39 protein-coding genes, 1 tRNA gene and 2 pseudogenes are annotated in these 43,415 nt (G+C 71.3%); 20 read left to right on the top strand and 22 right to left on the bottom strand.

From position 1 onward, the window contains the following. The 3 genes from ACFWEP_RS04490 to ACFWEP_RS04480 form a co-directional block, all read left to right on the top strand. On the top strand, positions 1-1,185 hold a 1,185-nt coding region (locus tag ACFWEP_RS04490; RefSeq protein ID WP_387365411.1), incomplete at its 5' end, for a protein kinase. 535 nt (positions 1,186-1,720) lie between these two features. Continuing rightward, positions 1,721-2,260: a hypothetical protein gene (locus ACFWEP_RS04485; protein WP_387365408.1), complete on the top strand. Its 540-nt coding sequence runs from the start codon at positions 1,721-1,723 to the stop codon at positions 2,258-2,260. A gap of 150 nt (positions 2,261-2,410) precedes the next feature. Further along, positions 2,411-2,956 carry a bacterial proteasome activator family protein gene (locus tag ACFWEP_RS04480; RefSeq protein ID WP_387365405.1) on the top strand — a complete coding sequence of 182 codons (546 nt, stop codon included), beginning with the start codon at positions 2,411-2,413 and terminating at the stop codon, positions 2,954-2,956. Positions 2,957-3,169: 213 nt separating this feature from the next. Here the strand turns inward: ACFWEP_RS04480 and ACFWEP_RS04475 are convergent, their stop codons facing one another. Together ACFWEP_RS04475 and ACFWEP_RS04470 are read right to left on the bottom strand one after the other, a co-directional pair. Continuing rightward, positions 3,170-4,165, bottom strand: a complete 996-nt coding sequence (locus ACFWEP_RS04475) for an NAD(P)H-quinone oxidoreductase (protein WP_387365402.1) — start codon at positions 4,163-4,165, stop codon at positions 3,170-3,172. A gap of 154 nt (positions 4,166-4,319) precedes the next feature. After that, positions 4,320-5,027 (bottom strand): annotated as a pseudogene (locus ACFWEP_RS04470) (potassium channel family protein); the annotation flags it as partial. 284 nt (positions 5,028-5,311) lie between these two features. Between ACFWEP_RS04470 and ACFWEP_RS04465 the strand changes: the two are divergent. Continuing rightward, the gene (locus ACFWEP_RS04465) at positions 5,312-6,376 is read left to right on the top strand and encodes a potassium channel family protein (protein WP_387365417.1); all 1,065 of its coding nucleotides are present in this window, start codon (positions 5,312-5,314) and stop codon (positions 6,374-6,376) included. A 138-nt stretch (positions 6,377-6,514) separates the two neighbouring features. Here ACFWEP_RS04465 and ACFWEP_RS04460 read toward each other — a convergent pair whose 3' ends face one another. Together ACFWEP_RS04460 and ACFWEP_RS04455 are read right to left on the bottom strand one after the other, a co-directional pair. Then, on the bottom strand, positions 6,515-8,029 hold the full coding sequence (locus ACFWEP_RS04460) for a molybdopterin molybdotransferase MoeA (protein WP_387365399.1): 1,515 nt from the start codon (positions 8,027-8,029) through the stop codon (positions 6,515-6,517). Positions 8,030-8,106: 77 nt separating this feature from the next. Then, the gene (locus tag ACFWEP_RS04455) at positions 8,107-8,982 is read right to left on the bottom strand and encodes an NTP transferase domain-containing protein (protein WP_387365396.1); all 876 of its coding nucleotides are present in this window, start codon (positions 8,980-8,982) and stop codon (positions 8,107-8,109) included. 55 nt (positions 8,983-9,037) lie between these two features. On the opposite strand from ACFWEP_RS04455, the pseudogene ACFWEP_RS04450 reads away from it, so the two are divergent. Beyond that, positions 9,038-9,385 (top strand): annotated as a pseudogene (locus tag ACFWEP_RS04450) (transposase); the annotation flags it as partial. Here the strand turns inward: ACFWEP_RS04450 and ACFWEP_RS04445 are convergent. From ACFWEP_RS04445 to pdhA, 3 genes are read right to left on the bottom strand one after another with little or no spacing between them, the layout of a single operon-like run. Continuing rightward, positions 9,282-10,664, bottom strand: a complete 1,383-nt coding sequence (locus tag ACFWEP_RS04445) for a dihydrolipoamide acetyltransferase family protein (protein WP_387365393.1) — start codon at positions 10,662-10,664, stop codon at positions 9,282-9,284. The pseudogene ACFWEP_RS04450 and the gene ACFWEP_RS04445 sit on opposite strands and share 104 nt — an antisense overlap. Then, entirely contained in the window at positions 10,664-11,686 is a 1,023-nt protein-coding gene (locus tag ACFWEP_RS04440) for an alpha-ketoacid dehydrogenase subunit beta (protein ID WP_387365390.1), read from the bottom strand. The genes ACFWEP_RS04445 and ACFWEP_RS04440 overlap by 1 nt, the downstream gene beginning before the upstream one ends. Further along, the gene (gene pdhA / locus ACFWEP_RS04435; RefSeq protein WP_387365387.1) at positions 11,683-12,879 is read right to left on the bottom strand and encodes a pyruvate dehydrogenase (acetyl-transferring) E1 component subunit alpha; all 1,197 of its coding nucleotides are present in this window, start codon (positions 12,877-12,879) and stop codon (positions 11,683-11,685) included. Before pdhA ends, ACFWEP_RS04440 begins: the two co-directional genes overlap by 4 nt. Before the next feature lie 288 nt (positions 12,880-13,167). Here pdhA and ACFWEP_RS04430 point away from each other — a divergent pair, with 288 nt between their 5' ends. Next, positions 13,168-13,680 carry an Lrp/AsnC family transcriptional regulator gene (locus ACFWEP_RS04430; protein ID WP_387365384.1) on the top strand — a complete coding sequence of 171 codons (513 nt, stop codon included), beginning with the start codon at positions 13,168-13,170 and terminating at the stop codon, positions 13,678-13,680. 34 nt (positions 13,681-13,714) lie between these two features. On the opposite strand, the gene ACFWEP_RS04425 is transcribed toward ACFWEP_RS04430, so the two are convergent. Further along, positions 13,715-14,344: a TetR/AcrR family transcriptional regulator gene (locus ACFWEP_RS04425; RefSeq protein WP_387365382.1), complete on the bottom strand. Its 630-nt coding sequence runs from the start codon at positions 14,342-14,344 to the stop codon at positions 13,715-13,717. A gap of 123 nt (positions 14,345-14,467) precedes the next feature. On the opposite strand from ACFWEP_RS04425, the gene paaN reads away from it, so the two are divergent. After that, positions 14,468-16,177, top strand: a complete 1,710-nt coding sequence (paaN, locus tag ACFWEP_RS04420) for a phenylacetic acid degradation protein PaaN (RefSeq protein WP_387365379.1) — start codon at positions 14,468-14,470, stop codon at positions 16,175-16,177. Between the two features lie 82 nt (positions 16,178-16,259). Here paaN and ACFWEP_RS04415 read toward each other — a convergent pair whose 3' ends face one another. Genes ACFWEP_RS04415 through ACFWEP_RS04405 form a run of 3 tightly spaced genes read right to left on the bottom strand, consistent with a single transcriptional unit; the run spans position 16,260 to position 19,257 of the window. Then, entirely contained in the window at positions 16,260-16,973 is a 714-nt protein-coding gene (locus ACFWEP_RS04415; RefSeq protein ID WP_387365376.1) for a TrmH family RNA methyltransferase, read from the bottom strand. Then, positions 16,970-18,262, bottom strand: a complete 1,293-nt coding sequence (locus ACFWEP_RS04410) for an HTTM domain-containing protein (protein ID WP_387365373.1) — start codon at positions 18,260-18,262, stop codon at positions 16,970-16,972. The genes ACFWEP_RS04415 and ACFWEP_RS04410 overlap by 4 nt, the downstream gene beginning before the upstream one ends. Continuing rightward, positions 18,259-19,257, bottom strand: a complete 999-nt coding sequence (locus ACFWEP_RS04405; RefSeq protein WP_387365370.1) for a DUF5819 family protein — start codon at positions 19,255-19,257, stop codon at positions 18,259-18,261. The genes ACFWEP_RS04410 and ACFWEP_RS04405 overlap by 4 nt, the downstream gene beginning before the upstream one ends. 423 nt (positions 19,258-19,680) lie before the next feature. On the opposite strand from ACFWEP_RS04405, the gene paaA reads away from it, so the two are divergent. From paaA to ACFWEP_RS04380, 5 genes are read left to right on the top strand one after another with little or no spacing between them, the layout of a single operon-like run. Continuing rightward, complete coding sequence (gene paaA / locus ACFWEP_RS04400) at positions 19,681-20,775, top strand: 1,2-phenylacetyl-CoA epoxidase subunit PaaA (RefSeq protein WP_387365367.1); 1,095 nt, start codon at positions 19,681-19,683, stop codon at positions 20,773-20,775. Then, the gene (gene paaB / locus ACFWEP_RS04395) at positions 20,772-21,062 is read left to right on the top strand and encodes a 1,2-phenylacetyl-CoA epoxidase subunit PaaB (RefSeq protein WP_266706660.1); all 291 of its coding nucleotides are present in this window, start codon (positions 20,772-20,774) and stop codon (positions 21,060-21,062) included. The genes paaA and paaB overlap by 4 nt, the downstream gene beginning before the upstream one ends. Then, the gene (paaC, locus tag ACFWEP_RS04390; protein ID WP_387365363.1) at positions 21,059-21,820 is read left to right on the top strand and encodes a 1,2-phenylacetyl-CoA epoxidase subunit PaaC; all 762 of its coding nucleotides are present in this window, start codon (positions 21,059-21,061) and stop codon (positions 21,818-21,820) included. Before paaB ends, paaC begins: the two co-directional genes overlap by 4 nt. Continuing rightward, entirely contained in the window at positions 21,814-22,311 is a 498-nt protein-coding gene (gene paaD / locus ACFWEP_RS04385; protein ID WP_387365360.1) for a 1,2-phenylacetyl-CoA epoxidase subunit PaaD, read from the top strand. Before paaC ends, paaD begins: the two co-directional genes overlap by 7 nt. Beyond that, positions 22,312-23,409 (top strand): 2Fe-2S iron-sulfur cluster-binding protein, encoded by a 1,098-nt coding sequence (locus ACFWEP_RS04380; RefSeq protein ID WP_387365357.1) that lies wholly within the window; start codon positions 22,312-22,314, stop codon positions 23,407-23,409. Positions 23,410-23,578: 169 nt separating this feature from the next. On the opposite strand, the gene ACFWEP_RS04375 is transcribed toward ACFWEP_RS04380, so the two are convergent. The 4 genes from ACFWEP_RS04375 to ACFWEP_RS04360 all read right to left on the bottom strand — a co-directional run bounded on the left by ACFWEP_RS04375 (position 23,579) and on the right by ACFWEP_RS04360 (position 27,206). Further along, positions 23,579-23,923 (bottom strand): rhodanese-like domain-containing protein, encoded by a 345-nt coding sequence (locus ACFWEP_RS04375; protein WP_328720537.1) that lies wholly within the window; start codon positions 23,921-23,923, stop codon positions 23,579-23,581. A 46-nt stretch (positions 23,924-23,969) separates the two neighbouring features. Next, on the bottom strand, positions 23,970-24,998 hold the full coding sequence (locus ACFWEP_RS04370; RefSeq protein WP_387365354.1) for a hypothetical protein: 1,029 nt from the start codon (positions 24,996-24,998) through the stop codon (positions 23,970-23,972). Between the two features lie 60 nt (positions 24,999-25,058). Then, complete coding sequence (locus ACFWEP_RS04365; protein ID WP_387365351.1) at positions 25,059-26,609, bottom strand: DUF2252 domain-containing protein; 1,551 nt, start codon at positions 26,607-26,609, stop codon at positions 25,059-25,061. A 514-nt stretch (positions 26,610-27,123) separates the two neighbouring features. Continuing rightward, a tRNA-Leu gene (locus ACFWEP_RS04360) sits at positions 27,124-27,206 on the bottom strand. 311 nt (positions 27,207-27,517) lie between these two features. Here ACFWEP_RS04360 and ACFWEP_RS04355 point away from each other — a divergent pair. The 6 genes from ACFWEP_RS04355 (at position 27,518) to pknB (ending at position 35,583) form a co-directional block, all read left to right on the top strand. After that, complete coding sequence (locus tag ACFWEP_RS04355) at positions 27,518-28,393, top strand: FhaA domain-containing protein (protein ID WP_387365348.1); 876 nt, start codon at positions 27,518-27,520, stop codon at positions 28,391-28,393. Positions 28,394-28,403: 10 nt separating this feature from the next. Next, positions 28,404-28,919, top strand: a complete 516-nt coding sequence (locus ACFWEP_RS04350) for an FHA domain-containing protein (RefSeq protein ID WP_266706652.1) — start codon at positions 28,404-28,406, stop codon at positions 28,917-28,919. A gap of 132 nt (positions 28,920-29,051) precedes the next feature. Beyond that, positions 29,052-30,536, top strand: a complete 1,485-nt coding sequence (locus ACFWEP_RS04345; protein WP_387365344.1) for a Stp1/IreP family PP2C-type Ser/Thr phosphatase — start codon at positions 29,052-29,054, stop codon at positions 30,534-30,536. Between the two features lie 23 nt (positions 30,537-30,559). After that, positions 30,560-31,978, top strand: coding sequence for an FtsW/RodA/SpoVE family cell cycle protein (locus ACFWEP_RS04340; RefSeq protein WP_387365341.1), 1,419 nt, complete (start codon positions 30,560-30,562; stop codon positions 31,976-31,978). After that, positions 31,975-33,429 carry a peptidoglycan D,D-transpeptidase FtsI family protein gene (locus tag ACFWEP_RS04335; RefSeq protein ID WP_387365338.1) on the top strand — a complete coding sequence of 485 codons (1,455 nt, stop codon included), beginning with the start codon at positions 31,975-31,977 and terminating at the stop codon, positions 33,427-33,429. Before ACFWEP_RS04340 ends, ACFWEP_RS04335 begins: the two co-directional genes overlap by 4 nt. 168 nt (positions 33,430-33,597) lie before the next feature. Continuing rightward, complete coding sequence (pknB, locus tag ACFWEP_RS04330) at positions 33,598-35,583, top strand: Stk1 family PASTA domain-containing Ser/Thr kinase (RefSeq protein WP_387365335.1); 1,986 nt, start codon at positions 33,598-33,600, stop codon at positions 35,581-35,583. A 146-nt stretch (positions 35,584-35,729) separates the two neighbouring features. On the opposite strand, the gene ACFWEP_RS04325 is transcribed toward pknB, so the two are convergent. The 5 genes from ACFWEP_RS04325 to ACFWEP_RS04305 all read right to left on the bottom strand — a co-directional run bounded on the left by ACFWEP_RS04325 (position 35,730) and on the right by ACFWEP_RS04305 (position 39,785). After that, positions 35,730-36,470: a class E sortase gene (locus tag ACFWEP_RS04325; protein WP_387365332.1), complete on the bottom strand. Its 741-nt coding sequence runs from the start codon at positions 36,468-36,470 to the stop codon at positions 35,730-35,732. Between the two features lie 64 nt (positions 36,471-36,534). Further along, positions 36,535-38,082 carry a class E sortase gene (locus ACFWEP_RS04320; protein ID WP_387365329.1) on the bottom strand — a complete coding sequence of 516 codons (1,548 nt, stop codon included), beginning with the start codon at positions 38,080-38,082 and terminating at the stop codon, positions 36,535-36,537. Continuing rightward, entirely contained in the window at positions 38,079-38,717 is a 639-nt protein-coding gene (locus ACFWEP_RS04315; protein WP_387365326.1) for an aminodeoxychorismate/anthranilate synthase component II, read from the bottom strand. Before ACFWEP_RS04315 ends, ACFWEP_RS04320 begins: the two co-directional genes overlap by 4 nt. After that, a complete protein-coding gene (locus tag ACFWEP_RS04310; protein ID WP_328720549.1) occupies positions 38,714-38,899 on the bottom strand; it encodes a hypothetical protein in 186 nt (61 codons plus the stop codon). The genes ACFWEP_RS04315 and ACFWEP_RS04310 overlap by 4 nt, the downstream gene beginning before the upstream one ends. 118 nt (positions 38,900-39,017) lie before the next feature. Beyond that, complete coding sequence (locus ACFWEP_RS04305) at positions 39,018-39,785, bottom strand: DUF881 domain-containing protein (protein WP_387365319.1); 768 nt, start codon at positions 39,783-39,785, stop codon at positions 39,018-39,020. 137 nt (positions 39,786-39,922) lie between these two features. On the opposite strand from ACFWEP_RS04305, the gene crgA reads away from it, so the two are divergent. Beyond that, positions 39,923-40,177 carry a cell division protein CrgA gene (crgA, locus tag ACFWEP_RS04300; protein ID WP_328720551.1) on the top strand — a complete coding sequence of 85 codons (255 nt, stop codon included), beginning with the start codon at positions 39,923-39,925 and terminating at the stop codon, positions 40,175-40,177. A gap of 404 nt (positions 40,178-40,581) precedes the next feature. On the opposite strand, the gene ACFWEP_RS04295 is transcribed toward crgA, so the two are convergent. Both ACFWEP_RS04295 and ACFWEP_RS04290 read right to left on the bottom strand, forming a co-directional pair. Further along, entirely contained in the window at positions 40,582-41,487 is a 906-nt protein-coding gene (locus tag ACFWEP_RS04295) for a rhomboid family intramembrane serine protease (protein ID WP_387365316.1), read from the bottom strand. Positions 41,488-41,705: 218 nt separating this feature from the next. Further along, a complete protein-coding gene (locus ACFWEP_RS04290; RefSeq protein ID WP_387365313.1) occupies positions 41,706-42,233 on the bottom strand; it encodes a peptidylprolyl isomerase in 528 nt (175 codons plus the stop codon). A gap of 329 nt (positions 42,234-42,562) precedes the next feature. Here ACFWEP_RS04290 and ACFWEP_RS04285 point away from each other — a divergent pair, with 329 nt between their 5' ends. Next, positions 42,563-43,273, top strand: a complete 711-nt coding sequence (locus ACFWEP_RS04285; RefSeq protein WP_387365414.1) for a DUF5324 family protein — start codon at positions 42,563-42,565, stop codon at positions 43,271-43,273. Positions 43,274-43,415 lie beyond the last annotated feature (142 nt).

Raw genomic sequence — 43,415 nt, 5'->3', positions numbered from 1 at the left:
CACGAGATGGGGCTCGTCCACCGCGACATCAAGCCCGGCAACGTCATGGTCACCAAGCGCGGCGTCGTCAAGGTCATGGACTTCGGCATCGCCCGCGCCATGCAGTCCGGCGTCACCTCGATGACCCAGACCGGCATGGTCGTCGGCACGCCGCAGTACCTCTCCCCCGAGCAGGCCCTCGGCCGCGGCGTGGACGCCCGCTCCGACCTCTACTCGGTCGGCATCATGCTCTTCCAGCTGCTCACCGGACGCCTCCCCTTCGACGCGGAGTCGCCGCTCGCCATCGCGTACGCGCACGTGCAGGAGCAGCCCCCCGCCCCGTCCACGATCAACCGGGCGGTCACCCCCGCGCTGGACGCGCTCGTCGCCCGCGCGCTCCGGAAGAACCCGAACGAACGCTTCCCCAGCGCCGCCGCGATGCGCGACGAGGTCTTCCGGGTGCTGAACGCGTCGGGCCCGGCCACCGCCCCGGTGATCGTCGCCGGTGGCCCCACGAACAGCGGGTCGGGCGTCGGCGCGACGGTCTTCCCGCCGGTGGACCAGCAGAACCCGCCCACCCCGTACGGCGTCCAGACCCCGTACCCGGCACACCAGCAACCGCAGCAGCCCGGCCCGTACGGAGTCCCGACCCCGGCGGCAGGCTACGGCTACCCGCAAGCCGCCCCTCCGGCGTACCAGCAGACCCCACCGCCGTACGCCGTGTCCGCGACCGGCGGCGGGGCGGGCGCCGGGGGCGGTGGCAGGCCCCGGCGGAACGGGGTGGTCCTGGGTTCGGTCGCGGTCGCCGCCATCGCCGTCATCGGCCTGGGGGCGGTCTTCCTGATCGGCGGGGGCGAGGACGACGAACCGGAGTCCACCGGCGGCTCCGAGAGCAGCGCGCCTGCGGTCGCGGGCGAGCACAAGGGCCCCGAGCGCAACCGGACGATGGACACCGACGACTGCACCGACCCGAGTACGGACGTCCGCGATCCGGAGAAGGTCTCCGCACCGGACTTCGTCTACAAGGACCTGCTCTCCGCGAAGGCCTGCGCCGACGCCGCTGGGTGGACCCTCAAAGTGATCGAGGAACCCGGCAACACCTACGCCGAGGACCAGATCGTCAAGCAGTTCCCGACCGCCGGTACGGCCATCGACCCGCAGAGCGCCCACATCGAACTGAGCGTCTCCACGGGCGACCCGAACTGAGTCGAGCGGACGGGCGGGACCCGGGGCGGGCCCGAGGATCGGGACCCTGGGACGGGACCCTGGGACGGGGACGGACCCGGGGTCGGACAGCAGCCGGATCGGCCGTACGCGCGTGTCCCTGATCGGCCGTACGGGTGAGGGCAGGGCTCGCCGTCATCAGGGCGGATGACATCCCTCCATCCGGGATGCCGGGAATGTGCGGGCGTGTGACGCTGATCCCATGGCTCCAGGTCCTCCTCCCTCACGGTCCGTGCGGATGTCGAGGTCGGCGGCCTGTCTTCTGTTCGCCCTGGCCGCCGCGCCGATTCCGGTGGCGGGTGGGGCCGCCTTCGCCTCCCCCCGTACGAGCGCCCTCGCCCCCTCGGGAGCGGAGGTGAGCGCACCTTCGGGCCCCCGGCCCACAGCGCGCTCGTCCTCAGCCCTCCCGTCCCCGGCGCCTTCGCTTCCTTCGGTGCCCTCGCTTCCGGCGCGCTCGTCCGGCGGTCGTGCCGCAGTCGGCCGGCCCACGGCAGGTCTCCCCGCGTTCGGCCCTCCCGTGGCGCCCGCTTCTTCCGTCCGGCCCTCTCGGGCGGCCTCGCCGTCCTCCGGGCGGCCTTCGGCGGGCTTCCACGCACCGGCTTCCGGACTACCGGTTTCCGCCGCGTCGGCCCCGGCGGACAAAATCGAAGCGAGCATCTCCACGGGACCCACCACCATCACGCCCCCGGCCACCCCGCTGGTCCCGCCGTCCGTCGGTCCGTCCGACGACGCGTCGGCCGGTCCGCCGAAGGACGGGGCACCGTTCGCCGGGCGGCTCGCCGGGGAGGGCCGGGTACGCCCCGGAAGGTCACTGCCCCCCGAGGAGCTCGCCGCGGCCGTCGCCGCTCTGGAGGACGACGACGAGGAGGCTCCCCCGCCGGTCCCGCCCTCCGTCGCGCCGCCCTCCCTGCCCTCGGAGCCCGTGCCGTCGGCCCACCGGCGCGCACTGAGCACCCGGGCCACCGAGCGGCTCCGCGAGCTGTCCCTGGGCGGCGGGATCACCCTGGTCGGCCTCGGGCTGTTCCTCCTCGGCGTCCGTGTACGCCGCGCGGGCTGACGCGGAACACGCCCTGCCGGGGTCCGCATCCGGGACGCTCCGGGACATCTCGGGGTACCGATCACGCATTCAGGTACGTAGGGGACGGTGGATCACGCCTAAGAAGGGGCACCACCCTTGTGTACGGAGCATGTGCGAGACAATGGCGGCATGGAGATGCCGAGGAATGACCGGTCGCAGGAGCACCCCCAGGTCCTCGTAGTGGGACAGGACGGAATGGCTGTCGGCGGCGGTGCCAGTGGCGACGAGTCCCGCGAGGTCCCAGTGACGGAGATGGTCGAACAGCCCGCGAAGGTCATGCGCATCGGCAGCATGATCAAGCAGCTCCTGGAGGAGGTCAGAGCAGCCCCTCTCGACGAGGCGAGCCGGGTCCGGCTCAAGGAGATCCACGCCAGTTCCGTGAAGGAGCTGGAGGACGGACTCGCCCCGGAGCTGGTGGAGGAGCTGGAACGCCTTTCGCTGCCCTTCACGGAGGAGTCGGTCCCCTCGGAGGCCGAGCTGCGGATCGCGCAGGCCCAGCTGGTGGGCTGGCTGGAGGGCCTGTTCCACGGCATCCAGACCGCGCTGTTCGCCCAGCAGATGGCGGCCCGGGCCCAGCTGGAACAGATGCGGCGCGCGCTGCCGCCCGGTTCCGGCGACGAGGAAGGCGTCGGTGGGGACCCGCACGGCGCGATCCGCTCCGGCCCGTACCTCTAAAGCGTGTTGCGGAAGTAGCGCCGTCCGCCCGCCGGACAGGCAGGACTTTCACCACACGCCCTGGCTCGGAACACACCCCAGGCCGATCAGCACGCCGCCGCGCGGACCCTCCGCGCGCGGGATCCGGCAGAGCCCGGACCGCGGGAATCCGATGTGGATTCCGTGCGGGCCGGGCTCTCGTCATGGCAGTCCCCGGGGCGTGCCCGGAGCCGGTCAGGCCTGGTTCGTGGCGGGCGCCAGCAGCAGGACCTTGCCGATGTGGGTGCTGGACTCCAGCACCCGGTGGGCCTCGGCGGCCTCGGCCATCGGAAGCGTACGGTCCACGATCGGGCGGACCACGCCCCCCTCGATCAGCGGCCAGACATGCTCGCGCACGGCTGCCACGATCGCGGCCTTCTCGGCCGCCGGACGGCTCCGGAGCGAGGTGGCGGTGACGGCGGCCCGCTTGGCCAGCAGGGCGCCCAGATTCAGTTCGGCCTTCGCGCCGCCCTGGAGACCGATGATGGCGAGTCGCCCGTTGGTGGCGAGTGCCTCGACGTTCCTCCCCAGGTACTTCGCGCCGACGATGTCCAGGATGACGTCCGCGCCCGCGCCGTCCGTCGCCTTGCGGATCTCCTCCACGAAGTCCTGCTCGCGGTAGTCGATCAGGATGTCGGCGCCGAGTTCCGCGCAGCTCGCCAGTTTCTCCGCGCTGCCCGCGGTCACCGCGACCCGGGCGCCGACCGCCTTGGCCAGCTGGATCGCCATGGTGCCGATGCCGCTGGAACCGCCGTGCACCAGCAGGGTCTCGCCAGGGCGCAGGTGCGCCACCATGAAGACGTTGGACCAGACCGTCGACGTCACCTCGGGCAGCGCCGCCGCCGACACCACGTCGAGGCCCGCGGGCACCGGCAGCAGCTGCCCGGAAGGCACCGCGACCTTCTCCGCGTAACCGCCGCCGGCGAGGAGCGCGCAGACCTCGTCGCCCACCGCCCAGCCGCTCACGCCCGGGCCGAGCGCGGCGACCCTGCCCGCGCATTCGAGACCCGGGTACGCGGACGCGCCGGGCGGCGGATCGTAGAACCCCTGGCGCTGCATGACATCGGCGCGGTTCACCGCGCTGGAGAGCACCTCCACGAGGACTTCGCCCTCGCCGGGTACGGGATCGGGCACCTCGGTCCAGACGAGTGCCTCGGGGCCACCGGGTTCCGGGATCGTGATCGCATACATGGCCGCGAGGCTACTCCGTGCCACCGCCCCCACCCGGCAGCAGCGCCTCTCCCGGCGACCGGCCGGGGCGGGGGCTCCGGCGCGGGCACGAGGGCAGGCGCGGGCACGAGGGCTGGCGCTGGCACGAGGGCTGGTGCGGAGGCTGGTGCCCGCGCTACAGCCGCTGCGGGCCCTGCGGCGGCCGGTTCGGGATCAGCGGGGAGGGCAGCGGGGAGGCACGCACGACCACCACCACCCGGTCGGTCATCTGCAGAGGGCTGGCCGCGGGATCGTCGTAACTGAGCATCCGGTGACCCCGCACCACATTCACCACCAGGTCGTCGGTCTCCCGAACCCCCTTGCCGACCTCGCTCTTTATCACCGGCCGCTCGATGAGGTCCAGGCCACTGCCGTGCTGGATGAGGTCCTCCAGCACCGTGCCCGCGCTCGGGCTGAGCGCCGAGAGCCCCAGCAGCCGGCCCGCCGCACTCGCACTGGTGATGACCGCGTCCGCTCCGGACTGCCGGAGCAGCGGGGCGTTCTCCTCCTCGCGCACCGCGGCCACGATCTTCGCGCTCTGGTTCAGCTGCCGAGCCGTCAGCGTCACCAGCACCGCGGTGTCGTCGCGCTGGGTGGCGATGATGATCTGACGCGCCTTCTGGACCTCGGCCCGCAGGAGGACCTCGCTGCGCGTGGCATCACCCTGCACCCCGGTGAACCCCTGCGCGTTGACCGCGTCGACCACCTTGCCGGACGGATCGACGATGACGATCCGGTCCTTCCGCAGGCCGGTCGCGCAGAGCGTCTGCACGGCCGAGCGGCCCTTCGTACCGAAACCGACGACCACACTGTGATCACGCACGTTGCTTCTCCAGCGATTCAGGAACTCGACGGGTCGCCCTGTTCGGCGTATCGCGCGGTACGGCGCGGCTCTCAGGGTACGGAAGGACGAGGGACGGAACGGCCGCGCGGAACCCCTTACGCTTCTGTCCGCCGGTGACGGTGCGCGACCGGTGGAGAAACACCGCGCGCCGGGCACTTCGGCATACGTCCTCGTCGTCGATCCACGACCATGGGCCACGACGTGACCACCTGCCCGCCGCCGCCAGAGGACATGCCTTGAAGGACGAGAACCACCCAGCAGCCAGGACCGGCAGGTTCTCCATCCTGCGGACCCTCTGGCACCGCTCGCGCTCGGAAGCGCGGGACGACAACGAGGCCAGTCGCGCCATCACCATGCCGACACAGGGATCCCTCCCGCCGCTCCAGCAGGTGCTCCGGCGACTGGCGATGGCTCTGCTGGTCCTCGCGGTCACCGTGGTGATCGTCTGGTCCGACCGCTCCGGCTACAACGACACCTCCGACGGCAGCGTCGACCTGCTCGACGCGGTCTACTACGCGACCGTCACCCTCTCCACCACCGGTTACGGCGACATCACCCCGGTGAGCGACGGGGCCCGCCTCACCAACGTGCTGGTCATCACCCCCCTTCGGGTGCTCTTCCTGATCATCCTGGTCGGCACCACCCTCGAAGTCCTCACCGAGCGGACCCGCCAGCAGGTGCGCATCCACCGGTGGCGTTCCCGTACGCGCGGCCATGTCGTGGTGGTCGGTTACGGCACCAAGGGCCGGCACGCCATCGAGTCGCTGCTCTCCACGGGCATCGGCAAGGACAAGATCGTCGTGGTGGACCCGCAGCAGAAGGCCGCACACGCGGCCGGCGACGACGGACTGGTGGCCGTGGTCGGCGACGCCACGCGCTCCGAAACGCTGCTCAAGGCCGAGGTGCAGACGGCCAGTCGGGTGATCATCGCGCCTCAGCGCGACGAGACGGCCACCCTGATCACCCTGACCGCCCGCCAACTCAACAAACACGCCACCATCGTCGTCGCGGTCCGGGAGGACGAAAATGTTCCGCTGCTCAAGCAGAGCGGCGCGGACACCGTGGTCACCAGCTCCAGCTCGGCCGGGCGTCTGCTGGGGGTGTCGATGGCCAGTCCGCCGGTGGCCAGGACGCTGGAAGATCTGATGACCCATGGCAGCGGGCTGGATCTCGGTGAGCGCGCGGTGACCGAGGAGGAGATCGGCCGCTCGCCGCGCGAGTGCGCGGATCTGATCGTCGCGGTGCTCCGCAACAGGAAGTTGTTCGACTACACGGACCCCGCGATCGCCGGCCTCAAGCGCGAAGACCGTGTCATCACCATCAGCCGGTCGGGACCACCGGCCCACTGACGCGAGGCCCGATCCATCCGGTCCGCCGATGCCGGGCCCGGTCCGTCCGGCACCCGTCCGGCGGATGTTTCACGTGAAACGGCCGACATCTCCGGGGTGCACGGACACCGGTCGGACCGCCTGACCGCTGGACACGCCCTAAGCCCACGGCAGGTCGAGGATCTCCACCTCGGCGCCGGGACGGACACCGCCCGGCGGTACGACCGCCATACCGTCGGCGGTGGCGATCCCCCGCAGCATCGCAGGACCGTTGTAGCGCAGAGGCACGACATGGTCCCTGGTGTCGCCACGCCCGGCCCGATGCACCACGGGTACGAGCCGGGTGTCGTGCGGGTGGCCCTGGACCGCGTCTTGGGCGAGCGCCCGGTACGGCTCCTGCGCGATGCGGCCCGCGAGGCCGCCGAGCAGCGGAAGCGCGAGCGTGAGGAGTCCGGACACCGCGGCGAGCGGGTTGCCGGGCAGCCCCACCAGGAAGGGCCCGTCCGGTGCCAGTCTGGCCAGCAGCATCGGGTGTCCCGGGCGTACCGTCACCCCGTCCACCAGCAGTTCTGCGCCGATCTCGGAGAGGACCGGGTGCACATGGTCGACCGGGCCGGCCGCCGTACCGCCGGTCGTCAGCACCAGGTCCGCGGCGGTGGTGGTGAGCGCGTGCCGCAACGCCTCCGGGTCGTCCCCGAGGCAGCGGGGATCGGCCACATCGGCGCCGGCCGACCGCAGCCACGGGCCGAGCATGGGCCCGAGCGCGTCGCGGATGCGACCGCCGTGGGGGAGGCCCGAGGTGAGCAGCTCGTCACCGAGCACCAGCACCTCCACCCGGGGACGCGGTACGACGACGAGCGCGTCGTACCCGGCGGCGGCGGCCAGACCGAGCACCGCGGGGGTCACCGGCGTTCCCGGCGCGAGCAGTTGCTCGCCGGTCCGGCACTCCGTCGCGCGCGGCCGGACGTCCTGGCCGGGAACGACGGTCCGCCGGGCGTGCAGCATCCCCTTGGCCTCATCCACCTCGGCGTGCTCCGAGCGGATGACCGCCGTCGCCTCCGCGGGCATACGGGCGCCCGTGGCGATCCGTACCGCCTCACCGTCCGGCAGCCGGTCGAGGCCGCCGTCCCCGGCCAGAAGTCCGGAACCCTCACGGAAACGCCAGGGGCCCGGTCCGGTGACGGCCCAGCCGTCCATGGCCGAGGTGTCGAAGGACGGCAGGTCGGTCAACGCCGCGAGCCCTTCGGCGAGCACATGGCCCGGGGAACGGTCGAGCGGCAGCCGGATCGCGGGCAGCGAGGCCCTCCGGCCGGCTCGCACGGACAGCGCACGGGCCTGCTCCCAGCGGATGCCGGGGGAGTGGTGCACGGACGCGCAACCACGGGTCGGCACGGACGTGCCGGCTCCGGACTTCACGGGCCCGGACTTCACGGGCCCGGACTTCGCAGGCCCGGACGGCTCCGGAGGGGTCGGCCTCGCGGTCCCCTCCGGACGGTCTCCGCCCGAGGCGGCGTCGCCCTGGTGGGAGGAGTCCGGGGGAGAGAGGTCGTAGCGCGAAGACTCGTGCGCGGGGACCCGGTTGGCCAGGGCCAGCGCCTGCTCCACGGCACGCTCGTCCTCCGCCGAGGAGCCCTTGCGCGCGGGCACGGGGCAGTCGTCCAGCTCGGGAAGCACGAAGAGGTCTCCCGATGCTCCCGAACCGGAAATCCGCACGGTCGGGGCCTCCGAAGCGGGCAACGACTCCCGGCCGGTCACGAGGCTCCGGCTCCCTTGCCGTTGCCCGACTCCTCTTCCCAGCGCAGGGCGAGAGCAGCCGCCTTGCGGGCCGCCTCGGCCACGGCGCCGGGAGCGTCACCGGGTCCGGCGTTCGCGCTCGCCAGCCCCGCCGCGTATCCGACGAGGAAGGTGGTGAGCGGGGCGGCGGGTCGCGCGACACCGTGTGCGGCGTCGCGCGCCAGGTCGAGCAGGACATCGGTGTCGACGTCGAGTTCGAGGCCCAGTTCGGTCTTGACTGCGGTGATCCATTCGTCCAGCACGGCCTCATGCTCCCTGATGTGCGCCCTCGCCAGCCTGATGTCGTCCCAAGTGTCGCAGTCGAAAGAGGCGGACTTCGGTGTGGCCAGGGTGGCCAGATCGAGCTCGGCCGTCAGCAGGCGCAGCGGAAGTCCGGCGAGGCCGCCGTGCTCGGTGGCGAGCAGGGCGAGCTCACGCCGCAGTGGTTCGGCCCGGTAGACGGCGACCAGCGGCTGGCGGCGCCCGTCCGGGTCCACGCACAGGGCGCCTTCCCGGCCGCCCTCCTCGGCGGCGGCCAGCAACGCTTCGACGGTGACGGCACCGAGGAACGGCAGGTCGGCCGAGAGCACCACGACCCAGGGGGCGGCGGTCTCCCGGACGCCCGCGCCCAGCGCGGCCACCGGCCCGCCACCCGCAGGTGATTCCCGGGTCCATCTCACCGGCCGGGCCGTGGCCCTGCGGGGCCCGACCACGACCGTGCCCACGGCACCGGCGCACGCGGCGAGCACCCGGTCGAGCAGCGTCCGTCCACCGACGCCGATCCCGGGCTTGTCCGCTCCCCCGAGCCGTCTGGCGGCCCCTCCGGCAAGGACGATGGCGTCATAGGCGGTCATGCGACGAGTGTGACTCCTCCCCTCGTGAACGAGAGGGCTTCTCGTCTGCCAGAGCTTCGAGGCGGACCCACGGGAGTTCCACGGAGAGGGCGACCACCCGCACCCGCTGGTGCACCAATCGCCCGGAGGCGCCCTGCCCAAGCTCGTCAACGGGCTCAAAGGCATCAGTTCCCGCCGGCTGCGCCAGGAGTACACCGCCGGCACGAACCGGACGACGGGCGCCCGCCCCGGGGCACGGCCGGCCCTGGCGCCGTCCGGGCCGCGCCCGTCGGACCGGAGCAGGCCGGGCCGGGCCCCGACTACAGGGCCCGCAGCAGGACCGCCGGTTGTTCCACGCAGTCGGCGACGTACCGCAGGAAGCCGCCCGCCGTGCCGCCGTCGCAGACCCGGTGGTCGAAGGTGAGCGAGAGCTGCACCACGTGACGGACCGCCAGTTCTCCCTCGAGGACCCACGGGCGGGGCACGATGCGGCCGACGCCGAGCATGGCCGCCTCGGGGTGGTTGATGATCGGCGTGGAACCGTCCACCCCGAACACGCCGTAGTTGTTCAGGGTGAACGTGCCGCCCGTCAGCTCGGCCGGGGTCAGTTTCCCGTCGCGGGACAGCCCGGTGAGCCGGGCGAGCTCGGCCGCCAGTGAGTCCACGGAGCGGGTGTGGGCGTCGCGGACCACCGGCACGACGAGCCCCCGGCCGGTCTGCGCGGCGAAACCGAGGTGGACGGACGGCAGCCGTACGACCTCCCGGGCAGCGGTGTCCACGGTGGAGTTCAGCTCCGGGTACTTCGCCAGCGCGGCCACGCAGATCCTGGCCAGCAGGGCGAGAACCGACACCTTCGGGCCCTCGGCCGCGTTCATCGCCGCGCGGGCCGCCATCAGCTCGGTCGCGTCGGCGTCCACCCAGCAGGTCGCGTCGGGAATCTCGGTCCGGCTGCGGCTCATCTTGTCGGCGACCGCACCCCGTACACCGCGCAACGCGATCCTTTCCCCGTCGGCCGCACCGTCCCGCGGGGAAACCGCAGGATCCGCGGTGACGGCGGTGGTGTCCCGGTCGGGCACCTTCGACGCCCGTCCGATCACCGCCTCGACGTCGCACCGCAGGATCAACCCGTCCGGCCCCGATCCCACCAGCTCACGGAGGTCGAGCCCGTGCTGCCGGGCGAGTCTGCGGACGAGCGGCGAGATGACCGCGACCGGAGCACCCGTCACGGCCGGAGCATCCGTCACGGTCCGTCGAGCCGGAGCGGCACCGACGACCGGGACGACGGAAAGGACCGGGTCGGCGGACGGAACCGGAGCGGCGGAAGGGGCCGGGGACGCGGCCGTCACCGGCACGGGGCGGACCCGCCGACGGCGTGCCGCCGGGGCGGCCGTACCGTATCCGACCAGTACGTTCCCCGAGGCCCCGGCCGACGCGGGCTCGTCCTCCGGCACCGGGGCCGGTGCGACCGCGACCGTCATCAGTGGGGCTCCGACCGGGAGTTCCGCCCCTTCTTCGCCGAAGCGGGCCGTCACCACACCCGCGTACGGGCACGGCACCTCCACCAGAGCCTTGGCCGTCTCGACCTCGACCACCGGCTGGTCCACGACGACGACCTCGCCGGCCTCCACCAGCCACCGCACGATCACCGCCTCGGTCAGCCCCTCGCCGAGGTCCGGCAACCTGAATTCGAGCACCGTGGGCATCAGCGCGTCGCCTCCCACTGGAGCCGGGCGACCGCGTCGAGAACCCGGTCCACCCCCGGCAGATGGTGCCGCTCCAGCATCGGCGGCGGATACGGGATGTCGAAGCCGGTGACCCGCAGCACCGGCGCCTCCAGATGGTGGAAACACCGCTCCGTCACCCGCGCGGCGATCTCGCCCCCCGGCCCGCCGAACCCGGCCGACTCGTGGACGATCACCGCGCGCCCGGTCCGCCGCACGGACGCGGCGACCGTCCCGTCGTCGAAGGGCACCAGCGACCGCAGATCGACGACCTCCAGGTCCCAGCCCTCCGCCACCGCCGCCTCGGCCGCCTCCAGGCACACCGGCAGCGACGGGCCGTAGGTGATCAGCGACGCGCTCGTCCCCGGCCTGCGGACCACGGCCCGTCCGATGGGCTCGACCTCCGCCGGAGCCTGGGGCGACCAGTCGGACTTCGACCAGTACAGCCGCTTCGGCTCCAGGAACACCACGGGATCGTCCGAGGCGATCGAGGCCCGCAGCAGCCCGTAGGCGTCCTCCACGGTGGCCGGGGTGACGACGTGGAGCCCCGGGGTGGCCATGTAGTACGCCTCCGAGGAGTCGCTGTGGTGCTCGACCCCGCCGATGCCGCCGCCGTACGGAATCCGCACGGTCAGTGGCATCGGAAAGGCTCCCCGGGTCCGGTTCCGCATCCGCGCCACATGGCTGACGAGTTGCTCGAACGCCGGGTACGCGAACGCGTCGAACTGCATCTCCACCACGGGCCGCAGGCCGTACATCGCCATCCCGACCGCGGCGCCGAGAATCCCCGCCTCCGCGAGCGGGGTGTCCGTGCACCTCGCCTCGCCGAACTCCGCCGCCAGCCCGTCGGTGACCCGGAAGACGCCCCCGAGCGTGCCCACGTCCTCGCCGAGCACGTGCACCGAGGGGTCCTCCGCCATCGCGTCCCGCAGCGCCCGCCCCAGCGCCTGGGCCATCGTGGCCGGCCCCGAACGGCCCGCCCGCGCCCGCACCGCCGTGGTCATCGCCCGCCCTCCGCGTCCCGCTCGTCCTGCTTGCGACCGTCCCGCTGCCCCTGGGCGCCCCGCTGCTCGCTCTCGGCCTCCAGCTCCGCGCGCAACCGCTCCTCCTGCTCCCGCAGCGGCCCGGTCCGCCGAGCGAAGACGTGCGTGAAGAGGTCCGCCGGGTCGAGCACCGGATCGGCGTTCATCCGCTCCCGCAGCGCCGCCGCCATCCGCTCCGCCTCCTGGCGCACCGCGCCCGCGGCCGCTTCGTCGAGCAGGCCGCGCCCGGTCAGCTCGCGTTCCATGAGCAGCACCGGATCGTGGTCCCGCCATGAGACCACCTCGTCCTCGGAGCGGTAGCGGGTCGCGTCGTCGGCGTTGGTGTGGGCGTCCATGCGGTAGGTGACCGCCTCCACCAGCGTCGGCCCGCCACCGCTCCGGGCGCGCGCCACCGCCCCGGCGAGCACCTCGTGGACCGCGACGGCGTCGTTGCCGTCCACCAGCCTGCCGGGCATGCCGTACCCGACCGCCTTGTGGGCGAGCGACGGTGCCGCCGTCTGCTTGGCCAGCGGCACCGAGATGGCGAAGCCGTTGTTCTGCACGAGGAAGACGACCGGTGCCCGCCACACGGCGGCGAAGTTCAGCGCCTCGTGGAAGTCGCCCTCGCTGGTCCCGCCGTCCCCGACCATCGCCAGCGCCACCACGTCGTCGCCCTTGAGCCGCGCCGCGTGTGCCAGACCGACCGCGTGCGGCAGCTGTGTGGCCAGCGGGGTGCAGAGCGGCGCGATCCGGTGCTCGCGGGGGTCGTAGCCGGTGTGCCGGTCGCCCCGCAACAGCGTCAGCGCGTCGACGGGGTCGAGCCCCCGGGCCACGGCGGCGAGCGTGTCCCGGTAGCTCGGGAAGAGCCAGTCCCGCTCCTCCAGCACCAGTGCGGCGGCCACCTGGCAGGCCTCCTGGCCCGTACTGGACGGATACACGGCGAGGCGCCCCTGCTTGGTGAGCGCCGTCGCCTGCGCGTTGTACCGGCGGCCCCGCACCAGCTCGGCGTAGAGGCGCGACAACAGCCGCGGGTCGACCCCCGCCACGGCGTCCGTGCCGAGCACCCGGTACGGCTCCGGGTCCGGGAGCAGCGGCGCAGGATCGGTGAGCGGCTTCCAGGCCGGGGGCGGCACGGGCCGGTAGCCGGCCGCACCGGGCAGCTCTTGGACCGTCATGGGAGGCACCTCCTGGCAACAGGGGCCGGCACACGGGAACACCCGGATACGGAGCCCGAGAAGAACGGAATCCCGCCGGGCCCTGGGCGTGCCCTACGTCGGGGTCTACGTGGGAGTGGGAGCGGACGCACGCGGACGTCGCCCGGGACCGGCCCGGGTGATCTGTCTCACCTACCGATTGTTCGGTCGTGGGCGCATTTTGGCTACAGCCGCCCTCGCCCTGTGGACAATCGGTCGCGCACGGCCTGGGATGGAGGCAGCTCGTCCACAACAGGGAGGCCCCGGAGCATGTCAGCTGAACGAATGGCCGAGGGGGCCGGCCCGACACCACCGGCCCGCCCGCTGGACGCCGTCGACCGGGACATCCTGCGCATCCTCCGCACCAACGGCCGGGCCTCGATACGGGCGGTCGCCGAGGAGGTGCACGTGTCGCGCGCCAACGCCTACGCCCGCATCAACCGGCTGGTGGAGGACGGGGTCATCCGCGGGTTCAGCGCCCGGATCGACCACGAACGGGCCGGGCAGGGGGCGTCCGCCTACATCACGCTCAAGATCGTGCAGAACTCCTGGCGGACCGTGCGCGAGCAGCTCCGAGCTCTCCCGGGAGCCGGCCACATCGCGTTGGTCAGCGGCGATTTCGACGTGCTGCTGCTGGTCCACACGCCCGACAACCGCGCGCTGCGCGAGCTCGTCCTCACCCGTATTCAGGCCATCGACGAGGTGCTCTCCACCCGCACCCTGCTGGTGTTCGAGGAGACGGAGCTGGGCCACGGTCCGGACCGCCCCGCCGACCTCACCTGAACCGCCCGTACCGGCTCGTCAGGCCCGCGTCCCGTCACCGGCCGGCGGAACGCATCCCCTCGAAGGCCAGGCGCACGACGGTCCCCGGCAGATCGTCCGCCGCGAGGGCTCCTTCCGGGCCGCCGCCCGAACCTCCGGCGGCTCCTTCGGGCTGTGGGCGGTACCACTCGACCAGCGAGTTCACCATGCCGAACAGCAGCCGGGTGGCCAGCCGTATGTCCACGTCGGACCTCAGATCCCCGTCCGCGACGGCCGCCTTCAGCAGGGCCGAAACCCGCTGGTCGAACTCGCGGCGCCGCTCCAGCGCCCAGCGCTCGGTCTTGGTGTTGCCCCGGACACGCAGCAGCAGGGTGACGTAGGGCAACTCGGCCATCAGCACCTCGACCGTGCGGCGCGTGACGTACTCGACCCGCTCGACCGCGCGCCCTCGGACCGCGCCCGGTTCGTCGAGAATCCGGAAGAGTCCGTCGATCGCCCGGCTCACCGCACGGCGCAGAAGCTCTTCCTTGCCCGCCACATGGTGGTAGATCGACGACTTCGAGATGCCCGCCGCCCGGGAGAGATGCTCCATGGACGTGCCGTCGTATCCGCGCTCGTTGAAGACCCGCACGGCGACGGCCAGCAGAGTCTCCGGGGTGTACGTGTCCCGCTTGGCCGTGGTCATGAACGCGATCCTCCCCCATGAGTCGTCCACAGGTAGTCCGGGGCCCCTTGTACCGACCGACCGTTCGGTTACTCTGACTCCGTCAGCACGTCCCCGCCCGGCTCGATGAGGAGTTGGTCCGCCATGGCCGCCGCGCTCTCCCTCCAGAAGCTGTCCGAGACCCACCGGCCCACGCTCGACCAGGCCCTCGAAGCGATCTCGACCCGCGCCTACTGGTCGCCCCACCCGGAGCACCCCAAGGCCTACGGAGAGGGCGGGGCGCCCGGCAGCCTCTCAGCGGCCGAGGGCAAGGCGGCGTTCGACGCCCTCCTGCACACCCGGTTCGACCTCGGCCAGCCCGGCACGGACGGCTGGACGGGCGCCGAGGTCTCCCCGTACGGCCCCGAGCTGGGCATCGAATACCCGCACGCCGACCCCGACGTCCTGCTGCCTGCGATGCGCGCCGGCACGGCGGCCTGGCGGGACGCGGGGCCCGAGGCGCGGGCGCTGGTCTGCCTGGAGATCCTGGCGCGCGTCGGCGGCCGTACGCACGAGCTGGCGCAGGCCGTCATGCACACCAGCGGACAGGCCTTCCTGATGGCCTTCCAGGCGGGCGGCCCGCACGCCCAGGACCGTGGTCTGGAAGCGGTGGCGTACGCGTACCAGGAGCAGGTCCGCACCCCCGCCCGGGCCGACTGGTCCAAGCCGCAGGGCAAGCGCGACCCGCTCCGGCTGCGGAAGTCGTTCCGGGCGGTGGGCCGCGGTGTCTCGCTGCTGATCGGCTGCAACACCTTCCCCACCTGGAACAGCTACCCGGGCCTGTTCGCCTCGCTGGCCACCGGCAACCCCGTCCTCGTCAAGCCGCACCCGCGCGCCGTACTGCCGCTCGCGCTCACCGTCAAGATCGCGCGGGAGGTGCTCGCCGAGACCGGGTTCGACCCCAACCTCGTCGCGCTGACCGCCGAGCGGCCCGGGGAGGGGATCGCGAAGGAGCTGGCGGTGCGCCCGGAGGTCCGGATCATCGACTACACCGGCTCCACCGCCTTCGGCGACTGGCTGGAGACCCACGCCCGCCAGGCCCAGGTGTACACGGAGAAGGCCGGGGTCAACACGGTCGTGATCGACTCCACCGACGACTACTCCGGCATGCTCGCCAACCTGGCGTTCTCGCTCTCCCTCTACAGCGGCCAGATGTGCACGACCCCGCAGAACCTCCTCGTCCCCCGCGACGGCATCACCACCGAAGCCGGCCCCCGGACGTACGACGAGGTGGTCGCCGACCTCGCGGGGGCGATCGAAGCGCTCCTCGGTGACGACGCCCGCGCGACCGCCCTCCTCGGCGCGCTGGTCAACCCGGACGTGCGGGCCCGGCTCGAAACCGCGCCCGGCCTCGGCGAGGTGGCCCTGGCCTCACGCGAGGTGCCGCACCCCGAGTTCCCTGACGCGGTGGTCCGGACGCCGGTCGTCGTCAAGGTCCTCGCCAAAGAGCCCGGCCCGGACGGCGGCGACCCCGTCCACCTCTCCGAGTGCTTCGGCCCGGTCTCCTTCGCGGTCGCCGTGGACACCGTCGACGACGCGGTGGAGCTGCTGCGCCGGACGATCCGCGAGAAGGGCGCGATGACGGTCGGCGCGTACACCACCTCCCCCGAGGTGGAGAGCGCCATCGAGGAGGTCTGCCTGGAGGAGTCGGCCCAGCTCTCGCTGAACCTCACCGACGGGGTCTACGTCAACCAGACCGCGGCCTTCTCCGACTTCCACGGCTCGGGCGGCAACCCGGCGGCGAACGCGGCCCTGTGCGACGGCGCCTTCGTGTCGGGACGCTTCCGCACCATCGAGGTCCGCCGCCAGGCCTGAGGACCGGGCCGGGGGTCCGGGCCGGGGATCCGGATCGGGCCTGGTCGGAGCTGAGGACCGGGGCGTCCGGTGCCAGGCCCGGTCAGGCCGAGGGGTCCGGCACCTCCGCGTACCGCTGCACCCACGCGTGCATGGCGACGGCGGCGGCCGCACCCGCGTTGATCGACCGCGTCGAGCCGAACTGCGCGATCGAACAGACCATCGACGCGTGAGCGCGGGCCTCCTCCGTGAGGCCCGGACCCTCCTGGCCGAAGAGCAGCACACAGCGCCGGGGCAGCACGGTCCGCTCCAGCGGCACGGCCCCGGGGAGGTTGTCGATCCCGATGATCGGCAGCCCTTCCGCCGCCGCCCAGGCGGTCAGGCCCGCGGTGTCGGGGTGGTGACGCACGTGCTGGTAGCGGTCGGTGACCATCGCGCCGCGCCGGTTCCAGCGCCGCCGGCCGACGATGTGGACCTCCTTCGCGAGGAAGGCGTTCGCCGTGCGGACGACCGAGCCGATGTTGAAGTCGTGGCCCCAGTTCTCCACCGCCACGTGGAAATCGTGGCGCCGCAGATCGAGGTCGGCGACGATCGCCTCGCGCGTCCAGTAGCGGTACTCGTCCACCACGTTGCGCCGGTCGCCGCCCGCCAGCAGCTCGGGGTCGTACCGCTCCCCCTCCGGCCAGGGGGACGGGTGCGGTCCGACGCCGATCTCGTTCCCGAACCCGTCGTCGTACTGCGCCGGTTCCAGGGCCGGATCGGACCCCTCGGCCACGAAGGGCACGAATTCCTCTGTACTGCCGGTCTCACTGCTCACCCGACGAGCGTATGGCCCCCGTCGCCCGGACGCGGCGGGGCCTCCCCGCCCGGCCCGGCGGTCCCCGCACCCACGGGCTCCCGCGGACCCGGTACGCGCGCCCCGCCCCCGCGTCCGAACCGGGCGAGCAGCCGGTCCCGGCCGAGGCCGACCCGGCCCCCGCACCACACGAGGAAGACCGTGGGCAGGAAGACGGCGTCCGCCGAGATCATCGCCATGGAGAAGAAGGGCAGCCCCAGCAGGACCGCGATCCCCGCGTGCTCGCCCATCATCACGACCAGCAGGACGTTCTTGACCCGCCGGTCGAAGAGCGTGAACGGGAACGCCACCTGCACGATCACCGTCGCGTACGTCACCACCATCACCATGAGCGAGCTGGCCGCCATCAGGTTCGAGAGCTCGGGCCAAGGGGTGAAGTAGTCCAGCTTGAGCGGGTAGTACAGCGCGGTACCGTCCTGCCAGCGCGAACCCTGGATCTTGTACCAGCCGGCGGTGGCGTAGATCAGACAGACCTCGGCCATGATCACCACGAGCGCGGCGTTGTGGACGATGTTGGCCACCACGTCGAGCAGCACCCGGGTTTCACCGTCCGGCGCGTGCCGGTCCACGGCCCACCGGGCGGCGGACCCCAGCCACAGCACCCACAGCAGGGCCGGCAACCACCAGGTGCCGCCCAGACCGTCCTGCACCTGGGCGACCAGCAGCACCGGCCCGAGCACCGCCCAGAGCACCGGGCCGACGACGTCCCGGGCCGGGCGCAGTCCCTGGGCCCGGCGCGCCGCGTTCCGTGCGGCCCGCCGCGCGTCGAGCGACCACACCTGGGCGCAGCGGGTCAGCACGAGGTAGATCGCCATCAGATGGACGACGTTGTCACCGCCGTCGCCCATGAAGACGTTGCGGTTCTGGATCGACAGGACCCCGACCATGAACAGGACGGACATCGTCCGCGTGCGCCACCCGATCATCGTGCAGAACGCCGATACGAGGGTGAGCGCGTAGACCGCCTCGAACCACACGGAACTGTCCGACCAGATCAGGACGGTGAAGGCGCGGTTCTCGGCTATCAGCCGGTGCGCCAGGTCCCACGCCCACGGGCTGTCCGGCCCGTACAGCTCCTGCCGGTAGGGCACTTCACGCAGCAGGAACAGCAGATACGTGGTGGCGAACCCGATCCGGATCACCGCGCTCTGGTACGGACCGAGGGCGGCGGCGGTGAACCGCTGGGCGGAACGGCCGATCGGACCCGCGGGCCTGCGGGGGGCGGCACCTGCCGTGGGGACGGTGTTCACTGGTCGGCCTCCTCGCCGGGCGCGGCCTTGGCCGCCGCCACGCTGCCCTCGGGCAGATCGGCGGTGGACACGGTCCACCACGCGAGCTCGCGGTACATCGGCTGCGTGCCGATCTTCTCGGTGCTCCACGAGGGCGCCTGGACCCTGCGCGCCGACGAGCGCAGCTGAATGCGGTCGATGGTCCCGCCGTAGTCGTGCTCGCCCAGACGCAGCATCACGATGCGCCGCAGATAGGCCTCGGCGAGCGCTCCGCGCGTCCCGGTCGAACGGTTCTTGTCGTCATGGCTGTTGACGTAGAAGTCCCAGGCCCGGCGCAGCTCGTTCTGGTGCGCGTGGCTGGGCAGCGGGTTGTGCAGGATCGCCTTGCCGTCCTCCGCGCTGAGACTCATCCAGCGGGTGGTGCGGCGGTCGCCGTCCGCATCGACGATCTCGGCCCGGACGTGCACGGAGATGTTCTGCTGGAGCGGATTGGGAGCGAAAAGCTTCCAGTTCTGCTCGAACTCCGGATAGATCCAGTCGTCGATGGTCTCTCCGCCCTCTTTGGACAGGGTGTTCGACGGAGCGACGTGCAGAAAGACCATGGCCAGGTGGACGCAGGTGAACAGGCCGACGACGACCATCACGGCCCCCGCGACGACCCGGTACGGGGTCGACAGCCCGGCTATCCCGGCCCGCGCCGGGCCCGGCGCGGCACCGGACAGCGTCCCGGTTCCGGTGCCGGGCCCACCCGGGCCGCCGGCACCTCCCGCACCCCTTTCGCGGTCCTCGGCGCTCTCCTCGCCCGCCCGGCGCGGCACGGCGCCCGAAGCGGCGGAGTCGCCGTCGTGGTCGCGGCCCGGCTCGTGCTCGTCGGGCCCCGGCGCGGGCTCGTGACCGTCCGTGCCGGGCGGCCAGGACGCGGAGGGCGGCGCCCCGGACTCCGTTGCGCCCTCGCCTCCGGCATCGGCCTCTTCGCCAGGGCCCTTCCCGACAGGGGCCGCCTCGGAGCCGGCCACCCCCGCACTCGGTCCCTCCGCTCGGGGCCCGGCGGGCACGGCACTGCCGGGCCGCTCTACGGGGGGCTCTACGGGGGGCTCTACGGGCCGTCCCTCGGGTCGTTCCTCGACGGGTCGCCCGTCGGGCCGTTCACCGAGCCGTTCACGGACCGGTTCGGGGACGGAGGGCTCACCGGCTCCTACCCCTGCCGCGGAAAGCCCGGTGCGGCCCGGGGCCGCCTCTCCGGGTGGCCCGCCCCCGCGTTCCCCGGCGGATTCCTCACTCCCGTCGGCCAACCGATTCGAGCGCCCCCCGCGATCCGATTCCATCCCGCCCCGATCGTCGTCGATCATCCCTCGGTCATCCACAGGGTTGACACCCTACGGTCCACCGGCCGACCATTGAAGCCGATGAACCGAACGATCGGTCGGGACGGAGTCGTCATGGCGACAGTGGCCGCGGGACGCCAGGCACCGGACGGCGCGGACGCCGCCGCAGCGGGGGAGGACGGCCGTACGGCATCGTTCGAGGCCACGGTGGCCGCGGACGAGCGGATCGAGCCCCGCGACTGGATGCCGGACGCCTACCGGGACTCCCTGGTCCGCCAGATGGCCCAGCACGCGCACTCCGAGATCATCGGTATGCAGCCCGAGGCCAACTGGATCACCCGGGCCCCCTCCCTCCGCCGCAAGGCCATCCTGATGGCCAAGGTGCAGGACGAGGCGGGCCACGGCCTGTACCTCTACAGCGCCGCCGAGACCCTGGGCACCAGCCGGGCCGAGCTGCTCGACAAGCTCCACGCCGGCCGTCAGCGATACTCCTCGATCTTCAATTACCCCACCCTGACCTGGGCGGACGTGGGGGCGATCGGCTGGCTGGTGGACGGCGCCGCCATCACCAACCAGGTGCCGCTGTGCCGCTGCTCGTACGGCCCGTACGCCCGCGCCATGGTCCGTATCTGCAAGGAGGAGTCCTTCCACCAGCGCCAGGGGTACGAACTCCTGCTGACGCTGAGCCGTGGCACACCGGCCCAGCACGCGATGGCGCAGGACGCGGTGGACCGCTGGTGGTGGCCGTCGCTGATGATGTTCGGCCCTCCGGACGACGAGTCCGCGCACTCCGCGCAGTCGATGGCCTGGAAGATCAAGCGGCACTCCAACGACGAACTCCGTCAGCGCTTCGTGGACATCTGCGTCCCGCAGGCCGAGGCTCTCGGCCTCACCCTGCCCGACCCCGGCCTCCGGTGGAACGAAGACCGGGGCCGGCACGACTTCGGCGCCATCGACTGGGCCGAGTTCCAGGAGGTGCTCCGGGGCAACGGCCCGTGCAACGACGAGCGGCTCGCCCAGCGCCGCCATGCCCACGAAGAGGGCGCCTGGGTCCGTGACGCCGCGGCCGCGTACGCGGCGAAGGAGGAGCGCCGCACGCCCCGGCACCACACGGGCCCGCAGCCCCCGCCCTCCTTGGCCGGGGCGGCCCCGGCGGCCCACGCACCCACGACCCCGGCCCGGAACGCGAACGCGGAGGCGACGGCATGAGCGGCTCGACCGACTGGCCCCTGTGGGAGGTGTTCGTCCGCTCCCGCCGAGGGCTCTCCCACACCCACGCGGGCAGCCTGCACGCCCCCGACGCCACCATGGCCCTGCGCAACGCGCGCGACCTCTACACCCGCCGCGCGGAGGGCGTCTCGATCTGGGTGGTGCCCTCCACCTCGGTCACCGCCTCCTCCCCCGACGAGAAGGACTCCTTCTTCGAACCGGCGGCCGACAAGCCCTACCGCCACCCGACCTTCTACGAGATCCCGGAAGGAGTGCGGCACCTGTGACCGCCACCCCGCACGGCGCGACACCCGGCCGCAGTGCCGCTGCGCCGCCCCGGTTCCTCGCCGGTGCCCTCGCGCTGGGCGACGACGCGCTGGTGCTTTCGCACCGGCTGGGGGAGTGGGCCGGGCACGCCCCGGTGCTGGAGGAGGAGGTCGCCCTCGCCAACATCGCGCTGGACCTGCTCGGCCAGGCCCGCGTTCTCCTCTCCCTCGTCGGCGACGAGGACGAACTCGCCTACCTCCGCGAGGAACGCGCCTTCCGCAACATCCAGTTGGTCGAGCAAGAGAACGGCGACTTCGCCCGCACCATCGCCCGCCAGCTCTACTTCTCCGTCTACCAACGCCTGCTGTACGAGCGGCTGGCGGCCGGCCGGAGCGAGTTGCGGGCCCTCGCCGCGAAGGCGGTCAAAGAGGTCGCCTACCACCAGGACCACGCCGAGCAGTGGACCCTGCGCCTCGGCGACGGCACCGAGGAGAGCCACCGGCGGATGGGTGAAGGACTCGACGGACTCTGGAAGTTCACCGACGAGCTCCTCCAGCCCGTCGAGGGCGTGGACGTCGACTGGCAGGCCCTCGGCGACGACTGGCTCGCCACGGTCACGGACGTGGTGGAGCGGGCCGCCCTCGCGCTGCCCACCGGGCCGAGGAGCGGGGCGTGGAAGGCGGGGGCCGGCCGCCAGGGACTGCACACCGAACCCTTCGGACGGATGATCGCCGAGATGCAGCACCTCCACCGCAGCCACCCGGGGGCGTCATGGTGACCACGACCCCGCCGGCGGAGGAACTGCGCCGGATCGCCGGAGCCGTACCCGACCCGGAGCTTCCGATGGTGACCCTCGAAGAACTCGGCGTCCTCCGTGACGTGCGGGTGGACGGGCCCGACCGCGTCACCGTCACCCTCACCCCGACCTACACCGGCTGCCCCGCCGTGGAGACCATGGCCCACGACATCGAAGAGGCCCTCCGGGACCACGGCATGACTGGAGTCTCGGTGATCACCACGCTGGCACCGCCGTGGTCCACGGACGACATCACGGTGGAGGGCCGCCGCAAGCTCGCCGCGTCCGGCATCGCACCCCCGCGCCCCGCGCGGGCTCCGGAGGGCGCGGTGCCACTCACCCTCGCGGTGCGCTGCCCGCACTGCGGCTCGACCCGCACCGAGCTGCTCAGCCGGTTCTCCTCCACCGCCTGCAAGGCGCTCCGCAGATGTGACGACTGCCGCGAACCCTTCGACCACTTCAAGGAGTTGTAGATGTTCCATCAGCTCCGGGTCGGCGCCGTCGAACGCATCACGGACGACGCGGTGGCCGTGACGTTCGACGTCCCTCACGCACTGAGGGAGACCTTCCGCCACGTGCCGGGCCAGCACCTCAACGTCCGCTACCAGGCAGCGGGCGGCGAGGAGATCCGGAGGTCCTACTCGCTCTGCTCCCCCGCCGTGGCCGCACCGGACCCTCCGGTGCTCCGGGTCGGCATCCGCCTGGTGGACGGCGGTACCTTCTCGACGTACGCGCTCGAAGAGCTCGCGGTCGGCGACCGGGTGGAGGCGATGGCACCGTCCGGCCGCTTCACGCTGGAGCCCCGGCCGGGGCTCTTCGCGGCAGTGGTAGGCGGCAGCGGCATCACCCCGGTCCTGTCGATCGCCGCGACCCTGCTCGCACGCGAACCCCTGGCCCGTTTCTGCCTCGTGCGCGGAGACCGGACGGTGGCGTCGACGATGTTCCTCGACGAGGTGGCGGACCTCAAGGATCGCTACCCGGACCGCTTCCACCTCGTCACCGCGCTCTCCCGGGAGGAGCAGACGGCGGGGCTGCCCGCCGGACGGCTCGACCAGGAACGTCTGGCCTCGCTACTGCCCGCCCTGCTGCCGGTGCCGGACGTGGCCGGGTGGTTCCTCTGCGGGCCGTACGGACTGGTGCGGGGAGCCCGAGGAGCCCTGCGTGCGTTGCATGTCGACCGCGGCCGTATCCACCAGGAGATCTTCCACGTGGCGGACGCCACTCCCCCGGCCGCAGGAACGACGGCCCCGGACGCGGCGCCGACCGGGGGCGCGCCCGGCTTCGAGGTCCCCGCGGCGGCCACGCTGACCGCGACCCTGCACGGCCGCTCGGGCAGCTGGCCGGTCGAGAACGGCGATTCCCTCCTGGAGACGGTGCTCCGGAGGCGTACGGACGCGCCGTACGCCTGTAAGGGCGGTGTCTGCGGCACCTGCCGCGCCTTCCTCGTCCGGGGCGAGGTACGAATGGACCGGAACTACGCCCTGGAGCCGGAGGAGACGGAGGCGGGTTTCGTCCTGGCCTGCCAGTCGCACCCGCTCACCCCCGAGGTGGCCATCGACTTCGACCGCTGACCGGCGTGGGCCCGCCCACCGCACTCGAGAGCGACCGCTCCGGCCTCCGGGAACCCCGGAAAACCCCGGGCCCCCGGCCGTCTCAGATCCCCGGGACACCCCGCGGGCCCCCGGGACACCCAGGGCCCCCGCAGTCGGTCTCAGAGCCCGCGGAGCCCCGCGGCCACTCTCAGAGCACGAAGGGCGACGCGCCGCCGTCCGCGACCATCGGACGGCCCGCGCCGTCCCAGGCGAGCATGCCGCCGTCGATGTTCACCGCATCGATGCCCCGCTGGACGAGGTACTGCGTCACCTGCGCGGAACGCCCGCCGACGCGGCACATCACGTGCACGCGACGGCCGTCCTCGGCCGCCTCCGTCAGCTCACCGAAGCGGCCGACGAAATCGCTCATCGGGATGTGCAGGGCGCTCTCGACATGACCGGCCGCCCACTCGTCGTTCTCACGGACGTCGAGCACGAAGCCGTCCGACGGCACCGCAGCGACATCCACCGAGGGCAGCGGGGCGAAGTTCATGGGTCATGCCTTCTCTCGTACATACGGGACACCGTCTGTCGAAACGCTACTGCACCAGCTCCGCGAGCTCTGCTTCCCGCCGGGACACCTCGCCCAGCAACTGGTCGGCGATGTCCACCAGCAGCTGGTCCGGGTCGTCCGGCGCCATCCGCAGCATCGAGCCGATGGCGCTCTGCTCCAGCTCCTGCGCCAGCACCGTCAGCAGCTCCTTGCGACGGCTGAGCCACTCCAGCCGGGCGTAGAGCTCCTCGCTCTCGCTGAGCAGCACCGGCGGCAGCACCGGATCCGCCGCCCACTCGGCGGCGAGTTCCTTGAGCAACGACACGTCGCCGCGTCCGTACGCCGCGTTGACCCGGGCGATGAACTCGTCCCGCCGCTGCCGGTCGGCCTCGTCCCGCGCCAGATCGGGGTGGGCCTTGCGAGCCAGCTCACGGTAGAGCTTGCGGGCCTCGTCACTGGGCCGCACCCGCTTCGGCGGCCGGACCGACTGCTCGGTGAGCATGGCGACGGCCTCGGGGTAGAGCCCCTCCGAGTCCATCCAGCCGTGGAACAGCTCGTCCACCCCCGGCATCGGCATGACCGCGGCACGCGCCTCCCGTGCCTTGCGGGCGTCCTCCGGGTCGCCGCTCCTGGCTGCCGTGGCCTCCGCGATCAGGGCGTCCAGCTCGTCGAGACGGGCGTACATCGGGCCGAGCTTCTGGTGGTGCAACCGGGAGAAGTTCTCCACCTCGACCCGGAAGGTCTCCACCGCGATCTCGAACTCGATCAGCGCCTGTTCGGCCGCTTGCACGGCCCTGGCGAGCCGCGCCTCCGGCCGTGCGTCGGCCTGGTCCGCGCCGGACACCGCGTCCTCGTCCGCCGGCTTCTCGCCCGACGGCTCCTCGTCCACCGCGGAAGACCCCGCGTCCTCGGCCGAGGGGGCTCGGCCTTTCGTTCCCGGCGCCGTCGCGTCCGCGGTGGGCTCGGCGTCCCGGGGCCGGTCCCCGCTCGTACTCTCCAGGTCCTCTACCGGGTCGGGGTTCTGCCGGTCATCGTCGTTCCGGGAGGTGTCCACCCCGGCGGCTTCGTCGGTCACCCGTCCAGCGTATGGCCCCGCCGAGGCCGCCGAAGACCCGGCGGAGGTCGCCACCTGCGCTCAGACCCCCAGCTCCGCGGCTATCCGTCCGGACTTGATGGCCTTGAGCAGTTCGGAGTGGTCCGCCTCGGTCCGGTCCGCGTACGTCACGGCGAAATCGGCCACCGCCTCCTCCAACTCGTCGTTCTTCCCGCAGTACGCGGCGAGGAGACGCGGATCGGCGCTGTGCGCGTGGGCCCGTGCGAGCAGGGCACCGGTCATCCGCGCGTAGTCGTCCACCTCGGCCGGGGCCAGAGCCGCCGGATCGACGCTTCCCTTGCGGTTCCTGAACTGCCGCACCTGGTAGGGCCGGCCCTCGACCTCGGCCCAGCCGAGCAGATGGTCGCTGACGACCTGCATCCGCTTCTGCCCGAGCACCACCCGGCGGCCCTCGTGCTCCACCACGGGCACATCGAATCCGACGGCGGGCAGATGGGGCGTCAGCGCGGACGGCCGGGCCTCCTTCACCTGGAGCACCAGCGACTCCCTCCGGTGGTCGAGCAGAAGCACCACGTACGAACGGGTCCCCACGCTTCCCGTCCCCACCACCCGGAACGCCACGTCGTGGATCGCGTGGCGGGCGAGCAGCGGTATCCGGTCCTCCGGAAGCGTCTCCAGATAGCCGCCCAGCCCCGCCGCGACGGCCGCCGCCTCCGCGTCCGGCACCCGGCGCAGCACCGGCAGGGCATCCACGAACCGGCGCCCGCCGTCCTCCGACTCCTCCGTGGAACGGGCGGCGAACCGGGCGCTCGTGTTCTTCCGGGCCTTCTCCGAGACCCGCTCCAGCGTCCCGAGGAGATCACGCGCGTCCGCGTGCGAGACGAGCGCCTCGTCCGCGATGGCATTCCATGCGTCGAGCGCGGACAGCCGGGCGAGCAGCCTCATCGTCCGCCGGTACGCGCCCACCGCGTCGTACGCGCCCTTGCGGCAGGTGTCCTCGTCGGCGCCGGCCACCCGGCCGGCGAGCACGAAGGAGACCGCCAGCCGCTTGAGGTCCCACTCCCAGGGGCCGAAAACCGTCTCGTCGAAGTCATTGAGGTCGATGACGAGATTTCCCCGCGCGTCCCCGTACAGACCGAAGTTGGCCGCGTGCGCGTCGCCGCAGAGCTGCGCGCCCACACCGGTGACGGGCGTCCCCGTGAGGTCGTGGGCCATGAGCCCCGCCGCTCCGCGCAGGAACGCGAAAGGGGTGGCGGCCATCCGCCCCACCCGTATCGGAGTCAGACCCGGCACCCGGCCCTGGTTCGACTCCTCGACCGCCCGCACCGCGTCCGGCCGCCCCGCCGGAAGGACCAGCGACGCGTGGGAGGCTCGCGGCACCCGCTCGCGCAGGGCCCGGCCTGCCGCCTTGCGCGAGGACTCCTCCGTCCGCCGCGCGAACCCCGCGACCACCGGAATCCGCGTCCCCGGCACCGGAACCCCCGGAGCCGGAACCCCCGCCACCCAACCCTCCACAGTCACGGCCACCACATCCGAGCCGACGGACACCCGGGCACCGGTCACGCTCGCGTCCGACGAGCCGACCAGACCCGACAGGCCCAGTACATCGGTCCCCGCATCGGTCCCCCTCATGGAATACCGCCTCCCCCGCCCATCAACTGCCCTGTTCGTCCTCAACAGGCCATGACCGTACCGCCGTTCGTCCGGGGCCGTCGGCCCCTGTGGACAACTACCGCCCCAGCCTGTGGACAAGTCCCTGAACAGGCCAAAGAGCGAGTAAAACCGTGACGGCGCGAGAGGCCCCAGACCGCGGGCGGGCGGCGGGGCACGAGTCCGGCCGGGAGGCGCCTGGGCTCAAGGCGACACGGTGGACGCGCAGAACGACGGGCCCGGGACGGACGCCACCGCGCAGGACCACATCGTGCGGAACGACACCTCACGCGGCGACCAGCCATCGCCGCGTGCGCATGGGGCGACCATGTTTCACGTGAAACAGGGCACAGCACCCGAACCCGACCGGGATCGCTCCGGCCCACCGGCCACCCCGGCCGAAGACACGGGTACAACGAAGAACCCCCGTACCGGATCTCTCCGGTACGGGGGTTCTGTCGAATCCAACCCAGCAGCCGTTTCCAGCTACTCGTTGTGCGCGAGGGGGGATTTGAACCCCCACGTCCCTAAGGACACTGGCACCTGAAGCCAGCGCGTCTGCCGTTCCGCCACTCGCGCAAAGTGGTGTCCAGTTCCTCTCACCGTTTCGGTGCTTCTCCCTGGCGACAACGGAAGATTAGCACGCTGAGCGGGGAGGATTCACATCCGTTGTTTCGAGGACTCCGGAGCGGGAAGCGGGAACGCGGAACCATCTCCCCACTCCCGCCGGGAGCACCTCGTGTGCGGGACACTGTCATGTGGCCACCTCTACGATCCGTGTGAGAGGGGACACTCATCCACCGGGCAGACAAGGGGAACCAGCCGTTTTCCCCGGGCGTGGATACGATCAGTAAGCAGTACAGGGACGATGACACCGGAGGAGGTGCCCCATGGGAGTCATGAAGCGTTTCGAGCAGCGGCTCGAAGGTCTGGTCAACGGCACCTTCGCCAAGGTCTTCAAGTCCGAGGTCCAGCCGGTCGAGATCGCGGGTGCGCTCCAGCGCGAGTGCGACAACAACGCGACGATCTGGAACCGCGAGCGGACGGTCGTCCCCAACGACTTCATCGTGGAGCTGAGCGCTCCCGACTACGAGCGGCTCAGCCCCTACTCCGGACAGCTCGGCGACGAGCTGTCCGGGCTCGTACGGGACTACGCGAAGCAGCAGCGCTACACCTTCATGGGACCGATCAAGGTCCACCTGGAAAAGGCGGAGGACCTGGACACGGGCCTCTACCGCGTGCGCAGCCGCACCCTCGCTTCGAGCACCTCGCAGCAGGAGCCCGCCGCACCGCAGGGCAGGCCCGACCAGCCCTACGGCGCCCAGCGCCCGGCACCGGGCCACCAGCCCCCCGGCGGTTACGGCTACCCGCCCGCCGCCGCTCCTCCGATGCCCGCGGCCCCGCCGCCGGGCGGCGGACGACCTGCCGGCCCCTCGAACGACCGGCGCCGCCCCCCCGTGCCCTCCGGCCCTCTGCCGGAGACGCAGGTCAGGCGCTGGATCGAGATCAACGGCACCCGCCATCAGATCTCCCGCCCGACGCTGGTGCTGGGACGCAGCACCGAAGCCGACGTGCGGATCGACGACCCCGGCGTATCGCGCCGGCACTGTGAGATCCGGACCGGAACGCCCTCGACGATCCAGGATCTCGGGTCCACCAACGGCATCGTGGTGGACGGGCAGCACACCACCCGCGCTACGCTCCGCGACGGCTCGCGGATCGTCGTGGGCAACACCACCATCGTTTACCGGCAAGCCGAAGGGTGAAGCGGGGGCAATGTCAGAGCTGACCCTGACGGTCATGCGGCTAGGTTTCCTGGCCGTTCTGTGGCTGTTCGTGATCGTGGCCGTACAGGTCATCCGCAGCGATCTGTTCGGAACGCGCGTCACCCAGCGCGGCTCACGCCGTACGGGTACCGAGACGCGTCCGCAGCAGGCCCGCCAACAAGCGGCGGCACCACCGCAGCAACGCCAGCAGCCGGCGCGTCAGCGCCGCGGCGCACCGACCAAACTGGTCGTCTCCGAAGGCTCCCTCACGGGCACCACGGTCGCGCTCCAGGGCCAGACCATCACGCTGGGCCGGGCCCACGATTCAACGATCGTGCTGGACGACGACTACGCGTCCAGTCGGCATGCCAGGATCTACCCCGACCGGGACGGCCAGTGGATCGTCGAGGATCTCGGGTCCACCAACGGCACGTATCTCGACCGGACCCGTCTCACCACCCCGACGCCTGTTCCGCTGGGTGCGCCGATCCGTATCGGCAAGACCGTCATCGAGCTGCGGAAGTAGTACGACAATGAGCGAGCGGAGCGAGCGAGCCGCGGCGGTCCTGACGAAGGACTCGGCCCGGTTCCCGACCGGAGGGTGGGCAGTGTGGCTCGACAAGACCGGCTGTACCCCGAACCGACGGGCGAGGTGCGCATGAGTCTTTCCTTGCGTTTCGCCGCCGGATCGCACAAGGGCATGATCCGGGAGGGGAACGAGGACTCCGGCTACGCCGGTCCCCGGCTCCTCGCGATCGCCGACGGCATGGGCGGCCAGGCCGCAGGTGAGGTCGCCAGCTCCGAGGTGATCTCCACGCTCGTCCAGCTCGACGACGACGTGCCCGGCTCGGACATCCTCACCTCGCTCGGCACCGCCGTGCAGCGGGCCAACGACCAGCTTCGCGTCATGGTCGAGGAGGACCCCCAGCTGGAGGGCATGGGCACCACGCTCACCGCCCTGCTCTGGACGGGCCAGCGCCTCGGCCTGGTGCACGTCGGCGACTCCCGCGCGTACCTGCTGCGCGACGGCCTCCTCACGCAGATCACCCAGGACCACACCTGGGTGCAGCGTCTGGTGGACGAGGGCCGGATCACCGAGGAGGAGGCCACCACCCACCCGCAGCGCTCCCTGCTGATGCGGGCCCTGGGCAGTGGCGACCACGTCGAACCCGACCTCTCCATCCGGGAGGTCCGGGCCGGCGACCGCTACCTCATCTGCTCCGACGGCCTCTCCGGTGTCGTCTCGCACCAGACGATGGAAGAGACGCTCGCCAGCTACCAGGGCCCCCAGGAGACCATCCAGGAGCTCATCCAGCTCGCCCTGCGCGGCGGCGGACCGGACAACATCACCTGCATCGTCGCCGACGTCCTGGACGCCGACAGCAACGACACCCTGGCCGGTCACCTCAGCGACACCCCGGTGATCGTCGGTGCGGTCGCGGAGAACCAGGCACAGCTCAGCGACGGCGGGGCCATGCAGACCCCGGCCGGACGCGCGGCCGGCCTCGGACGTCCCGTGCCGCCCCCCGCCGGAGGCTTCGGCCCTCCCGGCAGCGGTTCGGACTCCGGTTACGGCGACGGCCCCCACGGTTCCTTCGACTCGTACACCGAGGACGACTTCGTCAAGCCCGGCGGACGCAGGTGGCTCAAGCGGTCGCTCTACGTCGTGCTCGCCCTGGCGATCGTCGGCGGCGGTGTGTACGGCGGCTACCGCTGGACGCAGACGCAGTACTACGTGGGCGCGAAGAACGACAACGTCGCCCTGTTCCAGGGCATCAGCCAGGACCTCGGCTGGATCTCGCTCTCGAAGGTCGAGAAGGACCACCCGGAGATCGAACTCAAGTACCTGCCGCCGTACCAGCGCAAGCAGGTCGAGGAGACGATCGCCGAGGGCAACCTGGCCGACGCCCGCGAGAAGGTCGACCAGTTGTCGCTCCAGGCGACCGCCTGCAAGAAGGACGCTCAGCGCCGAGCGGCCGAGAAGCAGGCCGCCGAGGCAGCCGCTTCTGCCGACAAGACCTCCACGACGGCCTCCGACAAGGAGACCGCCAAGGAGACGAAGCCGACCGCAGCGACCCCCACTCCCGGCCCCAGCCTCTCGGAGGAAGAGCAGAAGCTGGTCCCGCAGTGCGGTAAGCAGTAAGGCCGTAGGGGGCCCACAGCACCATGAGCGTTGTCACCAACACGACCACCATCGGCGCGATCGACGCACCGAGCCGCCGCAACACCGAACTGATCATGATGGTCTTCGCCATCGCCATCTCGGTGTTCGCGTACGCCAACGTCGGTCTCGCCATCGACGGCAAGCTGCCTTCCGGCATGCTCGGCTACGGCGCCGGGCTCATCCTGCTCGGCGGCGTGGCCCACCTCGTGGTGCGCAAGTTCGCGCCGTACGCCGACCCGCTGCTGCTGCCGCTGGCCACGCTGCTCAACGGACTGGGTCTGGTGCTGATCTGGCGTCTCGACCAGTCGCAGCGTCTGATCCAGGACGCGGCGCGACGGGGGTACACCTACAGCCCGGACGCGCCCAAGCAGCTGCTGTACTCGGCGATCGGCGTCGCCTTCTTCGTCGCCGTGCTGATGGTCCTCAAGGACCACCGCGTCCTCCAGCGCTACACGTACATCTCCATGGTCGTGGCCCTGGTCCTGCTGATCTCCCCGATCTTCTTCCCCGAGGTGAACGGCGCGAAGATCTGGATCAGCCTGGGTCCGTTCTCCATCCAGCCCGGAGAGTTCGCGAAGATCTTCATCGCGATCTTCTTCTCCGGCTATCTCATGGTGAAGCGCGACGCGCTGGCCCTGGCGAGCCGACGCTTCATGGGGATGTACCTGCCCCGCGGCCGTGACCTCGGCCCGATCCTGACGATCTGGGCGCTGTCGATCCTGATCCTCGTCTTCGAGACCGACCTCGGCACCTCGCTGCTCTTCTTCGGCCTCTTCATCGTCATGCTCTACGTGGCGACCGAGCGGACCAGCTGGATCGTCTTCGGTCTGCTGATGTCCGGGGCGGGCGCGGTCGGCGTCGCGACCTTCGAGCCGCACGTCCAGCAGCGCGTGGACGCGTGGCTGGACCCCTTCAAGGGATTCGGCCAGGGCGGCAGCGGCGCGAGCGAGCAGATCGCCCAGTCCCTGATGTCGTTCGGTTCCGGCGGCACCCTCGGCTCCGGCCTCGGCCAGGGCCACTCGGACCTGATCATGTTCGCCGCCAACGCCGACTTCATCCTCTCCACCGTCGGCGAGGAGCTGGGACTGGCCGGAATGATGGCGGTCCTGCTGGTCTACGGCCTGATCGTCGAGCGCGGTATCCGTACCGCCCTCGCCGCCCGCGACCCGTTCGGCAAGCTCCTGGCGGTCGGTCTCTCCGGCGCCTTCGCCATCCAGGTCTTCGTCGTCGCCGGCGGTGTGATGGGCCTCATCCCGCTCAGCGGTATGACGATGCCGTTCCTGGCGTACGGCGGTTCGTCCGTGCTCGCCAACTGGGCGCTAATCGCGATCCTCATCCGGATCAGCGACACCGCGCGCCGCCCGGCGCCCGCCCCCGCCCCCTCGCCCGACGCCGAGATGACTCAGGTGGTCCGTCCGTGAACAAGCCCCTGCGCAGGATCGCGATCTTCTGCGGGGTCCTGATCCTGGCCCTGCTGGTCCGCACGAACTACCTGCAGTACGTCCGCGCCGACGAGCTGAACTCGCGCGAGGAGAACCGTCGCGTCCGGATCGAGCGGTACGCCCACGAGCGCGGCGACATCATCGTCGACGGCAAGGCCGTCACGGGCTCGGTCGAGACGAACGGCAGCGACTTCAAGTACAAGCGGGTCTGGAAGGACGGGCCCATGTGGGCCCCCGTCACCGGCTTCTCCTCGCAGGCGTTCGACTCCACCCAGCTGGAGAACCTCGAGGACGGCATCCTCACGGGCAACGACGACCAGCTCTTCTTCAACCGCACCCTGTCGATGTTCACCGGCGACGAGAAGAAGGGCGGCAACGTCGTCACCACCCTCAACGGCGCCGCGCAGAAGGCCGCCTTCGAGGGACTCGGCAACCAGAAGGGCGCGGCCGTCGCGCTCGACCCGCAGACCGGCGCCATCCTGGCCCTGGCCAGCACGCCGTCCTACGACCCGTCGGTGTTCGCCGGCAACTCCGACAAGGACTCCGCAGCCCGCGCGAAGCTCCTCGCGGACAAGGACCAGCCGATGCTCAACCGGGCGCTGCGCGAGACCTACCCGCCGGGTTCGACGTTCAAGGTCGTCACGGCGGCCGCCGCCCTGGAGAACGGCCTCTACGACAGCATCGACGATACGACCAAGTCGCCGCTCCCGTACAACATCCCCCTCACCAAGCTCCCGCTCAACAACGAGGGCAACATCCCCTGCGAGAACGCCTCGCTCCGGGAAGCCCTGCGCTGGTCCTGCAACACCGTCTTCGGCAAGATCAGCGCCGACCTCGGCAACAAGAAGATGATCGAAGAAGCCAACAAATTCGGCTTCAACGACGAGATCTTCACCCCGGTCCGCGCCGACAAGAGCGTCTACCCCGAGGACAACCCGTCGCAGAACGCCATGGCGGGCATCGGCCAGGCGTCCAACCGCGCCACCCCGCTCCAGATGGCCATGGTGGCCTCGACCATCGCCAACGACGGCAAGCTCATGCAGCCGTACATGGTCGCCGCGCGGCAGGCGCCGAACACGGACACCATCTACACGGCCGAGCCGAAGGAGATGAGCCAGCCCCTCTCCGCCGCCAACGCCCAGAAGATCCAGCAGATGATGGAGACCGTCGTCGAGCAGGGCACGGGAACCAACGCCAGGATCGACGGCGTCACCGTCGGCGGCAAGACCGGCACGGCCGAGAACGGCGTGAACAACAGCAAGAAGCCGTACGCCTGGTTCATCTCGTACGCGAAGACCGACAAGGGATCCCCGGTCGCCGTCGCGGTCGTGGTCGCCGACAGCAAGGCCAACCGCGACAACATCTCCGGTGGTGGCCTGGCCGCCCCGATCGCGAGGGCCATCATGAAGGCGGTCATCGACAGCAAGTAGCAGGGCCTGACGCCTGACCGTCATACCGGACATCGGGATACCGGTCGGATATCGGCTGACGGGTGCGGGCCGAACGCGTCGCGTGTGCCCGGTAGCGTATGCGCGGACAGCGCACCGCCGGACCACACACGGGTGCGGTCGGGACTGACGGAGAGGGCTGGAACAGTGATGGAAGAGCCGCGTCGCCTCGGCGGCCGGTACGAACTGGGCTCGGTGCTCGGCCGTGGTGGCATGGCCGAGGTCTACCTCGCGCACGACACCCGGCTCGGCCGCACCGTAGCCGTGAAGACGCTCCGGGCCGACCTGGCCCGCGATCCGTCCTTCCAGGCCCGGTTCCGCCGTGAGGCCCAGTCTGCCGCCTCGCTCAACCACCCCGCGATCGTCGCCGTCTACGACACCGGTGAGGACTACGTGGACGGGGTCTCGATCCCGTACATCGTGATGGAGTACGTCGACGGCTCGACGCTCCGGGAGCTCCTGCACTCCGGCCGCAGACTGCTGCCCGAGCGCACCCTGGAGATGACGGTCGGCATCCTCCAGGCGCTGGAGTACTCGCACCGCGCCCAGATCGTGCACCGCGACATCAAGCCGGCCAACGTCATGCTGACGCGCACCGGCCAGGTCAAGGTCATGGACTTCGGCATCGCCCGTGCGATGGGTGACTCCGGCATGACGATGACGCAGACCGCCGCGGTCATCGGCACCGCCCAGTACCTCTCCCCGGAGCAGGCGAAGGGCGAGCAGGTCGACGCCCGCTCCGACCTGTACTCCACCGGCTGCCTGCTGTACGAGCTGCTCGCGGTCCGGCCGCCCTTCATCGGGGACTCGCCCGTAGCGGTGGCCTACCAGCACGTCCGTGAGGAACCGCAGCCGCCGAGCAACTTCGACCCCGAGATCACGCCCGAGATGGACGCGATCGTGCTGAAGGCGCTCACCAAGGACCCCGACTACCGCTACCAGTCCGCCGACGAGATGCGCGCCGACATCGAGGCCTGCCTCGACGGCCGCCCCGTCGCCGCGGCGGCCGCCATGGGTGCGGCCGGTTACGGGGGCTACGGCGGTTACGACGGCGGCTACGGAGGCGACCAGCCCACCACCGCCCTGCGTGCCGCGGACAACGGCGGCGGCCCGCAGACGTCGATGATGCCGCCGCTCAACCCCGACGACGGCGGCTACGGCTACGACGACCGCCCCGGCCGGCGGCGCCAGAAGAAGAACAACACCTCGACGATCCTCCTCGTCGTCGCGGGCGTGCTCGTACTGATCGGAGCCATCCTGATCGGCCGCGCCGTCTTCAGCGAGAAGGAGGAAGCCGGCACCGTCCCGGTACCGAACATGGTCGGATCGACGGTCGCGGAGGCCCAACGGCTCGCCACCAACTCCGATCTGGTCCTCAAGGTCGGCGAGGAGAAGCCGTGCGAGGACCAGGAGAAGGGCAAGATCTGCGACCAGGACCCCTCCGGCGGTGACATCGAGAAGAACGCGACCGTCACGGTCCACGTCTCCTCCGGTGCGCCCAAGGTCGAGGTCCCGGACGTGACCGAGAAGTCCAAGGACAGCGCCCGCAAGCAGCTGGAAGAGAAGGGCTTCACCGTCAAGGTGGAGAGCGAGCAGTCCGACGCGACCCCGGGCACGGTCACCAAGCAGAGTCCGGAAGGCGGGTCCGAGGCCGAGAAGGACTCCGAGGTGACGATCACCGTCGCCGAGGAGAAGCTCATCACCATGCCGGATCTCTCGACGTCCGGCCGCACCTTCGAACAGGCGCAGGCCCAGCTGGTCGCCCTCGAGTTCACGAGCATCTCGCGGACCGATGTCGACTCGACGTCTCCGGCGGGCACCGTGGTCGGGCAGACCCCGGAGGCCAACACCCAGCAGGCCAAGGACGTCCAGATCGTGCTGAAGGTCTCCAAGGGACCGCCGCAGCCCGAGCAGGTGGCCGTCCCGAACCTGGCCGGGCAGACTCTCGGCGACGCGAAGAACCTGCTCGCCCAGAGCGGCCTCGTCCTCGGCAGCGTCGACGGCTCGTCCGACGACAACGCCCGCATCCTCAGCTCCGACCCGCAGACCAACCAGCAGGTCGCCAAGGGCAGCGCGGTCAACGTGAAGACCGTGGGCGGCGGCGGGGACGGCCTCTTCGGCAACATGGGGCACTGACCCCCGCCACGCGAATGGGCCCGGACCACCTGAGGCGGTCCGGGCCCATTCGTATGTTCTACGGGTGATAAGCCGGAGCGACGGCTACTGCGCGTCCCGTGCGAGGCGGTGCGCGCCCGATACCGCGCGTCCGACGCGGCGGGCGGTCAGCGCAGCTCGGCCGGGAGCGTGCGGTCGCTGTCGACCTTCTCCGTGCGCACCAGCTCGCCCCACACGACGTAGCGGTACTTCGAGGTGTAGACGGGCGTGCAGGTCGTCAGGGTGATGTAGTGGCCGGGTTTGGTCACTCCGGCCTCCTTCGGCACCTGCTGAAGGACGTCCACGTTGTACTTCGTGGTCTCCGGGAGCGTCTTGAAGACCTTGTAGACGTACCAGGTGTCCTTGGTCTCGAAGACGATCGCGTCACCGTCGTGCAGCTTGTCGATGTTGTGGAACTTCGCGCCGTGACCGTCCCGGTGCGCCGCGAGCGTGAAGTTCCCCGGGTCGTCCGAGGGGAGCGCAGCCGGAAGGGGATCGGTGTAGTAGCCGGCGACACCGTCGTTGAGTACCGAGGTCTCGGTGCCCTTCTTGACCAGCACCTCGCCGTTCTTCATGGCGGGCACGTGCAGGAAGCCGATGCCGCCCTCGGTGTTCAGGTCGCCCGGTCCGCCGTCCGCCGTCCAGCCGTCGCGGACGGCGTTGCTCTGCTTGTCGGCCTCGTGGTCGGCCACCACGTTGGTCCACCACAGCGAGTACGCCACGAAGAGGCCGAGCACCAGCCCCGCGGTGATGAGGAGTTCACCGAAGACGCTGACGATCGCCGCCACCGGATGACGCCCGGACGGCTCCGTCGCGGGAGTGGGCGCGGGTTCGTCGGCCCGCGCCTCGTACTCGGTCCTCGTCGCCACCGCAACCGTCCCTTGTCATGGGGTTGTCCGTCGCCGGGACGTTCCGCCCCCGAGCGCACTGTCGTCAGTCCAGGAGGGCGTCGGGCTTGCCCTTGCTCCGAGGCCGCTCGTCGACCATCTTGCCCCAGACGATCAGACGGTAGGTACTGGTGAACTCCGGCGTGCACGTCGTCAGCGTGATGTACCGGCCGGGTGCCGTGAAACCGGACCCCGCGGGCACCGGATCGATCACCGACACATTGGACGGCGAGGTCTGCGCGAGGGTCTTCGTCATCTCGTACGTGTAGTACGCGTCCTGGGTCTCGACCACGACCTTGTCGCCCGGCTTCAGCTTGTTGACGTAACGGAACGGCTCACCATGGGTGTTGCGGTGGCCGGCCAGCGCGAAGTTGCCCCGGGGGTCCGAGGGCATCGCGGTCTTCAGCGCACCCTCGCCGTAGTGGCCGACCATGCCCCGGTCGAGCACCTTCTCCTTGCTGGTGCCCTCCGCGATGGGCGCGACCACGTCGAGTTTCGGGATGTGGATGATCGCGAAGCCCTGGCCGGGCGCGAAGGTCCCGGGATCCCGCTCGCCGGCCGCCCACTGGTCCTGGATCTTGTGGGTCTCCTGCCCCGCGATCCGGTCGGCCCGGACGTTGGTCCACCAGAGCTGGTAGGCGACGAACAGCAGCATCAACACACCGAGCGATATGAAGAGTTCGCCGACGACCCGGCTGACGACCACGGCCGGGCTGTCCTTGGCCGCGCGGGCCGCCCTGCGGGCCTCCACCCGCGACATCGGGCGGGCGGGCTCCGTACCCCCGGGTCCCGCGCCCGGGCCACTCCCCCCGGAGGGAACCGGCTGCTGCGGCGCCCTGCGGCGCCCGCCCGCCTTCGCCGCCCTCCGCCGCTCCGCCCGGCCGCCCGCCGCCGGCACGCCCTCCGGAGCCCCGTCCGCACGGGCGGGGCCCACCGTCCGCAATGCGACGGTCTCGTCATGCGGCGGGAGCCGACCGGGGTCGTCCCCCGGCGGGTCCTGCGTGGGCAGGACGGTGGTCGCCGCCTCGTCCGGGAACGCGCCGGGGAACGACGGGGTGGAGGGGTACCGCGTGCCCGATGACGCTCCGGCGGGCGTGACGCCCGCAGCGGTCGCGGCGCCCGTGCCGGAGCCCGACGTGGTGGGGCCGGCCGGTCCGGACGCGGCCGGCTGCCGCTCCTGCCCGTACCAGTCGCGGCGGTAGCCCTCGGGGTCGTACCACTCGCCGGGTTCGCCGGACGGACCGAGGCCCTCCTGCGGCCCGTAGACGGCCTGTTGGGGGTTCTTGCGCCGATGGGGCCGGACGGGCCGCTGCGGTGGCCGTGGTCCCCCCGTACGGCCCCGCAGGGAGCTCTCCACCACCACGCCCTCGACCACGCGTCCCCCCGCGGGCGGACGTTCGTCCGGCGGGCCGCCCGGTGCGCTCTCCACCGGCCCGTCCCCGGCGTGGCGGGCCCGGGGCGGGGCGTAGCCGCCCGGCAACGGGTCGTTCAACGGGTCCGCCAGCCGGCCCACCGCGTCCTCGAACGAACCGTCCCTCCCGCGTCCGGGCGGGTACTCCTGCCCGGCGTCGTGCTCGGGACGGAGTGGGGTCACGCGACGGCCTTGCCCACCACCGGCGTGAGCCCCGCCGACCTGCCGACCGCGCCCGTGTCGCCGCACCGGACGAGCCAGTTGGCCAGCATCAGATGACCGTGCTCGGTGAGTACCGACTCGGGGTGGAACTGCACTCCCTCGACCGGCAGATCGCGGTGGCGCAGCCCCATGACGATGCCGTCGGCCGTACGCGCGGTGACTTCCAGCGCGGCGGGGAACGCGGAGGGTTCGGCGGCCAGCGAGTGGTAGCGGGTGGCGGTGAAGGGGGACGGCAGGCCCGCGAAGACGCCCTGCCCGTCGTGGAACACCGGCGAGGTCTTGCCGTGCAGCAGCTCGGGCGCCCGGTCCACGACCCCGCCGTACGCCACCGTCATCGCCTGCATGCCGAGACAGACGCCGAAGACCGGAACACCCGTCGACGCGCAGTGGCGCACCATGTCGATGCAGACACCGGCCTGTTCGGGAGCACCGGGGCCGGGCGAGAGCAGGACCCCGTCGAAGCCGTCCTGGGCGTGGGCGGTGGTGACCTCGTCGTTGCGGACCACCTCGCACTCCGCGCCGAGCTGGTAGAGGTACTGCACGAGGTTGAAGACGAAGCTGTCGTAGTTGTCCACGACCAGAATGCGTGCGCTCACTGCCCTGCCTCCGCTCCGGCGCTCTGGCCGTCCACCGTCACGTCACCGAACGGGAGCAGCGGCTCCGCCCAGGGGAAGACGTACTGGAAGAGTGCGTAGACGACTCCCAGGACGAGCACGAGCGAGATGATCCCCCGCACCAGCGCGTTGCCCGGCAGATGGCGCCAGATCCAGCCGTACATGCTGCCCCTCCATTCGGTTCGGGACCAGACTAAAGGTCGCCGGCCCGGACGTGGGGCAGCTGTGGAAAGCCACAGGGTGCCGGCGGAAGGCCGCCCTCCGTCCCGCCCGGGACCGCGGCTATCCGGCGGGCTGGGCGTAGTGGAGGTCGATCGTGCCCGAGTACGCCGGCAGGGTCGCGCCGTCGTCCTCGTCGAGTTTCCAGCCGAGCCCGTACGCCTTCACGTACAGCTGGTAGTTCTGCAGGGCGGTGGAGGCGTCGAGCGCCGCGCGGAGCTTGTCGGGATCGCCCACGGCGGTGACCTTGTACGGAGGCGAGTAGACGCGGCCCTGGAGGATCAGGGTGTTGCCGACGCAGCGGACGGCGCTGGTGGAGATGAGCCGCTGGTCCATGACCTGGATGCCCTGTGCGCCACCGTCCCAGAGCGCGTTGACCACGGCCTGCAGGTCCTGCTGGTGGATCACCAGGTCGTTGGGCTGGGGCTCCGGGTAGCCGGGGTTCGCGGTCGCGTCGGGCGGGGCGTCGTCGAGCGTCACGCTGACCGACTTCCCGGTGATCGCCGTCGTCCCGGCCGATTTCTCCAGCGCCTTGCGCCGGGTGTCCTGGGCCTCGGTGCTGCCGTCGTCGCGCTGGGCGAGCGCGTCGATCTGCGCGCGCACGGCCGCGTTCGATTCGGTCAGCAGCCCGTTCTTGTCGCTCCGCTCACCGATGAGGTCGGAGAGCCTGAGCAGGGAGGAGTCGCTGCGGATGTTGGTGCCCTTGGCCGTATTGGCACTGGTCACGAAAATGAGACCGGCGAGCGCGAAGACGGCAGCGGTGAGCACCCGGACCGGCCACTTCGAGGTGCGCCGGGCCGCCCTTTCGGGAGAGTCCGCGAGATTGCTCAACGTACCCTTATCTCATCAGGCGCCATGGAAGCACTACGCTAACGGACGCCCGGGGGAGGCAGCTTCCCCCCAGCGCCCTCGGGCGCCAGCCAAAGATCACTGCGCGGTCACGCAGCGCATCGACAGGAGCGTTCCTCGTGCCGAAGTCACGTATCCGCAAGAAGGCCGGTTTCACGCCGATCGCGGCGAACCAGGCGACCACCATCAAGCTGGGCAATCGCGGCTGGATCGCTCCGGTGATGCTGGGGCTCTTCCTCATCGGTCTGGCCTGGATCGTCCTGTTCTACGTGACCGACGGCTCGCTCCCCATCGAGGCGCTCCACAACTGGAACATCGTGGTCGGCTTCGGACTCATCGGCGGCGGGTTCGCCGTCTCCACGCAGTGGAAGTAGTCCGCTGAACCGGCTTCCCCCCTGCTCCTGCCGCCCCTTCCCCGCGGCATGCGCGACAACTGCCTGACCCCGAAGGACCGCGTCACCCGAGATACCGGCGGAACCCGTGCGACAGCGGTGTCCGACCGGCCTTCCGGGTGCCCGCCCCTGCCTGCTTCCGGGCCGCGCCCGGAAGTTACCCACAGAGTTATCCACAACCGGGGGAAAAGGTCAGACGATCTGTGGATAACCCACGCCGAAGTTGACGCCAGTGTGACTACAGCCTCCCTCATCGAGGGGGGCTGTAGCGCCTTTCTGGGCCAGAAAGACCCTGTTCAGCGACAGTACGAACACCAGTACCCACTCTCCACTCCCTCACCGTCCCACTCTGTGGATAAGTCCACCTCGGAAGTGGACAGAATCCGTCAGGTAAGCGCTGCGGTTCGAGCAAGAACGATCAGGACCGACGCCACCAAAACCAAGGCACAAGCCCCGAACTGCACCAGATTCCGCCGGGCGGGGGGCGCGTGCACCAGCGCGGCGGCGATGAGCGTTCCGGCGACCAGACCGCCGAGATGGGCCTGCCACGCGACCCCCGGCCGCAGGCTGAAGAGCACGTTCAGCGCGAGGATGACCAAGGCCGGCCGCAGGTCGTAGTTCATCCGCCGCATGAGCACGACGGTGGCGCCCAGAAGACCAAAGACGGCCCCGGAGGCTCCCAGGGAACCCTGGTTCTGCGCGCTCATCCAGTAGGTGACCGCGCTGCCCGCCAGCCCCGACAGCAGATACAGCGCGAGAAAGCGGAGCCGGCCGAGCGCGGCCTCCAGAGGCCCACCCAGCCACCACAGCCCGAGCATGTTGAAGGCGATGTGCAGCAGCTCCTCGTGGAGGAAGACCGAGGTGATCAGGCGGTACCACTGTCCCTCGGCAACCCCCGTCAGGCTGCCGGGGAACGGCTGGGAATCCCAGGCGCGGCCCACCAGCAGCAGGTCCTGGAGCAGCCACGACCTGCCGGTCAGCCACACGGCGGCGAAGACCGCCACATTGATCGCGAGCAGGATCTTCGTGACCAGCCGGGAATCGGCCGCCACCGCGCCGCCGGTGAGCGTACGGGGCCGCGTGGCAGCCGGGTGGTGGCCCGTACCCGCAGCGGTCCGGACGCATTCCGGGCAGTGGAAACCCACGGAGGCACTGATCATGCACTCGGTGCAGATCGGACGCTCGCACCGGGCGCAGCGGATTCCGGTCCCGCGGTCCGGATGGCGGTAGCAGAACCGCGTCGCCCCTCCCTCTTCGGACGGGTCACGGTCTGCCGGCGGCTGCTGGTCCATCGGTACCGACCTCTCGGTCCGTCGCTGCCAGCCCTGTCACTGCCAGTCCTGGTCCGTCATGTAACCGTACGGACCACCGGTCCCGATGATTCCCCGCGCGGAAACCCACCGGGGGACTGACAGGCGATCAGAAGGACCGCAGCCCCACGGCCGGCAGGCCGCCGCTCTGCGGCCCCCGGTCCGGCCGTCCACCGCTCAGCCGTCCGCGGCTCGGCGCCTCACCGTCGCTCTATCAGGACCGATTCCAGTACGACGTCCTGAATAGGCCGGTTCGTCCGCGGGTTCGCCGGGAGCGACGCGATCGCGTCCACGACCTTGCGGCCGGCCGCGCCGGGGACCTCACCGAAGATCGTGTGCTTGCCCGTCAGCCACGCCGTGGGTGAGACGGTCACGAAGAACTGCGAACCGTTCGTCCCCGGTCCGGCGTTGGCCATGGCGAGCAGGTAGGGCCGGGTGAAAGCGAGATCGGGATGGAACTCGTCCGGGAACTCGTACCCCGGCCCCCCGGTGCCGTTGCCCAGTGGATCGCCGCCCTGGATCATGAAGTTCTCCAGGACCCGGTGGAAGACCGTTCCGTCGTAGAGCCGGCCGGCGGACCGGGTGCCCGTCGCCGGGTGGGTCCACTCCCTGGCGCCGGTGGCAAGGTCGACGAAGTTCCGGACCGTCCTGGGAGCGTGGTTCGGCAGAAGCCGGATCTCGATGTCGCCCTGGCTCGTCCTCAGGGTGGCGTACAGCTGCTCGGCCACGGTCTGCCTTCCATCGATCCTCGGTCCACGCGGTGAAACTCCCCGATCCTCGCACGGCGAACTCTCCCTGCGCGGTGGCTGCGGACCGCACTTCTCCCCGTGCCCCGTCCGGGCGCTTCACCAGGACACACCCTGCGGGGCAGACGCCCGTACGGCGCGCCTCCACCTGAACCGTGGCATCGTCGTCCACGCACTCCATGATTCGGATTGACCGCGTTCGCCCCATGACCCGGATGCCCGTCCCGCATGCCGCGCAGAACCCTCGCAGGCATGATTTCGGCATGGGCGGACAGGCGGAGTACCTACCCGCCACCAAGGAGGAGGATCCCGTGACCCGCATCGACAGCGTGCGCGCCGCAACCGACTCGGCGAAGGAAAGCGCGCAGCACGCCGCGGAAGTGGTGGCGCCTTACGCCGACACAGCCAAGATCCAGGCCGCGCACTACGCCAACGAGGCACGCGTGCGCCTCGCACCCAAGGTGTCGGCTGCGGCGCAGCAGGCCCGTGTGCAGTACGTCGCGCATGTCGCGCCGCGCATCGACCAGGCTCTCGCCCACGTGCCCCCGAAGGTCGACGACGCTGCCCGGGGCGCCGCAGTACGGACCCGCAAGGTGGCCAAGAACGCCGCCGGCTACACAGTGCCCCGATTCGAGTACGCGGTGGCCGCGGCCACACCGATCGCCGAGGAGGCCCAAGTCCGCAGCGCAGCGGCTCTGGCAGCGCTGCGCGGTCAGGTGACCGCCAAGGACATCAACCGGCTCGCGAGGAAGAACGCACGCCGGGCGAAGACCGGTCGGTTCGTCAAGGGATTCCTCGTCCTCTCGCTGGTCGCCGGGGGCGCCTGCGCCGCCTGGCGCTGGTGGGACCGGCAGGCCAACCCGGACTGGCTGGTGGAGCCGTCGGAGCCCACCGCGGTCCGTGACGACCAGTCCCCGCTGACCTCGGTCGACGGCACCGACCTGGACCCCGAGGTCAGGGCGAAGCAGGCGGAGGCCGAAGCAGGCGACCCGAACGGGAAGAACCGCGACGACCGTCCCTGAACCGTCCGGCCGGATCCTCCGTGCCGCCCCATGTTTCACGTGAAACGGCGCACCTACCGGTCGCCCTCGCTCCACCGTGGCCGCCTCGTCGAGGGGGGGGGCGGCGCGGGCCCGGGCGCGGCGCGCCCAACACAGGACACAA

The sequence above is a fragment of the Streptomyces sp. NPDC060198 genome (genome assembly GCF_042728415.1).
GTDB lineage: Bacteria > Actinomycetota > Actinomycetes > Streptomycetales > Streptomycetaceae > Streptomyces.
The sequence above is the reverse complement of the archived record's forward strand: the minus strand, read 5'-3'. Positions and strand labels throughout refer to the sequence as shown.

What these genes read in the sequence shown, in the direction of transcription:
- paaA (WP_387365367.1), top strand. Translation starts at nt 19,681, where the DNA reads ATGGCGACAGTGGCCGCGGGACGCCAGGCACCGGACGGCGCGGACGCC.
- ACFWEP_RS04430 (WP_387365384.1), top strand. Translation starts at nt 13,168, where the DNA reads ATGTCAGCTGAACGAATGGCCGAGGGGGCCGGCCCGACACCACCGGCC.
- paaD (WP_387365360.1), top strand. Translation starts at nt 21,814, where the DNA reads ATGGTGACCACGACCCCGCCGGCGGAGGAACTGCGCCGGATCGCCGGA.
- ACFWEP_RS04345 (WP_387365344.1), top strand. Translation starts at nt 29,052, where the DNA reads ATGAGTCTTTCCTTGCGTTTCGCCGCCGGATCGCACAAGGGCATGATC.
- ACFWEP_RS04350 (WP_266706652.1), top strand. Translation starts at nt 28,404, where the DNA reads ATGTCAGAGCTGACCCTGACGGTCATGCGGCTAGGTTTCCTGGCCGTT.
- pknB (WP_387365335.1), top strand. Translation starts at nt 33,598, where the DNA reads ATGGAAGAGCCGCGTCGCCTCGGCGGCCGGTACGAACTGGGCTCGGTG.
- ACFWEP_RS04380 (WP_387365357.1), top strand. Translation starts at nt 22,312, where the DNA reads ATGTTCCATCAGCTCCGGGTCGGCGCCGTCGAACGCATCACGGACGAC.
- ACFWEP_RS04475 (WP_387365402.1), bottom strand. Translation starts at nt 4,165, where the DNA reads ATGTATGCGATCACGATCCCGGAACCCGGTGGCCCCGAGGCACTCGTC.
- ACFWEP_RS04425 (WP_387365382.1), bottom strand. Translation starts at nt 14,344, where the DNA reads ATGACCACGGCCAAGCGGGACACGTACACCCCGGAGACTCTGCTGGCC.
- ACFWEP_RS04480 (WP_387365405.1), top strand. Translation starts at nt 2,411, where the DNA reads ATGGAGATGCCGAGGAATGACCGGTCGCAGGAGCACCCCCAGGTCCTC.
- ACFWEP_RS04310 (WP_328720549.1), bottom strand. Translation starts at nt 38,899, where the DNA reads ATGTACGGCTGGATCTGGCGCCATCTGCCGGGCAACGCGCTGGTGCGG.
- ACFWEP_RS04365 (WP_387365351.1), bottom strand. Translation starts at nt 26,609, where the DNA reads ATGAGGGGGACCGATGCGGGGACCGATGTACTGGGCCTGTCGGGTCTG.
- ACFWEP_RS04455 (WP_387365396.1), bottom strand. Translation starts at nt 8,982, where the DNA reads ATGACCGCCTATGACGCCATCGTCCTTGCCGGAGGGGCCGCCAGACGG.
- paaB (WP_266706660.1), top strand. Translation starts at nt 20,772, where the DNA reads ATGAGCGGCTCGACCGACTGGCCCCTGTGGGAGGTGTTCGTCCGCTCC.
- ACFWEP_RS04375 (WP_328720537.1), bottom strand. Translation starts at nt 23,923, where the DNA reads ATGAACTTCGCCCCGCTGCCCTCGGTGGATGTCGCTGCGGTGCCGTCG.
- ACFWEP_RS04440 (WP_387365390.1), bottom strand. Translation starts at nt 11,686, where the DNA reads ATGACCACGGCGGTGCGGGCGCGGGCGGGCCGTTCGGGGCCGGCCACG.
- ACFWEP_RS04445 (WP_387365393.1), bottom strand. Translation starts at nt 10,664, where the DNA reads ATGCCCACGGTGCTCGAATTCAGGTTGCCGGACCTCGGCGAGGGGCTG.
- ACFWEP_RS04295 (WP_387365316.1), bottom strand. Translation starts at nt 41,487, where the DNA reads ATGGACCAGCAGCCGCCGGCAGACCGTGACCCGTCCGAAGAGGGAGGG.
- ACFWEP_RS04355 (WP_387365348.1), top strand. Translation starts at nt 27,518, where the DNA reads ATGGGAGTCATGAAGCGTTTCGAGCAGCGGCTCGAAGGTCTGGTCAAC.
- pdhA (WP_387365387.1), bottom strand. Translation starts at nt 12,879, where the DNA reads ATGACGGTCCAAGAGCTGCCCGGTGCGGCCGGCTACCGGCCCGTGCCG.
- ACFWEP_RS04340 (WP_387365341.1), top strand. Translation starts at nt 30,560, where the DNA reads ATGAGCGTTGTCACCAACACGACCACCATCGGCGCGATCGACGCACCG.
- paaN (WP_387365379.1), top strand. Translation starts at nt 14,468, where the DNA reads ATGGCCGCCGCGCTCTCCCTCCAGAAGCTGTCCGAGACCCACCGGCCC.